The sequence below is a fragment of the Leclercia sp. M50 genome (assembly GCF_037150775.1).
In the GTDB taxonomy this organism is placed as follows: Bacteria; Pseudomonadota; Gammaproteobacteria; order Enterobacterales; family Enterobacteriaceae; genus Enterobacter.
In genome coordinates this window covers 1-44,725 of the sequence record NZ_JBBCPK010000034.1, presented here as the reverse complement: position 1 = coordinate 44,725, position 44,725 = coordinate 1, and the positions used below count along the sequence as shown (strand labels likewise).

Sequence of the window (44,725 nt, the reverse complement as noted above, 5' to 3'; positions counted from 1 at the left end):
CTCAACGAGCTTATCTGGCGCGAGTTTTATCGTCATCTGATGACGTATCACCCTGATTTATGTAAATATCGGCCATTCATCCGCTGGACTGATAACGTCGAATGGCAGTCTGACGATGTGCAGCTGAAAGCCTGGCAAGAGGGACAAACCGGCTATCCGATTGTCGATGCAGCCATGCGTCAGCTGAATGAAACCGGCTGGATGCACAATCGCCTGCGGATGATCACCGCCAGCTTTCTGGTAAAGGATCTGCTTATCGACTGGCGTGCCGGGGAACGTTACTTTATTTCACAGCTGATCGATGGCGACCTGGCCGCCAATAACGGCGGCTGGCAGTGGGCGGCATCAACCGGAACCGACGCCGCCCCTTATTTTCGTATTTTTAACCCGACAACCCAGGGACAGAAGTTTGATTCCGACGGCGTGTTTATCCGCCGCTGGCTGCCGGAGCTGGCCACCGTGCCGGACAAGGCCATCCACGATCCCTGGATCTGGGCGGACAAGCAGGGCGTCACCCTCGCGTATCCCCGCCCGGTTGTCGACCATAAACAGGCGCGCGTTGCCACGCTGGCCGCGTATGAAGCCGCCCGTAAAGCATAGGGAGTCATAATGAAAAACAGTGAACTGGAACGACTGATTAACGACAAACTGAACAGCGCCAGCTTTAGCGACTACGCACCGAATGGCCTGCAGGTGGAAGGGCGCGAAACTATTCAGAAGATTGTTACCGGTGTGACGGCAAGCCAGGCGCTGCTGGATGAAGCGGTTCGCCAGCAGGCCGATGCCGTTATCGTTCATCACGGCTATTTCTGGAAGGGGGAATCTCCGGTTATCCGCGGCATGAAGCGCAACCGCCTGAAGACCTTGCTGGAGAACGACATCAACCTCTATGGCTGGCACCTGCCGCTGGATGCGCACCCGGAGCTGGGAAACAACGCCCAGCTGGCGGCGCTGCTCGGCATTAACATCATGGGCGAAATCGAGCCGCTGGTGCCGTGGGGGGAACTCTCCATGCCGGTGCCGGGTCTGGAGCTGGCCTCGTGGATCGAAGCGCGGCTGGGGCGTCGTCCGCTGTGGAGCGGCGATACCGGGCCGGATGAGGTAAAACGCGTCGCCTGGTGTACCGGCGGCGGACAGAGCTTTATTGACAGCGCGGCGCGTTTTGGCGTCGATGCGTTTATCACCGGCGAAGTCTCTGAGCAAACCATTCACTCCGCCCGTGAGCAGGGGCTGCATTTTTATGCGGCAGGTCACCATGCCACGGAACGCGGCGGCATTCGCGCGCTCAGCGAATGGCTGACAGAAAACACCGACCTGGATGTCACCTTTGTCGATATTCCTAATCCAGCCTGATGAGAGGTATCTAAGTGCAGCGAGCACGTTGTTATCTGCTAGGCGAAACCGCCGTCGTACTGGAACTGGAGCCGCCGGTGACCCTGGCGACGCAAAAACGGATCTGGCGCTTGACCCAGCGACTGGGTGAAATCCCTGAAGTGGTGGAAGCCATTCCGGGGATGAATAATATCACCGTGGTGCTGCGCAATCCCCACTCGGTGGCGCTGGATGCCATCGAACGTCTGCAGCGCTGGTGGGAAGAGAGCGAAGCGCTGGAACCCGATTCCCGCGCTATCGAGATCCCCGTGGTGTATGGTACCGCCGCTGGCCCCGATCTGGGCGAGGTGGCGCGACACGCGGGGCTGACCGAGAAACAGGTCGTGGAGCTCCATTCCTCCGCGGATTATGTGGTCTGGTTTTTGGGCTTTCAGCCGGGCTTTCCGTATCTGGGCGGGCTGCCTGAGCAACTGGCTACGCCGCGTCGCGCTGAACCCCGGTTGCAGGTGCCGGCGGGCTCGGTGGGGATTGGCGGGTCGCAGACCGGTATTTATCCCTTAGCCACACCCGGAGGCTGGCAGCTGATTGGTCACACCTCTCTGCCGTTGTTCGATCCCGAGCGTGACGAGCCGGTGCTGCTGCGACCGGGCGATACCGTGCGGTTTATCCCGCAGAAGGAGGGGGTATGTTAAAAATTATTCGGGCAGGGCTCTATACCTCGGTGCAGGACGGCGGGCGCATCGGTTTTCGCCAGTCAGGGATCAGCTATTGCGGCGCGCTGGATAAACCGGCCTTGCAGATTGGCAATATACTTGTGGGCAATGACCCGGATGATGCCGCGCTGGAGATCACCCTGGGGCAATGTATCTTCGAATTTGAACAGGATGGCTGGTTTGCCCTGACCGGTGCGGGCTGTGATGCCCGGCTTGACGGGGCCGCGGTCTGGACCGGTTGGCGCCTGCCGGTGAAAGCCGGGCAGCAACTCACCCTTAATCGTCCCCGCCGGGGCATGCGCAGCTATCTGGCCATTGCGGGCGGAATCGACGTGCCGCAGGTCATGAACTCTCTCAGCACCGACCTGAAGGTGGGGCTGGGCGGCCATGAGGGGCGGCTGCTGAAAGATGGCGATCGCCTGCAGGTTCGGGCCGGTGGGCGTGAATTCCGTGAAGCCCAGGGCGTGAAACAGCTTCTTTGGAGTAACCGTGTGCGGGCCTTGCCGGGACCGGAATACCATGAGTTCGATCAGGCCTCCCAGGATGCGCTCTGGCGTCTGCCCTGGCAGCTCAGCCCACAGAGTAACCGTATGGGCTACCGCCTGCAGGGGCAAAAGCTGGCGCGCACCACCGATCGGGAGATGCTGTCGCACGGGCTGCTCCCGGGCGTGATTCAGGTGCCGCATAACGGACAGCCTATCATTCTGATGAACGATGCCCAGACTACCGGGGGCTATCCGCGGATCGCCTGCATCATCGAGGCCGATATGTACCATCTGGCGCAGGCCCCGCTCGGACAACCTATTCACTTTGTCCCCTGTACGCTGGAAGAGGCGCTGGAGGCGCGGCGCATCCAGAAGCAGTACATCGAACAGCTGGCGTGGAGGTTACATGATCGCGGTTGATTTAAATGCAGATTTAGGTGAAGGGTGCGGCAGCGATACCGCACTGTTAAAGCTGGTGTCGTCAGCCAATATCGCCTGCGGATTCCATGCCGGCGATGCCGAAACCATGCTGGCCTGCGTGCGCGAGGCGCTAAAAAATGGGGTGGCCATCGGGGCGCATCCCAGCTTCCCGGACCGGGAAAACTTTGGCCGCACGGCCATGACCCTGCCGCCGGAGACGGTCTACGCCCAGATGCTCTACCAGATTGGTGCCCTGGCGGCGATCGTTCGCGCCGAAGGCGGGCAGCTGCGTCACGTAAAACCGCACGGCATGCTCTATAACCAGGCGGCAAAAGATCGCGACCTGGCGGATGCGATCGCCCGCGCCGTTTCGACCGTTAACCCGGATCTGATCCTGGTCGGGCTGGCGGGGAGCGAGTTGATCCGCGCGGGAACGCGCTATGGCCTGATCACCCGGGAAGAGGTGTTTGCCGATCGTGGATATCAGGCCGATGGCAGCCTGGTGCCGCGTACCCAGGCCGGGGCGCTGATCGCCGATGAAGATCAGGCCCTGGCGCAAACCCTGGAGATGATCCAGCGCGGACGGGTGAAGAGTATTACCGGTGAATGGGCAGCCGTGCATGCGCAGACGGTGTGTATCCACGGTGACGGCGAGCATGCGCTGGCCTTTGCCCGTCGCCTGCGCAGAGAATTTGAAGAAAACAATATAAAAATCAGTGCATAACGCACACTTGCAAACACAACGACAGGAAAAAGGTCATGGCAGAGACGCTATCCCTCTGGCCACTCATCGGTATCGCGGTGATTGTGGTCGGGTTTCTCTTACGCTTTAACCCGGTGCTGGTGGTCATTGTCGCCGGGATCGTCACCGGCCTGGCGGCGCAAATGCCCATCGCTACCATTCTGGAAAAACTGGGCGAAGGGTTCCTCAATACCCGTAACCTGCCTTATATCCTGCTGATCCCGCTGGCGGTTATTGGTCTGCTGGAGCGCCACGGCCTGAAAGAGCGGGCCCAGGCGTGGATCGCGAAGATCCACAGCGCCACCGCCGGGCGGCTTTTGATCGTCTATCTCTTCGTCCGTGAAACGTCGGCGGCAATGGGGCTGACCAGCCTTGGCGGACACCCGCAGATGGTGCGCCCGCTGCTGGCGCCGATGGCGGAAGGGGCGGCGGAGAAAAAGTATGGCGAGCTGCCGGGGGCGGTGCGCTATCGACTGCGGGCAATGTCGGCAGCCACCGATAACGTCGGGCTCTTCTTTGGCGAAGATATCTTTGTCGCCTTTGGCGCCATCATCTTTATGCATAACTTTATGCTGGAATCCGGTGGGATCCAGACGGAGCCGCTGCATATTGCCCTCTGGGGGATCCCGACCGCGCTCTGCGCCTTTGCGATCCACGCGACCCGCCTCTACCGCCTGGATAAGCATCTGGAGCGCGAGCTGGCCAAAGTGCAGGGAGAGGTAAAATGAATTTCCAGCAAAGCTATCTCTACTGGCTGGCAGGGCTGATCCTGCTCATCGTGGCGCTGATGTCGTTTCGCGATAAAGCCAACCCGCGACGTATGACCACCGGTCTGTTCTGGGGCATTTACGGCCTGCTGTTCCTGCTGGGGAACTGGACCTACGATCTGGTGGGCGACAAGCGCACCGTCCATATCGCGGTGGGTGTGGCAGTCGTGCTGCTGGCACTGATCGCCGGTTTCGGCGGGGTGCGCCTGGGGAGTTATCACCAGCGCACGCCAGAAGAGCGTGAGAGCAGCGCGAAGCGTCTGGGCAATCGACTCTTTTTACCAGCGCTGGCCATTCCGGTGGTGACGGTGGTGGGCGTGCTGATGTTCAACCACATCCCGGGCCTGCAGGAGACGCTGTTCGGGCCGGGTAACCACTCGACCCTGGTGACGCTCTTCTCCATGACCGTCGGCTCGCTGATTGGCCTGGCGATGGCGGTTAAAATGACCCATGAGAAAGTGCATCAGCCTTTGCAGGAGGCGCGCCGTCTGCTCGACTCTATCGGCTGGGCCTTTATTCTGCCGCAGATCCTGGCGACCCTTGGCTTGCTGTTTACCGCCGCCGGCGTCGGGGAAGGCATTTCCTATCTCACCCAGACGTACCTGGCGGTCGACAGCCGGTTTATTGCGGTGGCGGTCTACGCCGTGGGCATGGCGCTGCTGACCATGGTAATGGGTAACGCCTTCGCCGCGTTTCCGATTGTCACCGCCGGGATCGGTATTCCCATTCTGGTGCTGCAACACGGCGGCAACCCGGCGGTGATGGCGGCGATTGGCATGTTCTCCGGCTACTGTGGCACCCTGATGACGCCGATGGCGGCCAACTTCAATATTGTGCCCGCCGCGCTGCTGGAGTTACCCGATAAAAACGCGGTCATTAAGGCGCAGGTCCCCACCGGGGTATTGCTGCTGATCGCTAACGTCTTCCTGCTCTACTTCCTGATGTTCCTGTAAGGAGAAATGATGCGAACCGTATTGATCACCGGCTTTGAGCCGTTTGGCGGCGAAACCGTTAACCCCTCATGGGAGGTGGTAAAGCAGCTTGATGGCGCAATTATTGACGATTGCCGCGTGGTGGCGCGGCAGTTGCCCTGCGTGTTTGGCGAGTCGTTGTTGGTGCTGAACGCGGCCATTGATGCGCTACAGCCCTCCGTTGTACTGGCGGTAGGGCAGGCCGGGGGCCGGGTGGATGTCACCGTTGAGCGGGTGGCGATCAACGTTGATGATGCCCGTATCCCGGATAACCATGGCCGACAGCCGGTGGATGTCGCCATCGTTGAGGGCGGCCCGGCGGCCTGGTTCAGCACGCTGCCCATTAAAGCGATGGTGGCGGCGCTGCGTGAATCAGGTATTCCTGCTTCGGTTTCGCAGACGGCGGGGACATTCGTCTGCAACCACGTGATGTATGGCGTGCTGCACAAGCTGGCCGACCGCCCGGAGGTGAAGGGCGGTTTTATCCATATTCCTTACCTGCCCGAGCAGGCGGCGGCGCACCCTGGCGCCCCGAGCATGGCGACGCAAACCGTAAAGCAGGCGCTGGAGATCGCCATTACGGTGGCGCTGCGCCAGGAGGCGGATATTAAAGTGGTGGGCGGCGCAACGCACTAACAAGGAGTCATTATGCCAGAAGGACCAGAGATCCGCCGCGCGGCGGATAGCCTGGAGGCGGCGATAAAAGGCAAACCGCTCACCGACGTGTGGTTTGCTTTCCCTCAGTTAAAACCGTTTGAATCCCGGCTTATCGGCGAGACGGTCACGCATCTGGAGACGCGCGGTAAAGCGCTGCTCACTCACTTTTCTAACCAGCTGACGCTCTACAGCCATAACCAACTGTATGGCGTCTGGCGGGTGGTTGAGACCGGCCAGGAGCCGCAGACCACGCGGGTCCTGCGCGTTAAGTTACAGACCGTGGATAAAACCATTCTGCTCTACAGCGCCTCGGATATTGAGATGCTCTTGCCGGAGCAACTCACTACCCATCCCTTCCTGCAGCGGGTGGGGCCGGATGTCCTCGATTTACGCCTGACGGCAGAGGAGGTGAAAGCGCGGCTGTTGTCGGCAAAATTCCGCAACCGGCAGTTTTCCGGGCTGCTGCTGGACCAGGCGTTTCTCGCTGGTCTGGGCAACTATCTGCGGGTGGAAATTCTGTGGGAGGTGGGGCTGGCGCCGCAGCATAAAGCGTCACAGCTCACCGAAGAACAGCTCGACGCGCTGGCGCATGCGCTACTGGCGATCCCGCGTCTGTCGTATAACACCCGCGGAGTGGTGAATGACAAGAAGCATCATGGGGCATTATTCCGCTTTAAGGTGTTTCATCGGGCGGGGAAAAAGTGCGAGCGGTGCGGCGGGGTGATTGAGAAAATGACGCTCTCTTCCAGACCGTTTTACTGGTGTCCTGCGTGCCAGATGTAAAAAAAGCCGGGTGGCGCTAACGCTGACCCGGCCTGCTTAGGCCCGGCAAGCGTAGCGCCGCCGGGCATCGCTTTTAGCGTTTAGTCACGTCAGACTCGAAATTACGCTGCTCGTAGCCGGTGTACAGCTGACGAGGACGGGCAATTTTCATCCCTTCGGTGTGCATTTCGTTCCAGTGTGCAATCCAGCCCACGGTACGCGCCATCGCGAAGATAACGGTAAACATGGAAGATGGAATGCCCATCGCTTTCAGGATGATACCGGAGTAGAAATCGACGTTCGGGTAGAGTTTCTTCTCGATGAAGTACGGGTCGTTCAGCGCGATGTGTTCCAGCTCCATCGCCACCTGCAACAGGTCATCTTTGGTGCCCAGCTCTTTCAGCACTTCGTGGCAGGTTTCACGCATCACGGTTGCGCGCGGGTCATAGTTTTTGTAAACACGGTGACCGAAGCCCATCAGACGGAAGGAGTCGTTCTTATCCTTCGCACGACGGACGAATTCAGGAATGTGCTCAACGGAGCTGATCTCTTCCAGCATCTTCAGTGCCGCTTCGTTCGCGCCGCCGTGTGCCGGTCCCCACAGGGAGGCGATACCTGCTGCGATACAGGCGAACGGGTTCGCGCCTGAAGAACCAGCGGTACGGACGGTGGAGGTGGAGGCGTTCTGCTCGTGGTCAGCATGCAGGATCAGGATACGATCCATTGCGCGTTCCAGAACCGGGTTCACTTCGTACTCTTCGCACGGCGTGGCGAACATCATACGCAGGAAGTTACCGGCGTAAGAGAGGTCGTTGCGCGGATAAACAAACGGCTGTCCGATGGAGTATTTGTAACACATGGCTGCCATGGTTGGCATTTTGGACAGCAGACGGAACGCGGCGATATCGCGGTGACGCTGGTTATTCACATCCAGGGAGTCATGGTAGAACGCGGCCAGTGCACCGGTGATCCCGCACATTACCGCCATTGGGTGTGAATCGCGGCGGAAGGCGTGGAACAGACGGGTAATCTGCTCATGGATCATCGTGTGACGAGTGACGGTGGTTTTGAACTCATCGTACTGTTCCTGCGTCGGCTTTTCGCCGTTCAGCAGGATGTAGCACACTTCCAGGTAGTTGGAGTCAGTCGCTAACTGGTCGATGGGGAAACCGCGGTGCAACAGAATACCTTCGTCACCGTCGATGTAGGTGATTTTGGACTCGCAAGATGCGGTGGAGGTAAAACCAGGGTCAAAGGTAAACATACCTTTAGAACCAAGACTACGGATATCAATAACATCCTGACCGAGCGTGCCTTTTAGCACATCCAGTTCAATAGCAGCGTCACCATTTAGGGTGATTTTTGCCTTAGTATCAGCCATTTACGGTCTCCTTAGCGCCTTATTGCTTAAGACTGCCCATAACCGGATTTGCATTCAGCTGATTTATCATTGTTACCAGTTTGTTATTTGGCTCGCCGCTCAGCTCACGAGGAGAAACCAGGGTACAGAGCAATGGCGCTAGCAGGTAAACAAATGAGAAACCAGAGAAATAACAGCAAATCAGTGTTTGTTCAGTCCGAATTATTCAAACCTGTATATCACTAATAACTGTCCTGATAACTTCGGTCAATACCATCACACTGTTACATAACTTATTCTCAGGTGAAAGAGAGACCTCATAACTTTTGCGCATTATATGCCTTTTCTGGTGATGTTTGTAACAATAATGTTTAACATTTGTCAAATCAGATGATTAAAAATTAAAAAGATGTTGTTATCGTGACCCTGATCACTGTTCCAGAGAAAACCCGACAAACTGTATGTAGGTTAATTGTAATGATTTTGTGAACGGCCTATACTGCCGCCAGGTCTCCGGAAAACCCTGCAATCCCGAGCCAACCAGCGTTGTAACGTGTCATTTGAGCATCTGGAAGCAATGTTTTGCATGACGCACAGTTATATAAAAGGCACGCTGTCTGACCCGCATCGCAGTCCGGAGGAAGGAAACTATAAGAACAGCATGTGGGCGTTATTCATGATAAGAAATGTGAAAAAACAAAGACCTGTCAATCTGGATCTCAAAACGATCCGATTCCCCGTAACGGCAATAGCGTCCATCCTTCATCGTGTATCCGGTGTGATCACGTTTGTCGCGGTGGGTATCCTGTTATGGTTACTGGGTACCAGCCTCTCGTCTCCGGAAGGATTCCAGCAGGCCGCCGACATCATGAACGGTTTCTTTGTGAAATTTATCATGTGGGGCATCCTCACCGCGCTGGCCTATCACGTTGTTGGCGGCATCCGCCATATGCTGATGGATGTCGGCTATCTGGAAGAGACCTTCGAAACCGGCAAACGTACCGCTAACATCTCCTTTGTTATCACTGTCGTGCTTTCACTTCTCGCAGGAGTTCTCGTATGGTAAGCAACGCCTCCGCATTAGGACGCAACGGCGTACATGACTTCATTCTGGTCCGTGCTACCGCTATCGTTCTCACCCTCTACATCATCTACATGATCGGTTTCTTTGCCACCAGCGGCGATCTGACCTGGGAAATCTGGACTGGCTTCTTCGGATCTGCCTTTACCAAAGTGTTTACCCTGCTGGCGCTCTTCTCCATTCTGATCCACGCGTGGATTGGCATGTGGCAGGTACTGACCGACTACGTTAAATCAATGGCGATTCGTCTCGCGTTGCAGCTGGCTATTGTCGTTGCACTGGTGGTTTACGTTATTTATGGATTTGTTGTGGTGTGGGGTGTGTGATGAAACTTCCAGTCAGAGAATTTGACGCTGTAGTGATTGGCGCTGGCGGCGCAGGTATGCGCGCGGCGCTGCAAATTTCCCAGAGCGGCCAGACCTGTGCCCTGCTCTCTAAAGTGTTCCCGACCCGTTCCCATACCGTATCTGCGCAGGGTGGCATCACCGTTGCGCTCGGTAATACCCATGATGATAACTGGGAATGGCATATGTACGACACGGTGAAAGGCTCCGACTATATCGGTGACCAGGACGCCATTGAATATATGTGTAAAACCGGCCCGGAAGCGATTCTGGAGCTTGACCACATGGGTCTGCCGTTCTCCCGCCTGGAGAACGGCACCATCTATCAACGTCCGTTTGGCGGCCAGTCGAAGAACTTCGGCGGCGAGCAGGCGGCACGTACAGCGGCGGCTGCGGACCGTACCGGTCACGCCCTGTTGCACACGCTGTACCAGCAGAACCTGAAGAACAAAACCACCATCTTCTCCGAGTGGTATGCGCTGGATCTGGTGAAAAACGAAGATGGCGCCATCGTCGGTTGTACCGCCCTGTGCATTGAAACCGGTGAAGTGGTCTACTTCAAAGCCCGCGCCACCGTGCTGGCGACCGGCGGCGCAGGCCGTATTTATCAGTCCACTACGAACGCCCATATCAACACCGGTGACGGCGTCGGTATGGCTATCCGCGCTGGCGTACCGGTGCAGGATATGGAGATGTGGCAGTTCCACCCAACCGGTATCGCCGGTGCGGGCGTGCTGGTAACAGAAGGCTGCCGCGGTGAAGGCGGCTACCTGCTGAACAAACATGGCGAGCGCTTCATGGAGCGTTATGCCCCGAATGCGAAAGACCTGGCGGGTCGTGACGTGGTGGCGCGTTCTATCATGATCGAAATCCGTGAAGGCCGCGGCTGCGACGGTCCATGGGGCCCGCACGCGAAGCTGAAATTGGATCATCTGGGTAAAGAGGTTCTGGAATCCCGTCTGCCGGGCATCCTCGAACTCTCCCGGACCTTCGCTCACGTCGACCCGGTTAAAGAGCCGATCCCGGTTATCCCAACCTGTCACTACATGATGGGCGGTATTCCGACCAAAGTGACCGGCCAGGCGCTGACCGTGAACGAGCAGGGTGAAGATGTGGTGATCCCAGGCCTGTTTGCGGTAGGCGAAATTGCCTGCGTATCCGTACACGGCGCCAACCGTCTGGGCGGCAACTCCCTGCTTGACCTGGTGGTGTTTGGTCGTGCGGTCGGTCTGCATCTGCAGGAGTCCATTGCCGAGCAGGGGCCACTGCGTGATGCCACCGAAGCGAATATTGAAGCCTCTCTGGAACGTCTCAACCGCTGGAACGGCAACCGTAACGGCGAAGATCCGGTGGAAATCCGTAAAGCGCTGCAGGAGTGCATGCAGCACAACTTCTCGGTATTCCGTGAAGGTGACGCGATGGCCAAAGGTCTTGAGCAGCTGAAAGCGATCCGCGAGCGTCTGAAAAATGCCCGTCTGGACGACACCTCCAGCGAGTTCAACACCCAGCGCGTTGAGTGCCTGGAGCTGGATAACCTGATGGAAACCGCATACGCAACGGCGGTCTCTGCAAACTTCCGTACCGAGAGCCGGGGCGCCCATAGCCGCTTCGACTTCCCGGATCGTGATGATGAAAACTGGCTGTGCCACTCCCTGTATCTGCCAGAGACGGAATCCATGACGCGACGCAGCGTCAATATGGAACCGAAACTGCGTCCGGCGTTCCCGCCGAAGATTCGTACTTACTAATGCGGAGACAGGACAATGAAACTCGAATTTTCAGTTTATCGTTATAACCCTGATGTTGATGACGCTCCGCGTATGCAGGATTACACCCTGGAAGCGGAAGAAGGTCGTGACATGATGCTGCTGGACGCCTTAATGCAGCTGAAAGAAAAGGATCCGACACTGTCGTTTCGTCGTTCCTGCCGTGAAGGGGTGTGTGGCTCCGACGGTCTGAACATGAATGGCAAAAACGGTCTGGCCTGTATCACGCCTATCTCGGCGCTTAACCGTCCGGGACAGAAGATTGTCATCCGCCCTCTGCCAGGACTGCCGGTCGTGCGTGATTTGGTGGTGGACATGGGGCAATTCTATGCACAATATGAGAAGATTAAGCCTTACTTATTGAATAATGGGCAAAATCCACCCGCTCGCGAGCATTTACAGTCGCCAGAGCAGCGTGAAAAACTCGATGGCCTGTATGAGTGTATCCTCTGTGCATGTTGTTCGACCTCTTGCCCGTCGTTCTGGTGGAACCCGGACAAGTTTATCGGCCCGGCTGGCCTGCTGGCAGCGTACCGCTTCCTGATTGACAGCCGCGATACCGAAACCGACAACCGCCTGGAAGGGCTGAGTGATGCTTTCAGCGTATTCCGCTGCCACAGCATCATGAACTGCGTCAGTGTATGTCCTAAGGGGCTGAACCCGACGCGTGCCATCGGCCACATTAAGTCGATGTTGTTGCAGCGCAGTGCGTAAGTAACAACGCCGGATGGCGCTGCGCTTATCCGGCCTACGATTTTGTAGGCCCGGTCAGCGTAGCGCCACCGGGCAATTTGCAGAAACCTTTAAAAACTGCCCTGAAGTCTAGACAGTTTCTAAAGGTTCCTTCGCGGGCCAAATGAAAAGAGCTCGCAGGTGAACCCCGGCACGTACACGTGGTGTGCGTGGTAGTTTCTACGGCGAAAGTAAGCATAAAAATGCTTAAGGGATCACGATGCAGAACGGCGCAATGAAAGCCTGGCTGGACTCTTCATTCCTCTCTGGTGCAAACCAAAGCTGGATTGAACAGCTCTATGAAGACTTCTTAACCGACCCTGACTCAGTGGACGCTAACTGGCGTTCCATGTTCCAGGAGTTACCTGGAACGGGTGTCAAACCGGATCAATTTCATTCCAAAACACGTGATTATTTCCGTCGTCTGGCGAAGGATGCCTCACGTTACTCTTCCGCTATCTCCGACCCTGACACCAATGCGAAGCAGGTTAAAGTCCTGCAGCTGATTAATGCCTACCGCTTCCGCGGCCACCAGCACGCAAATCTGGATCCGCTGGGACTGTGGAAGCAGGAGCGCGTGGCTGATTTAGATCCGGCATATCACGACCTGACCGAAGCGGATTTCCAGGAAACCTTCAACGTTGGCTCTTTCGCTATCGGCAAAGACACGATGAAGCTGGGCGATCTGCTGGAAGCGCTGAAGCAAACCTACTGCGGCTCCATCGGCGCAGAGTATATGCACATCACCTCTACCGAAGAGAAACGCTGGATCCAGCAGCGTATCGAATCTGTTGCCGGTAAATCTACCTTCAATGCCGACGAGAAAAAGCGTTTCCTGAACGAACTGACCGCAGCCGAAGGGCTGGAGCGTTATCTCGGTGCGAAATTCCCGGGCGCAAAACGCTTCTCGCTGGAAGGCGGCGATGCGCTGGTGCCGATGCTGAAAGAGCTGATCCGCCACGCGGGCAACAGCGGTACCCGCGAAGTGGTACTGGGCATGGCGCACCGTGGTCGTCTGAACGTGCTGATCAACGTGCTGGGTAAAAAGCCGCAGGATCTGTTCGACGAATTCGCGGGCAAACATAAAGAACACCTCGGTACCGGTGATGTGAAGTACCACATGGGCTTCTCATCGGATATCGAAACCCAGGGCGGCCTGGTTCACATGGCGCTGGCGTTTAACCCGTCGCACCTTGAGATCGTAAGCCCGGTGGTTATTGGTTCCGTGCGCGCCCGTCTGGATCGTCTGGACGAGCCAAGCAGCAACAAAGTTCTGCCGATCACCATCCACGGCGATGCGGCAGTTACCGGGCAGGGCGTGGTTCAGGAGACCCTGAACATGTCGAAAGCGCGGGGTTACGAAGTGGGCGGTACCGTTCGCATCGTCATCAACAACCAGGTGGGCTTCACCACCTCTAACCCGCTGGACGCACGTTCCACCCCATACTGCACCGACATCGGTAAGATGGTTCAGGCGCCAATTTTCCACGTGAACGCCGATGACCCGGAAGCGGTCGCGTTCGTGACCCGTCTGGCGCTGGATTTCCGTAACACCTTTAAGCGCGATGTGTTCATCGATCTGTTCTGCTATCGCCGTCATGGCCATAACGAAGCGGACGAGCCGAGTGCAACCCAGCCGCTGATGTACCAGAAAATCAAAAAACATCCGACCCCGCGTAAAATCTATGCTGACAAGCTGGAAGCGGAGAAGGTTGTCACCCTGGAAGATGCCACCGAGATGGTCAACCTCTACCGCGACGCGCTGGATGCCGGCGAGTGCGTGGTGAAAGAGTTGCGTCCGATGAACATGCACTCCTTTACCTGGTCGCCATACCTCAACCACGAGTGGGATGAGAGCTACCCGAACAAGGTAGAGATGAAGCGTCTGCAGGAGCTGGCAAAACGCATCAGCACCGTACCTGAAGCGATCGAGATGCAGTCCCGTGTGCAGAAGATCTACGCTGACCGTCAGGCGATGGCCTCAGGCGAGAAGCTCTTTGACTGGGGCGGAGCAGAGAACCTGGCGTACGCCACTCTGGTTGATGAAGGTATTCCGGTTCGTCTGTCCGGTGAAGATGCGGGCCGCGGCACCTTCTTCCACCGTCATGCGGTGATCCATAACCAGACCAACGGTTCAACCTATACCCCGCTGCAGCACGTGCACAACGGCCAGGGCCAGTTTAAGGTCTGGGACTCCGTGCTCTCTGAAGAAGCGGTGCTGGCATTCGAATACGGTTACGCCACCGCAGAACCACGCACCCTGACCATCTGGGAAGCGCAGTTCGGCGACTTCGCCAACGGTGCGCAGGTGGTTATCGACCAGTTCATCTCTTCCGGTGAGCAGAAGTGGGGCCGTATGTGTGGCCTGGTGATGCTGCTGCCGCACGGCTACGAAGGCCAGGGGCCGGAGCACTCCTCCGCACGTCTGGAGCGTTATCTGCAGCTCTGCGCCGAGCAGAACATGCAGGTCTGCGTACCGTCTACCCCGGCACAGGTTTATCACATGCTGCGTCGTCAGGCGCTGCGCGGGATGCGCCGCCCGCTGGTGGTGATGTCGCCGAAATCGCTGCTGCGTCACCCGCTGGCGGTCTCCAGCCTGGAAGAGCTGGCAAACGGCACCTTCCTGCCGGCCATCGGTGAAATTGACGAACTGGATCCGCAGGGCGTTAAGCGTGTCGTAATGTGTTCTGGTAAGGTTTATTACGACCTGCTGGAACAGCGCCGTAAGAACGATCAGAAAGATGTCGCCATCGTGCGTATCGAACAGCTTTATCCGTTCCCGCATCAGGCGATGCAGGAAGTGCTGAAACAGTACGCTCACGTACATGATTTTGTCTGGTGCCAGGAAGAGCCGCTCAACCAGGGCGCATGGTACTGCAGCCAGCATCATTTCCGTGAAGTGATTCCATTTGGGTCTGCTCTGCGTTATGCAGGTCGCCCGGCCTCCGCCTCTCCGGCGGTAGGGTATATGTCCGTTCACCAGAAGCAGCAACAAGATCTGGTCAATGACGCGCTGAACGTCGATTAATTAAAGGATACATAATGAGTAGCGTAGATATTCTTGTTCCCGACCTGCCTGAGTCCGTAGCAGATGCAACCGTCGCCACCTGGCACAAAAAACCAGGCGACGCGGTAACCCGCGACGAAGTGCTGGTAGAAATCGAAACTGACAAAGTGGTACTGGAAGTACCGGCTTCAGCGGATGGCATTCTGGATGCAGTCCTGGAAGATGAAGGTACGACGGTAACCTCTCGCCAGATCCTCGGTCGCCTGCGTGAAGGCAACAGCGCGGGCAAAGAGTCCAGCGCTAAGTCTGAAGAGAAAGCCTCTACGCCGGCCCAGCGCCAGCAGGCTTCTCTGGAAGAGCAGAGCAACGACGCGCTGAGCCCGGCGATCCGTCGCCTGCTGGCTGAGCACAGCCTCGACCCGGCGGCCATTAAAGGCACCGGCGTTGGTGGCCGCCTGACCCGCGAAGATATTGACAAACACCTGGCGAAAGCGCCGTCTGAAGCGAAAGCAGAAGCCAAAGCGCCTGAAGCCGCGCCAGCAGCACAGCCTGCTCTGGGCGCTCGCAGTGAAAAACGCGTGCCGATGACCCGCCTGCGTAAGCGCGTGGCCGAGCGTCTGCTGGAAGCGAAAAACTCCACCGCGATGCTGACCACCTTCAACGAAGTGAACATGAAGCCAATCATGGACCTGCGTAAGCAGTACGGTGACGCCTTTGAAAAACGTCACGGTATCCGTCTGGGCTTTATGTCCTTCTACGTGAAAGCGGTTGTTGAAGCGCTGAAACGCTACCCGGAAGTGAACGCATCTATCGATGGCGATGATGTGGTTTATCACAACTACTTCGACGTGAGCATGGCCGTTTCTACTCCGCGCGGCCTGGTAACCCCGGTTCTGCGTGATGTGGATACCCTGGGCATGGCTGACATCGAGAAGAAAATTAAAGAGCTGGCAGTGAAAGGCCGTGACGGCAAGCTGACCGTAGATGACCTGACTGGCGGTAACTTCACCATTACCAACGGCGGCGTATTCGGTTCGCTGATGTCTACCCCGATCATCAACCCACCGCAGAGCGCGATCCTTGGCATGCACGCCATTAAAGACCGCCCAATGGCGGTAGACGGTAAAGTGGAGATCCTGCCAATGATGTATCTGGCGCTCTCTTACGATCACCGTCTGATCGATGGCCGCGAGTCCGTGGGCTTCCTGGTGGCGATTAAAGAGCTGCTGGAAGATCCGACCCGTCTGCTGCTGGACGTCTAGTTTTTCGCGGTACTGCCCGGCGGCACCTGGTCTGCCGGGCCTACAAAAGCATGACCTAACGATTACCCTGAAGGATGGATAGAACACATGAACTTACATGAATATCAGGCAAAACAGCTGTTTGCCCGGTATGGCTTACCGGCTCCGGTGGGTTATGCCTGCAATACCCCTCGTGAAGCAGAAGAAGCCGCCTCTAAAATCGGTGCGGGTCCATGGGTAGTGAAATGTCAGGTTCACGCTGGCGGCCGCGGTAAAGCGGGCGGTGTGAAAGTCGTTAACAGTAAAGAAGATATCCGCGCCTTTGCGGAGCACTGGCTCGGCAAACGTCTGGTGACCTACCAGACAGACGCAGCCGGCCAGCCGGTTAACCAGATCCTGGTTGAAGCGGCAACCGATATTGCTAAAGAACTCTACCTGGGCGCAGTCGTAGACCGTAGCTCCCGTCGCGTGGTGTTCATGGCCTCTACCGAAGGCGGCGTGGAGATCGAAAAAGTGGCGGAAGAGACGCCGCATCTGATCCACAAAGTCGCTATCGATCCGCTGGCAGGCCCAATGCCTTACCAGGGTCGTGAGCTGGCCTTCAAACTGGGTCTGGAAGGTAAACTGGTGCAGCAATTCACCAAGATCTTCATGGGCCTGGCAACCATCTTCCTGGAGCGCGATCTGGCGCTGATCGAAATCAACCCGCTGGTGATCACTAAGCAGGGCGATCTGATCTGCCTCGATGGCAAACTGGGCGCTGATGGCAACGCGCTGTTCCGTCAGGCTGACCTGCGCGAAATGCGCGACCAGTCTCAGGAAGATCCACGTGAAGCGCAGGCTGCACAGTGGGAACTGAACTACGTGGCACTCGATGGCAACATCGGCTGCATGGTTAACGGTGCGGGCCTGGCAATGGGCACCATGGACATCGTTAAGCTGCACGGCGGCGAGCCGGCAAACTTCCTGGATGTGGGCGGCGGCGCAACCAAAGAGCGCGTGACTGAAGCATTCAAAATTATTCTCTCCGATGACAACGTGAAAGCCGTTCTGGTTAACATCTTCGGCGGTATCGTACGTTGCGACCTGATCGCTGACGGTATCATCGGCGCGGTAGAAGAAGTGGGCGTGAACGTCCCGGTTGTCGTTCGTCTGGAAGGTAACAACGCTGAACTCGGCGCGAAAAAACTGGCTGACAGCGGCCTGAATATTATTGCAGCGAAAAGTCTGACGGATGCAGCTCAGCAGGTTGTTGCCGCAGTGGAGGGGAAATAATGTCCGTTTTAATTAATAAAGATACCAAGGTTATCTGCCAGGGCTTCACCGGTAGCCAGGGTTCATTCCACTCTGAGCAGGCGATTGCCTACGGTACGCAGATGGTTGGCGGCGTAACGCCAGGTAAAGGCGGCACCACTCATCTGGGCCTGCCGGTGTTCAACACCGTTCGTGAAGCGGTAGAAGCGACTGGCGCAACTGCCACCGTGATCTACGTTCCGGCACCGTTCTGCAAAGACTCCATCCTGGAAGCGATCGACGCAGGCATCAAACTGATTATCACCATCACCGAAGGTATCCCGACCCTGGATATGCTCACCGTGAAGGTGAAGCTGGACGAAGCGGGCGTGCGCATGATCGGGCCAAACTGCCCGGGCGTGATCACCCCAGGCGAATGCAAAATCGGTATCATGCCGGGTCACATTCACAAGCCAGGTAAAGTGGGCATTGTCTCTCGTTCCGGTACCCTGACCTATGAAGCGGTTAAGCAGACCACCGACTACGGTTTCGGCCAGTCCACCTGCGTGGGCATCGGCGGCGACCCGATCCCGGGCTCTAACTTCATCGACATCCTGAAGCTGTTCCAGGAAGACCCGCAGACTGAAGCGATTGTGATGATCGGTGAAATCGGCGGTAGCGCAGAAGAAGAAGCGGCTGCTTACATTAAAGATCACGTGACTAAGCCAGTTGTTGGCTACATCGCGGGTGTGACCGCGCCGAAAGGCAAGCGTATGGGCCATGCAGGCGCCATCATCGCGGGCGGCAAAGGCACTGCGGATGAGAAATTCGCTGCGCTGGAAGCCGCTGGCGTGAAAACCGTGCGCAGCCTGGCTGACATCGGTGAAGCACTGAAATCCATCATTAAGTAAATCCTCTCTGCTCCCCGTGCGGGGAGCTTTGACATAATAAATGTCCGTTTCGACATGGTTGGCCATCGCAAGATGGCCTTTTTTTTGCGCGACAGTGTTTACGTGTGGAGACAGAGGCGGGCAGGGCGGATGAAAGTTAAGCAAACGGGCGTGAAAACATTTTTGGTTCGACGGGATGAAACAAATTAGCAACACATGGGTGTTAAATTATAGATTGTTAAAAGTAAAATATTTGTGATAATAATTTTTGATAAAATTCCTGCGGAAAATTACTGTGAACCATCTGACATTAGTAGTACAGGCTTATTAAAAAAATGCTTCGCTGCCTGCGTTAATTTAAATCACCTTTATTTATAATCCCCGCTTTATTTGATAACCATCAAGCGAATATTAAAACATATCATTAACATCATTTTCATTGCATTTACCACGCGTAAACACCCTTAACACGTTCAGGCATTATTGATTTATATCAATATTTAATACCTGGAAAAGAGCGTCAAAAGGCGCTAAATTGTTCCCGATCAAATTGGTCGAAAAGTGGTAATTTTGCTAAATATTGATCGCTGTCGTAAATCGTAAAAGACTTCCATTAAAAACCTGTTTATTGTAAGGGTTTTGCAGCGTAATATATTTGCGGGATCAATTTCAGTTTTTATTAACGCATCTGTAACCTTTCATCATCGCTTTTTTCCTCCTGCGAGGATTAAGTAACGAAGAAAGGGGGCTGATAATTTTTGGGGCATGTGTGTGGATCCTTCTCTAACGGGATTCACTCTCGGAGTCTTCATGCGATGAGCAAGGAGTCATAATGTTAGACGTAGTCGAACTGTCGCGCTTACAGTTTGCCTTGACCGCGATGTACCACTTCCTGTTTGTGCCGCTGACGCTCGGTATGGCGTTCCTGTTGGCCATCATGGAAACGGTTTACGTCCTCTCCGGCAAACAGATTTATAAAGATATGACCAAGTTCTGGGGCAAGTTGTTTGGTATCAACTTTGCTCTGGGCGTGGCAACCGGCCTGACCATGGAGTTCCAGTTCGGGACTAACTGGTCTTATTATTCCCACTATGTCGGGGATATCTTCGGGGCGCCGCTGGCCATTGAAGGTCTGATGGCCTTCTTCCTCGAATCTACCTTTGTAGGTCTGTTCTTCTTTGGTTGGGATCGTCTGGGTAAAGTCCAGCATATGTGCGTAACCTGGTTGGTGGCCCTGGGCTCTAACCTGTCCGCACTGTGGATCCTGGTCGCCAACGGCTGGATGCAGAACCCTATCGCCTCTGATTTCAACTTCGAAACCATGCGTATGGAGATGGTCAGCTTCTCCGAGCTGGTGCTGAACCCGGTCGCGCAGGTGAAATTCGTTCACACTGTGGCCTCCGGCTATGTCTGCGGCGCGATGTTCGTGCTGGGCATCAGCGCCTACTACATGCTGCGTGGTCGTGACTTCGCCTTTGCTAAGCGCTCTTTCGCCATCGCGGCGAGCTTCGGTATGGCGGCTATCCTCTCCGTTATCGTGCTGGGTGATGAATCCGGTTACGAAATGGGCGACGTGCAGAAAACCAAACTGGCAGCGATCGAAGCAGAATGGGAAACCCAGCCTGCCCCGGCCGCCTTTACCCTCTTTGGTATCCCCGATCAAGATGCGCAGGAAAACCACTTTGCTATTCAGATCCCTTATGCGCTGGGCATCATTGCCACCCGCTCTGTGGATACGCCGGTTATCGGTCTGAAAGATCTGATGGTGCAGCATGAAGAGCGTATCCGTAACGGGATGAAAGCCTACTCGCTGCTGGAAGAACTGCGTTCCGGAACCAGCGATCAGTCTGTTCGCGACCAGTTTAACGACGTGAAAAAAGACCTTGGCTATGGCCTGCTGCTGAAACGCTATACCCCGAACGTCTCTGACGCGACGGAAGAGCAGATCCAGATGGCGACCAAAGACTCGATTCCGCGCGTGGCGCCGCTCTACTTCGCCTTCCGTATCATGGTGGGTTGTGGTGTGCTGATGCTGCTGATTATCGCCGCCTCCTTCTGGTCGGTCATTCGTAACCGTATCGGTGAGAAGAAATGGCTGCTGCGCACCGCATTGTATGCGATTCCGCTGCCGTGGATTGCCATTGAATCCGGCTGGTTTGTTGCGGAGTATGGCCGTCAGCCGTGGGCTATCGGTGAGGTACTGCCAACTGCGGTGGCGAACTCCTCTCTGACCGCAGGCGATCTGATTTTCTCCATGTTGCTGATTTGCGGCCTCTACACCCTGTTCCTGGTGGCTGAACTGTTCCTGATGTTCAAGTTTGCGCGCCTTGGCCCAAGCAGCCTGAAAACCGGTCGCTACCATTATGAGCAGTCCACCGTTGCTTCTCAGCCTCACTACGAGCAGTCCACCGTGACTACTCAGCCGGCACGGTAAGACAGGAGTCATCAAATGATCGATTATGAAGTATTGCGTTTTATCTGGTGGCTGCTGGTCGGGATCTTACTGATTGGTTTTGCGGTCACTGACGGTTTCGACATGGGGGTGGGCATGCTCACTCGCTTCCTCGGTCGTAATGATACCGAGCGTCGAATTATGATTAACTCCATCGCCCCGCACTGGGACGGTAACCAGGTGTGGCTCATCACCGCAGGCGGCGCACTGTTCGCTGCCTGGCCGATGGTCTACGCAGCTGCGTTCTCCGGCTTCTATGTGGCGATGATTCTGGTGCTGGCATCCTTGTTCTTCCGTCCGGTCGGTTTTGATTACCGCTCGAAGATTGAAGACACCCGCTGGCGTAACCTGTGGGACTGGGGCATCTTCATCGGTAGCTTCGTGCCGCCGCTGGTCATCGGCGTGGCGTTCGGCAACCTGCTGCAGGGCGTGCCGTTCCACCTCGATGAATATATGCGCCTCTACTACACCGGTAACTTCTTCCAGCTGCTGAATCCGTTTGGTCTGCTGGCAGGGGTCGTCAGCGTGGCGATGATCATCACCCAGGGGGCAACCTACCTGCAGATGCGTACCGTGGGCGAGCTGCACCTGCGCTCCCGCGCCGTCTCGCAGATGGCGGCTCTCGTGACGCTGGTTGGCTTTGCGCTGGCAGGTCTATGGGTGATGTTTGGTATCGACGGTTATGTTGTGACCACTGCGATTGACCATACCGCGCCGTCGAACCCGCTGACCAAAGAGGTGGCTCGCGAGGCTGGCGCCTGGCTGGTGAACTTCAATAACACACCGATCCTGTGGGCGATTCCGGCACTGGGCGTCGCGCTGCCGGTGCTGACCATCCTGACCTCCCGCGCGGAGAAAGGGGCACTGGCGTTTGTCTTCTCTTCACTGACGCTGGCGTGCATCATTCTGACAGCCGGTATCGCGATGTTCCCGTTCGTGATGCCATCCAGCACGATGATGAATGCAAGCCTGACGATGTGGGATGCAACCTCCAGCCAGATGACCCTTAATCTGATGACGTTTGTGGCTGCCGTGTTCGTACCGATTATTCTGGCTTACACCGCCTGGTGTTACTGGAAAATGTTCGGTCGTATCACGAAAGAACATATCGAAAGCAACACCCACTCTCTGTATTAAGGAAGGAGCTGAATATGTGGTATTTCGCATGGATTTTAGGAACGCTTCTTGCCTGTGCATTTGGTGTGATTACCGCACTGGCGCTTGAGCACGTTGAAGCGACCAAAGCCGGTGAAGAAAAACACTGATGATCACGTATCTCTACGCGATCATGGATAAGCGCCCGTTAAGGGCGCTTTCCTTAGTGATGGCCTTACTGCTGGCGGGCTGTATTTTCTGGGATCCGTCGCGCTTCGCGGCGAAGACCAGCGAGCTTGAGATCTGGCACGGTTTTCTCATTATGTGGGCGGTATGCGCAGGCGTGATCCACGGGGTGGGATTTCGTCCGAAAGCCGTACACTGGCAGGGCATTTTTTGCCCGCTGATTGCTGATGTGATCCTGCTGTTGGGCCTGTTTTTCTTTTTCAACTGAATAAGAACTATCCGTTAATATTATGGGCTTACCCGGGCCCATAAAAATTTACTCTCTGTTTACTTTCCCCCATTCCAAACCACCATTCCCGCGCGTATAGTAGCGAAGTTTAAAAGCTCTAACCTTTTTTGCATTACCGGGATGTAAAGTGAATACAACGCTATTTCGATGGCCGGTTCGGGTCTACTATGAAGACACGGATGCCGGTGGTGTGGTTTACCACGCCAGCTACGTTGCCTTTTATGAACGAGCACGCACTGAAATGCTGCGCCATCATCACTTTAGCCAGCAGGTTCTGTTGGCGGAGCGAGTTGCCTTCGTGGTACGCAAGATGACGCTGGAGTATTTTGCGCCTGCCAGACTCGACGATATGCTCGAAGTCCAAACAGAAATAACATCAATGCGCGGAACCTCACTGGTTTTCACGCAGCGGATCGTCAATGCAGAGAACACGGTACTGAACGAAGCTGAAGTCCTGATTGTCTGTGTTGATCCACTCATCATGAAGCCTCGTGCGCTTCCTAAGTCTATTGTCGCGGAGTTTAAGCAGTGACTGACATGAATATCCTTGATTTGTTCCTGAAGGCAAGCCTTCTGGTTAAACTTATCATGTTGATTTTGATTGGTTTTTCAATCGCATCCTGGGCTATCATCATTCAGAGAACCCGTATCCTCAATGCGGCAGGCCGCGAAGCGGAAGCCTTTGAAGACAAGTTCTGGTCTGGTATCGAACTTTCCCGTTTGTATCAGGAAAGCCAGGGCCGTCGTGAAAACCTCTCCGGCTCCGAGCAAATCTTCTATAGCGGATTTAAAGAGTTTGCCCGTTTGCACCGCGCCAATAACCATGCGCCGGAAGCGGTGGTTGAGGGGGCATCCCGTGCGATGCGTATCTCAATGAACCGTGAACTGGAAACGCTGGAAACGCATATTCCTTTCCTGGGTACCGTGGGTTCCATCAGTCCCTATATCGGGCTGTTTGGTACGGTCTGGGGGATCATGCACGCCTTTATCGCCCTGGGTGCGGTAAAACAGGCGACGCTGCAAATGGTTGCACCAGGTATCGCTGAAGCGCTGATCGCGACTGCTATTGGTCTGTTCGCGGCGATTCCAGCGGTTATGGCGTATAACCGTCTGAACCAGCGCGTGAACAAACTGGAACTGAACTACGACAACTTTATGGAAGAGTTCACTGCGATTCTGCACCGCCAGGCGTTTACCAGCACCGAGAGCAACAAGGGGTAAACCATGGCCAGACAGCGTGGACGGGGTCGTCGCGAACTGAAGTCCGAAATCAACATTGTACCGCTGCTGGACGTGCTGCTGGTGCTGCTGCTGATCTTTATGGCGACAGCACCCATCATCACCCAGAGCGTGGAGGTTGATCTGCCGGATGCGACAGAATCTCAGGCTGTAAGTACCAATGACGATCCGCCGGTCATCATTGAGGTATCCGGAGTAGGGCAGTACAGCGTGGTGGTGGAAAAAGATCGTATGGATCAGCTGCCGCCGGAGCAGGTCATTGCGGAAGCGCAACGACGCCTGCAGTCCAATCCGAAAACGGTCTTCTTAATCGGTGGTGCGAAAGACGTGCCTTACGATGAAATAATTAAAGCGCTGAACCTGTTGCATAGCGCGGGCGTTAAGTCAGTCGGCTTGATGACGCAGCCTATTTGATTATCTGCGTACACAACAGAGTTTTTGGGAACCCATAGTGTCAAAGGCAACCGAACAAAACGATAAGCTTAAACGGGCGATAATTATCTCGGCGGTGCTGCATGTGATTCTTTTTGCAGGACTGATCTGGAGTTCGTTCGATGAGCATCTGGATGCCGCTGCCGGAGGTGGTGGAGGTTCTTCCATCGATGCCGTCATGGTCGATCCCGGCGCGGTCGTTCAGAACTATAACCGTCAGCAACAGCAGCAGGCGAGTGCAAAACGTGCTGAAGAGCAGCGTGAAAAGCAGGCGCAACAGCAGGCGGAGGAGCTGCGTGAAAAGCAGGCCGCCGAGCAGGAACGTCTGAAGCAGCTTGAGAAAGAACGTTTGCAGGCGCAGGAAGCAGCGAAAGAGCAGGCGGAGCAGCAAAAACAGGCTGAAGCCGCCGCGAAAAAAGCGCAGGAGCAGCAGAAGCAGGCGGAAGAGGCGGCAGCCAAAGCCAAAGCCGCAGCGGAAGCGAAAGCGAAGGCAGATGCTCAGGCAAAAGAAGCTGCTGAAGCCGCCGCAGCCGCAGCGAAAAAAGCTGCAGCCGATGCCCAGAAACAGGCTGAAGCCGAAGCCGCAAAAGCAGCGGCTGACGCGAAGAAAAAGGCAGAGGCGGAAGCGGCTAAGAAAGCCGCTGCCGACGCACAGAAAAAAGCCGAAGCAGAAGCTGCTAAACAAGCCGCCCAGGAAGCCGAGAAAAAAGCGGCTGCTGCAGAAAAAGCCGCGGCAGCTGAAAAGGCTGCTGCTGAAAAAGCGGCTGCTGAGAAGAAAGCGGCTGCCGCAGAAAAAGCCGCAGCCGAGAAGAAAGCCGCAGCAGAAAAAGCTGCTGCAGAAAAGAAAGCGGCTGCCGATAAAGCTGCTGCTGACAAAGCTGCTGCAGAAAAGAAAGCGGCTGCCGATAAAGCTGCTGCTGACAAAGCTGCCGCCGCGAAAGCCGCTGCCGCTAAGAAAGCCGCAGCAGAAAAAGCGGCCGCATCGGACGTTGACGACCTGTTCGGTGACTTAAGCTCAGGTAAGAATGCGCCGAAAGGCACCAACAGCGGTAGCGCAGGTGGCACTTCTCCTGCTAAAGGAAGTAAGCCAGGGCAAGGCGGTGCATCTCAGGCTGAGATTGCGTCGTATATTGCACAGGTACAGGCCGCCATTCGTGGGCATCTGTACGACTGGGATAGCTATCGCGGAAAAACCTGTACGCTTCGGGTGAATCTGGCCGCGGACGGAACCATCCTCAATGTGAAAAAAGAGGGGGGTGACGAGGCCTTCTGTCAGCAGATGTTATCTGCAACCAGCAGGATGACGAAGTTCCCGAAACCGCCTTCACAGGCTGTGTATGAAACGTTCAAAAATGCACCGCTGGACTTCAAGCCTTAAGTTTTAATTTCCCTGTGCAAACGGGGAAAAACAGGCCAGGTTTAGTCTTAGCGTTCTGGTAGTTTTGTTTATTTGGGTTTGTTAACATTCTGCTAAATTATGCGGGTAAGGTTACCCGGATATGGGAGATATGATGAAGCAGGCATTACGTGTTGCAATGAGTTTCTTAATGCTGTGGGCAGCGGTGCTGCACGCAGAAGTGCGTATCGAGATCACCCAGGGGGTGGATTCGGCACGTCCAATTGGTGTGGTTCCGTTCCAGTGGAAAGGGCCTGGTGCGGCGCCTGAAGATGCAGGCGGCGTCGTGGCAGCTGACCTGCGCAACAGCGGTAAATTCAACCCGTTAGACCGTTCGCGCCTGCCTCAGCAGCCGGGTAACGCGCAGGAAGTTCAGCCTGCGGCGTGGTCTGCACTGGGAATTGATGCCGTGGTTGTCGGTCAGGTTACCCCTAACCCGGATGGTTCATACAACGTTGCCTGGCAGCTGGTGGATACCGGTGGCGCACCGGGTACCGTGCTGGCTCAGAACTCTTACAAGGTCACTAAACAGTACCTACGCTATGCGGCCCATACGGCAAGTGATGAAGTGTTTGAGAAGCTGACCAGCATCAAAGGCGCTTTCCGCACCCGTATCGCTTACGTTGTACAGACCAACGGCGGTCAGTTCCCGTATGAGCTGCGCGTCTCTGACTACGATGGCTACAACCAGTTCACCGTTCACCGTTCACCACAGCCGCTGATGTCTCCGGCCTGGTCGCCGGATGGTTCTAAGCTGGCCTACGTGACCTTCGAAAGCGGTCGTTCGGCGCTGGTTATCCAGACGCTGTCTAACGGCGCGGTACGTCAGGTTGCCTCTTTCCCACGTCACAACGGCGCACCAGCATTCTCGCCTGACGGTTCTAAACTGGCGTTTGCCCTGTCTAAAACCGGTAGCCTGAACCTGTACGTGATGGATATCGCCTCCGGCCAGATCCGTCAGGTAACTGATGGTCGCAGCAACAACACCGAACCAACCTGGTTCCCGGACAGCCAGAACCTGGCCTTTACCTCTGACCAGGCGGGTCGTCCACAGGTCTATAAAGTTAATATTAATGGCGGTGCACCGCAGCGTATCACCTGGGAAGGTTCTCAGAACCAGGACGCCGACGTGAGCGCTGATGGTAAGTTTATGGTAATGGTCAGCTCGGCCGGTGGTCAGCAGCACATTGCTAAACAAGATCTGGGCGGGGGCGGCGTACAAGTTCTGTCGTCGACTTTCCTGGATGAAACGCCAAGTCTGGCACCTAACGGCACTATGGTTATCTACAGCTCTTCTCAGGGGATGGGATCCGTGCTGAATCTGGTTTCTACCGATGGGCGTTTCAAAGCGCGTATTCCGGCAACTGATGGACAGGTAAAATCACCTGCCTGGTCGCCGTACCTGTAATAATAATTAATTGAATAATATAGGAATCATAGAAATGCAACTGAACAAAGTGCTGAAAGGGCTGATGATCGCTCTGCCTGTTATGGCAATCGCAGCGTGTTCTTCTAACAAGAACGCCAGCAACGACCAGAGCGGCGAAGGCATGATGGGTGCCGGCACCGGTATGGACGCAAACGGCAACGGCAATATGTCTTCTGAAGAGCAGGCGCGTCTTCAGATGCAACAGCTGCAGCAGAACAACATTGTTTACTTCGATCTGGACAAGTTCGACATCCGTTCTGACTTCGCTGCGATGCTGGATGCGCACGCTAACTTCCTGCGTAGCAACCCGTCTTACAAAGTCACCGTAGAAGGTCACGCGGACGAACGTGGTACTCCTGAGTACAACATCTCTCTGGGTGAGCGTCGTGCTAACGCCGTTAAAATGTACCTGCAGGGTAAAGGCGTTTCTGCTGACCAGATCTCCATCGTTTCTTACGGTAAAGAAAAACCTGCAGTACTGGGCCACGACGAAGCGGCTTACTCCAAAAACCGTCGTGCCGTACTGGTTTACTAAGAGAATTGCATGAGCAGTAACTTCAGACATCATCTGTTGAGTCTGTCGTTACTGGTTGGTATAGCGGCCCCCTGGGCCGCTTTTGCTCAGGCACCAATCAGTAGTGTCGGCTCAGGCTCGGTAGAAGACCGGGTCACCCAACTCGAGCGTATTTCTAATGCTCACAGCCAGCTTTTAACCCAACTTCAGCAGCAGCTCTCTGACAACCAAACCGATATTGACTCACTGCGCGGACAGATCCAGGAAAGCCAGTATCAGCTCAATCAGGTTGTGGAGCGTCAGAAGCAGATCCTGTTGCAGATTGATAACCTGAATAATGGCGGCGCAGCAGCGCAATCGGCAGCAGGGGATCAGGGTGCTGCGGCAACGCCTCAGGCTGACACATCAGCCTCGACCGCTGCGCCTGTGCAGAGCGGTGATGCGAATACTGATTACAATGCGGCAATTGCCCTGGTGCAGGATAACTCGCGCCAGGACGAGGCGATGGCGGCGTTTCAGAACTTCGTGAAGAAATACCCGGATTCGACTTATCAGCCAAACGCAAATTACTGGCTGGGACAGTTGAATTACAACAAGGGTAAAAAAGACGATGCGGCATTCTATTTTGCCTCAGTCGTTAAAAATTACCCGAAATCACCGAAAGCTCCTGACGCGATGTATAAGGTCGGTGTGATCATGCAGGACAAAGGCGACACCGCAAAAGCGAAAGCCGTTTTCCAGCAGGTAGTCACAAAGTTCCCGGGCACCGAAGGGGCAAAACAAGCGCAAAAACGCCTTGCTGCGATGGGATGATTGCCGCATGACCAGAAATCGCTTTATTTCTGGTCTTGCCGCATAATTCGTAAGCAGTTAAGTGATATTCATCAAAATTTTAGTTGCGCAGAATTCTTAAATCAGTAATATATGCCGCCGTTGCCAAGGGATATCAAACACCCCAGAAGCAGCCGAAATAGTGGGTCGTTAGCTCAGTTGGTAGAGCAGTTGACTTTTAATCAATTGGTCGCAGGTTCGAATCCTGCACGACCCACCACTACTTAAATAGAAAGCAGTAGGTTAGCGTGAAGGATAACGTTGCGTCAGCAACGGCCCGTAGGGCGAGGCGAAGCCGAGTCATCCTGCACGACCCACCACTAACTAAGTAGTAAGTAGTATCCAGCGTAGTATCGGGTGATTAGCTCAGCTGGGAGAGCACCTCCCTTACAAGGAGGGGGTCGGCGGTTCGATCCCGTCATCACCCACCACTCGGGTCGTTAGCTCAGTTGGTAGAGCAGTTGACTTTTAATCAATTGGTCGCAGGTTCGAATCCTGCACGACCCACCAATTTTACTATCTTACTCAGATAGTAAACGTGAAGGATAACGTTGCGTCAGCAACGGCCCGTAGGGCGAGGCGAAGCCGAGTCATCCTGCACGACCCACCACTTACTGGTGGTACCGAGTAATAATCTTCGAAGTCAGCACCCGAAGGGGTCGTTAGCTCAGTTGGTAGAGCAGTTGACTTTTAATCAATTGGTCGCAGGTTCGAATCCTGCACGACCCACCACTTCGAAGAAAAGCAGTACATCCCGCAAGGGGTCGTTAGCTCAGTTGGTAGAGCAGTTGACTTTTAATCAATTGGTCGCAGGTTCGAATCCTGCACGACCCACCAATTTTACTTTCTGACTCAGAGAGTAAACGTGAAGGATAACGTTGCATCAGCAACGGCCCGAAGGGCGAGGCGAAGCCGAGTCATCCTGCACGACCCACCAATGTAAAAAGGCGCCCTAAAGGCGCCTTTTTGCTATCTGTTATTCCAGAATCCAAAATGCGAGGGTTTACGTAGGTCGGGTAAGCGAAGCGCCACCCGACAAATGCTGCCCGCACGCTTTTGGTGTGACTTTCCCTCTCAGATTCGCTATCTTGTTTAGTATATAAAACACAATTGCCATTACTTTGGTTTCCGCCAAAAAATAACGGCAAACTTGTTAAGCCAGTAAAACGAGAAGCCAAAATGAGTGTGATGTTTGATCCAGAAGCCGCTATCTATCCTTTCCCACCAAAGCCTGCCCCGCTGAGCCTGGACGAAAAGCAGTTTTACCGTGAGAAAATTAAGCATCTGCTCAAAGAGCGTGATGCGGTCATGGTGGCCCATTACTATACCGATCCTGAAATTCAGCAGCTTGCAGAAGAGACGGGCGGTTGTATCTCGGACTCGCTGGAGATGGCGCGCTTTGGTGCTAAGCATCCTGCTTCGACGTTGCTGGTGGCCGGGGTGCGTTTTATGGGCGAGACGGCCAAAATCCTCAGCCCGGAAAAAACGATACTGATGCCGACCCTCAATGCGGAGTGCTCGCTGGATTTAGGCTGCCCCATCGACGAATTCACCGCCTTCTGTGATGCCCACCCTGACAGAACGGTCGTCGTCTATGCCAATACCTCTGCGGCGGTTAAAGCGCGTGCCGACTGGGTTGTCACCTCCAGTATCGCCGTTGAACTGATCGAGCATCTCGACAGCCTGGGCGAGAAGATTATCTGGGCACCGGACAGACATCTTGGCAATTACGTCCAGAAACAGACCGGAGCGGATATTCTCTGCTGGCAGGGCGCCTGTATCGTCCATGATGAATTCAAAACGCAGGCGCTGGCGCGCATGAAGGGGCTCTACCCGGATGCGGCCATTCTGGTTCACCCGGAATCCCCGCAGGCGATCGTTGATATGGCGGATGCCGTCGGCTCAACCAGCCAGCTGATCGCTGCCGCGAAGACGCTGCCGCATCGCCAGTTGATTGTGGCGACCGATCGCGGCATCTTCTACAAAATGCAGCAGGCGGTGCCAGAGAAAGAGCTGCTGGAAGCACCGACCGCAGGCGAGGGGGCAACCTGTCGCAGCTGCGCGCACTGTCCGTGGATGGCCATGAACGGGCTCAAAGCGATTGCAGACGGTCTGGAGACGGGCGGAGCCGCCCATGAAATCCATGTTGATGCCGCGCTGCGAGAGGGGGCGTTAATTCCGCTTAACCGAATGCTGGATTTTGCGGCTACACTACGTCCTTAAACCACGTAAACGTAACGCTCAGGGGAAAAGATGGATTTTTTTAGCACGCAAAACATTCTGGTACATATACCGATTGGCGCTGGCGGCTATGACTTGTCATGGATTGAAGCGGTCGGGACAATTGCAGGTCTGCTCTGTATCTGGCTTGCCAGTCTGGAGAAGATCGTCAACTACGCGTTTGGCCTGGTGAACGTTACGCTGTTCGCCATCATCTTCTTCCAGATCCAGCTGTATGCCAGCCTGCTGCTGCAGCTGTTCTTCTTTGGGGCCAATATCTACGGCTGGTACGCCTGGTCCCGGCAGAACAGCCAGCAGGAGGCGGAACTGCAGATCCGCTGGCTACCGTTGCCGAAGGCCATCGGCTGGCTGGCTGCCTGCGTGGTAGCCATTGGCCTGATGACGGTCTATATCGACCCGGTGTTCGCTTTCCTGACCCGCGTAGCGGTCTCGGTGATGAATACCCTGGGGCTGAACGTCACCATGCCGGAGCTGCAGCCTGACGCCTTCCCGTTCTGGGATTCATGCATGATGGTTCTGTCGATTGCCGCCATGATCCTGATGACCCGTAAGTATGTCGAAAACTGGCTGCTGTGGGTGATTATCAACGTGATAAGCGTGGCGATCTTTGCCCTGCAGGGCGTCTACGCCATGTCGCTGGAGTATATGATCCTCACCTTCATCGCCCTGAACGGCAGCAGGATGTGGATTAACAGCGCGCGTGAACGGGGTTCACACGCGCTGGCACGTTAATGGTGGTGATGATGGGCGTGACCGGACGGGATCTCGTTGAGGTGGCAGTCCGGTCCGTTACAGGGGGTGTATTCCATCTGAATGGTGCTGTGCGCAATGGCGTAATGGTGCTCCAGAAAGTGCTGAATACGCCCCAGTAACGCATCATGATCGTGAGGCGGGATAACCTGAACATGCAGGGTCATCAGCGGTTTTTCTCCCACCATCCAGACGTGTACATGATGCACATCGCGCACTTCAGGAAGGGAGCGCGTTAAGTTGCGCTTCAGCGCCGGGATATCCAGCGTCGCCGGCGCCCCTTCCAGCAGCTCATTGACGCTCTCCTGTAGAAGCCGCCAGGCACTGCGTAACACCAGGCACGAGACTAGAATCGACAATATCGGGTCGATGGGCGTCCAGCCGGTCCAGAGGATCACCAGCGCCGCAACGATGGCTCCCACCGATCCCAGAAGATCCCCCAGCACATGCAGCGCCGCTGCCCGCACGTTGAGATTCTTTTCTCCACTGCCGCGATGCAAAATCCAGAACGCCAGGATATTGGCGATAAGCCCGGCAACGGCTACCACCATCATGGTGACACCCGCGACAGGCTGCGGATGGCGGAAACGCTGGAAGGCTTCCCAGACGATTAAAATCGTGATCAAGACCAGCGCGATGGCGTTGACGAAGGCGGCGAGGGTAGTGAGACGTAGCCAGCCAAAGGTGCGTCCGTGGCTCGGCGGGCGCCGGGCGAATATCACCGCCAGTAGCGCAAACAGCAGCGCAGCGGCGTCCGTGAACATATGACCCGCATCGGCCAGCAGCGCCAGCGAGCCAGAAACTAACCCGCCGATCACCTCAATGATCATAAAGGTGGCGGTGACGCCGAACGCCAGCGTTAAGCGTTTAGCATTTTCATCCTGTGAAGAAGGGGCGTGCGAGTGGGAGTGCGCCATGAATACTGTCCCGGTAAATTATTATTTTAAGTGTAGAGTTTTTAACATTTTGCACAAAAAATAAAGGAGAGCCGTAGCTCTCCTTCATCATAACCGCATTACCGTCAATTACTGAGTAGTGCCGTCAGTCTTTTGTTCTTGTGGGGTTCTTTCGGTATCAACTTTGCCGGATTGATCCGGACATTTACCGTCTTTACACATCGAATTCCTGTGCTGATCATCCTTGGACATGCCGTCGTTACTCATCTTACTTGGGTCGTCATTACCCATGACGGAGTTAGTGCCGCCAGTGGTTGAACTGTTGCCGGTACCATTGGTCACCCCGGTGCCGCTGGAGTTCGTTCCATCTGAATTGAGCATGGAACCCGTGCCAGTCCCCGTACCAGTACCTGTTGTGCCTGTACCTGTTGTGCCGGTGGTGCCGGTTGTACCAGAACCGGTGTTAATCTGGCTGTTGCCGGTGTTATTTGGAGCAATATTCTGGCGTGCGTCAGGCGCAACGGCCCCTGCATCAGCGGCGGCATTCGCCTGGCCATTATTGGTGTTAGAGCCGGCGGCGCTATCAGCAGCCAGTGCCGCACCGCTCGCCATCGTGAGCGAAGCTGTCAGGAAAAGGGTTGCGAGTTTAGTCATTTTCATCATGCTGCTCCTGTTCTGGTCGTTATGTTCTGGATAACTTCTTTCCACAGTGCATATGCGAAATCGATATACTGCTCAGTGGTTAAAGATGCCATGATCCCTACTTAGGTCAGTATGGAATCGCGATAAAATTTATAAATGCAGTGCATACAGTTAAAAAGTTTAGGGTGTATCTCGTTTTTCGCTACTTTGTTGCGTTTTTTAAGCGAATTCCAGGATTTATCTGTGCGTAGTGTAAAAGTGAGTTTACACTTCCTGACTGACAAGATAGATTGGAGGGATTGCATTCATTTATAAAAGTATGGCAACGCTGGAACGAACATGAATTATCAGAATGACGATTTACGCATTAAAGAGATCAACGAGTTATTACCCCCTGTAGCGCTCCTTGAGAAGTTTCCCGCCACCGAAAACGCCGCCAATACCGTTTCTCATGCCCGTAAAGCGATCCACAAGATCCTGAAAGGTAATGACGATCGTCTTCTGGTGGTTATCGGTCCATGTTCCATTCACGATCCTGCGGCGGCAAAAGAGTATGCGGCGCGACTGCTGACCCTGCGCGAAGCGCTGAAGGATGAGCTGGAAATCGTCATGCGCGTCTACTTTGAAAAGCCGCGCACCACCGTAGGCTGGAAAGGGCTGATTAACGATCCGCATATGGATGGCAGCTTCCAGATCAACGACGGTCTGCGCATCGCCCGTAAGCTGCTGCTGGACATCAACGACAGCGGTCTGCCTGCGGCGGGTGAGTTCCTCGATATGATCACCCCACAATATCTCGCAGACCTGATGAGCTGGGGCGCCATTGGCGCGCGTACCACCGAGTCTCAGGTTCACCGCGAGCTGGCGTCAGGGCTCTCCTGCCCGGTTGGTTTTAAAAATGGCACCGATGGCACCATCAAAGTGGCGATTGACGCCATTAACGCTGCCGGGGCGCCGCACTGCTTCCTCTCCGTCACCAAGTGGGGTCACTCCGCGATTGTGAACACCAGCGGGAACGGCGACTGCCATATCATTCTGCGCGGCGGCAAAGAGCCTAACTACAGCGCGGCGCACGTCGCCGAAGTGAAGGCGGGCCTGGAAAAAGCCGGTCTGGCGGCGCAGGTGATGATCGACTTCAGCCATGCTAACTCCAGCAAGCAGTTCAAAAAGCAGATGGATGTGGGCACCGATGTCTGCCAGCAGATTGCCGGCGGTGAAAAGGCGATTATCGGGGTGATGATTGAAAGCCACCTGGTGGAAGGCAATCAGAATCTGGAAGGCAGCGAGCCGCTGGTCTACGGTAAGAGCGTCACCGATGCCTGCATTGGCTGGGACGATACCGAAACGGTACTGCGCCAGCTGGCGAATGCGGTGAAAGCCCGTCGCGGCTAAAAAAAATGCCGGATTCGCATCCGGCATTCAGAACGCAGAGCCCGGTCATCGCGACCGGGCTTTTTTATTACTTGGCTTTACCCTGGTTCGCAACGGCCGCCGCTTTAGCCGCGATCTCGTCAGCGTTACCCAGATAATAGTGCTTGATTGGTTTGAAGTTTTCGTCGAACTCGTACACCAGCGGCACGCCGGTCGGGATGTTCAGCTCGAGGATCTCGTCTTCACCCATGTTGTCCAGGTATTTCACCAGCGCGCGCAGGGAGTTACCGTGCGCAGCGATGATCACGCGCTCACCGCTTTTCAGGCGTGGCAGAATGGTTTCGTTCCAGTAAGGAACAACGCGATCGATGGTCAGCGCCAGGCTTTCGGTGGTTGGCAGCTCAGCGTCAGTCAGGGATGCGTAACGCGGATCGTGGCCCGGGTAACGCTCGTCATCTTTGGTCAGCTCTGGTGGGGTGACCGCGAAGCCGCGACGCCACTGTTTAACCTGCTCGTCACCGTATTTCTCTGCGGTTTCGGCTTTGTTCAGACCCTGCAGCGCACCGTAGTGACGCTCGTTCAGCTTCCAGGACTTCTCAACCGGCAGCCAGGCCTGATCCAGTTCGTCCAGCACGTTCCACAGGGTATGGATGGCACGTTTCAGCACGGAGGTATAAGCAAAATCGAAGCTGAAGCCTTCGTCTTTCAGCAGTTTGCCCGCTGCTTTCGCTTCGCCAACACCTTTTTCAGACAGGTCAACATCATACCAACCGGTAAAGCGGTTTTCGTTGTTCCACTGGCTTTCGCCATGACGTACCAGAACCAGCTTAGTTACAGCCATATTTTACTCCTCCAGAACAAGCATTATTTGAATGATAACAATTCTCATTATATTGCTGCGGCTGAGCCGCGGGCAACGCTTAACCCTAACCATAGCGAAAATAGTGTCGCAGTGTAAGATGCTTGTGAATGAGGGGTTGTGATTTTGTCCGTAACTGGCGCTATTTTCAGCAAGATGGATAAAAAAAGCCCTCCGGCAGGAGGGCTCGTTTTTATTGCGCAATAAAGTGATATTCGGTAACGCTGATGTACTCTTCGCCCGGGCGCAGTATGCAGTCAGGCTGCGGCCATTCCCCATGATTCGGGCTATCGGGTAAGAACTCGCTCTCCAGCGCCAGACCCTGCCAGGCCCGGTATTCTCCATCTTCGCGCGCCGGGGTACCCTCGAGGAAGTTACCAGAATAGAATTGCAGGGCAGGGGCGGTGGTATAGACCGTCATCTGCAGCTTTTCATCGGCAGACCAGAGATGCGCCGCGGGCTGGCTCAGATCGCCCTGGGCATCAAGGAGGAAAGCATGATCGTAACCGTTCACCTTGCGCTGGTGGTCATCCGCCAGGAAATCCTGGGCGATAGCTTTGGTAGTGCGGAAATCAAAGCTGGTACCCGCCACCGCTTTTAATCCTTCATGGGGGATCCCCATTTCATCGACCGGCAGATAGCGCTGGGCCAGCAGTTGCAGCCTGTGGTTACGCACGTCGCTGCAGTCGCCGTCGAGGTTGAAGTAAGCGTGGTTGGTCAGATTGACCGGGCAAGGTTTATCCACGGTGGCGCGGTAGGTAATGGCGATCCGGTTGTCCTCCGTTAAGCGATAATGGACGCTCGTCGAACAGTTGCCAGGGTAGCCCTGGTCGCCATCCGGGGAGTCGAGGGCCAACAGCGCTTCGCCATCGTTCTGCTGCACAATGCGCCAGCGGCACTTGTCAAATCCATCCGGGCCGCCGTGGAGCTGGTTTTCGCCCTGGCTTGGCAGCAGGTCATAGCGCACGCCGTCCAGTTCAAAGCGGCTTTTGGCGATACGGTTGGCATAACGGCCTACCGAGGCGCCCAGGAAGGCCGTTTGCTCCACATACTGCTCAGGTGACGCACAGCCGAGCAGGGTTTCGCGGACGCTGCCGTCGGTCATCGGGACGCGGGCGGAGAGCAGCGTCGCACCCCAGTCCATCAGCGTGACGACCATCCCTGCTTCGTTGCGCAGGGTGATCAGGCGATACGGCAGGCCGTCAGGGGCGAGAACAGGTGTTTCGTTTAGCACTGGCCAGCTCCTTGTGATGCATTACAAACATAGAAAGTCTCTTTGATACCGGTTTTGGCTTCATACTGTTGTTCCACGGCTTGCTGAACAACCGGCACCAGTTCCTCCGGTACCAGCGCTACCACGCAGCCGCCGAAGCCGCCGCCGGTCATACGCACGCCGCCTTGATCGCCAATGGCGGATTTCACAATCTCAACCAGGGTGTCGATCTGTGGAACGGTGATTTCGAAGTCATCGCGCATGGAAGCATGGGACTCGGCCATCAGCTCACCCATCCGTTGCAGATCGCCTTTCTCCAGCGCAGCCGCTGCTTCTACGGTACGGGCGTTTTCGGTCAGGACGTGACGAACGCGTTTTGCCACTACCGGGTCCAGCTCGTGGGCCACTTTATTGAACTCGGTGAGCGAGACATCACGCAGTGCAGACTGCTGGAAGAAGCGCGCGCCAGTTTCACACTGTTCGCGACGGGTGTTGTACTCGCTGCCCACCAGGGTGCGTTTGAAATTACTGTTGATGATGATCACCGCCGCGCCTTTCGGCAGGCTGACCGCTTTGGTGCCCAGCGAGCGGCAGTCGATCAGTAACGCGTGGCCTTTTTTGCCCAGCGCCGAGATCAGCTGATCCATGATGCCGCAGTTACAGCCGACGAACTGGTTCTCTGCTTCCTGGCCGTTAAGGGCGATCTGCGCGCCATCCAGCGGCAGGTGATAAAGCTGCTGGAAGACGGTGCCGACAGCCACTTCCAGCGAGGCAGAGGAGCTCAGGCCCGCACCTTGTGGGACGTTGCCGCTGATCACCAGATCCGCGCCGCCAAACTCCTTGTTACGTTTTTGCAGATGCTTCACCACGCCGCGGACGTAGTTAGACCACTGCTGGCTGTCATGGGCAACAATCGGCTCATCCAGCGAAAATTCATCGATCTGGTTGTCATAATCCGCTGCCATCACGCGCACTTTGCGGTCGTCGCGTTTCGCGCAGCTGATCACCGTCTGGTAATCAATGGCGCAGGGCAGGACAAAACCGTCGTTGTAGTCGGTATGTTCGCCGATGAGGTTAACGCGGCCTGGCGCCTGGATTGCGTGCGTGGCGGGATAACCAAATTTTTCAGCAAACAGGGCGTGGGTTTTATCTTTCAGACTCATTGTTATTCTCCGGATTCGCGAAAATGGACATCACTCACTGCACGCAGACGCTCTGCGGCCTGCTCCGCCGTCAGGTCACGCTGGGTTTCTGCCAGCATCTCATAGCCGACCATAAACTTACGTACGGTGGCGGAGCGCAGCAGCGGCGGATAGAAGTGGGCGTGCAGCTGCCAGTGTTGATTCTCTTCGCCATTAAACGGTGCGCCGTGCCAGCCCATGGAATAGGGGAAGGAGCACTGGAACAGGTTGTCATAGCGGCTGGTCAGTTTTTTCAGCGCCAGCGCCAGATCGCTGCGCTGGGCGTCGCTCAGATCGGTTAACCGCAGAACGTGGGCTTTCGGCAGCAGCAGGGTCTCGAATGGCCATGCCGCCCAGTATGGCACCACCGCTAACCAGTGTTCGGTTTCCACGACGGTGCGGCTGCCATCAGCCAGCTCGCGCTGGACATAGTCCAGCAGCATGGACGACTGCTGCTCAGCGTAATAGGCTTTTTGCAGGCGATCTTCCCGCTCCACTTCGTTAGGCATAAAGCTGTTGGCCCACACCTGGCCGTGGGGATGGGGATTCGAGCAGCCCATCGCCGCGCCTTTGTTCTCGAAGACCTGCACCCAGGGATAGGTTTGTCCCAGTTCGGCGGTCTGCTCCTGCCAGGTTTTCACCACTTCGGTCAGCGCTTCTACGCTCAGCTCCGGCAGGGTTTTGCTGTGATCCGGCGAGAAACAGATTACCCGGCTGGTGCCGCGCGCGCTTTCGCAGCGCAGCAGCGGATCGTCACTCTGCGGGGCGTCCGGCGTGTCGGTCATCAGGGCGGCAAAGTCATTGGTAAAGACGAAGGTGCCTTTGTAGTCCGGGTTGATATCGCCGGTGACGCGAGTATTTCCCGGACAGAGGAAGCAGTCCGGATCGTGCTGGGGCAGTGTCTCGCTGGACGGTGTCTCCTGCGCGCCCTGCCAGGGGCGTTTGGCGCGATGCGGAGAGACCAGGATCCACTGCCCGGTTAATGGATTAAAACGACGATGCGGGTGATCGACGGGGTTAAATTGGGTCATGACAGGTCCTTAGTCCGGATAGCCTTGTGGGTGGCGAGACTGCCAGCGCCAGGTATCCTGTGCCATTTCGTCAAGCGTGCGGGAGACACGCCAGTTAAGCTCTTTATCCGCCTTCGATGCATCGGCCCAGTAGGCAGGCAGATCGCCGTCGCGACGCGGGGCGAAGTGGTAGCTCACCGGTTTGCCGCAGGCGGCGCTGAAGGCATTCACCACATCCAGCACGCTGCTGCCGACGCCCGCACCGAGGTTGTAAATGTGAACGCCCGGTTTATTGGCCAGCTGCTGCATGGCGGCGACGTGGCCGTCGGCGAGATCCATCACGTGAATGTAGTCGCGAACGCCGGTGCCGTCTGGGGTAGGGTAGTCGTTGCCGAAGACCGCCAGCGAGTCACGACGGCCTACCGCAACCTGGGCAATATAGGGCATCAGGTTATTAGGAATGCCCTGCGGATCTTCACCCATGTCGCCGGATGGGTGTGCGCCCACCGGGTTGAAATAACGCAGCAGGGCGATGCTCCACTCCGGCTGTGCTTTTTGCAGGTCGGTCAGGATCTGTTCCACCATCAGCTTGCTCTTGCCGTACGGGCTTTGCGGCGTACCGGTCGGGAAGCTTTCAACATAAGGGATTTGCGGCTGGTCGCCGTAGACGGTGGCGGAAGAACTGAAGATCAGGTTTTTGACGCCCGCCGCGCGCATGGCAGAGACCAGGCGCAGCGTGCCGTTGACGTTGTTGTCGTAATATTCCAGCGGCTTCGCCACGGATTCGCCCACCGCTTTCAGGCCAGCAAAGTGAATCACCGTATCAATGGCGTGATCGTGCAGGATCTCAGTCATCAGCGCTTCGTTACGAATATCGCCTTCGACAAAAGCAGGCTGTTTACCGGCCAGGCGCTCCATAACCGGCAGCACGCTGCGTTTACTGTTGCACAGGTTATCAAGGATGATGACGTCATGGCCATTTTGCAGCAGTTGCACACAGGTATGACTTCCTATGTAACCGCTACCACCTGTTACCAGAACTCGCATATTTCGCTCCATTAGGCTTATGGTATGAGATAATCCTAGCATAACAGAGAGCAGGAAAGTGTGACATGGGATAAAATAGTGGAATCGTTTACACTGCACAAAACGCAGCTGCTCTCCGGCTAAAAAAGGATTGTAGATCAAAGCGCTTGGGGTGGGATGTTGCAGGTTGTCCGAAAAAGAGCGGGGGCGTGGCCCCCGTCAGGATGTCAGATGCGGCCAACCTGGTAGCGATAGCCGTCGCCGTTGGCGACAAATTCCAGGCGGTGGGTGATACAGGCGGGTGCGTCTTCGGCATGGTGAGAAACAAACAGCAGCTGCGTTTCACCTTCGCTAATCAGGACATCGACAAAACGGCGAATAAGCTGGCGGTTAAGGGGATCCAGCCCCTGTAGCGGCTCGTCGAGGATCAGCAGCGTCGGGTGTTTCACCAGCGCGCGCACGATGAGTGCCAGCCGCTGCTGGCCCCACGACAGGCTGCTGAACGGGGCATCCGCAACCCGGTTATCCATCCCCAGAATATTCAGCCACTGCTGCGCCAGCTTGTGCTGCCGGTCAGACACCGCCTGATAAATCCCGATGGAGTCGAAATAACCGGACAGGATGACGTTGCGCACCGTGGTACTGACGCGGTAATCGAGGTGCAGGCTGCTGCTGACGTAGCCAATATGTTTTTTGATATCCCAGATGGTTTCGCCGCTGCCGCGACGGCGGCCAAAGAGGGTGAGATCGTTGCTGTAGCCCTGGGGGTGATCCCCGGTAATGAGGCTAAGCAGGGTCGATTTCCCGGCGCCATTAGGGCCGACAATCTGCCAGTGCTCGCCGGGATTTACCGTCCAGCTTAACTGGTTGAGGATCGGACGATCGTTATAGGAGACCACGCCGTTATTCAGCACAATCCGCGCCTCGCCCTCCGGCAAACCGTGACGCGCAGATGGCGCATCCGGTTCGGGCAGGGTAATGCCGTTCAGTTTTTCACTGTGCGCCAGTTGGGCAATCAGCGCCTGCTTCAGCAGAGCCGCTTTTTCGCCCACCGCCGTCAGGGTGCAGTCGGCCAGCACCCCCGCGTGCTGGACAAAATCGGGGATCTCGTCAAAACGGTTCAGGACCAGCACCAGGGTATAGCCCTGCTGATTAAGCGAGGCCAGCAGATCCGCCAGCTGGCTGCGGGATTGCACGTCGAGGCCGTCAAAAGGTTCATCCAGGATCAGCAGGTCGGGGTCGGCCATCAGGGCCTGGCACAGCAATGTTTTGCGGGTTTCACCGGTAGAAAGATACTTGAAACGTCTCTCCAGCAGGTAAGTGATGCCGAACTGTTCCGCCAGCTGGCGGCAACGGACGTCGTCTTTGATCTCGTCCTGAATGATTTCAGCGGCGGTTCGGCCAGTATCATCTTCATCGGGGCTGAGCATATCGGTGTTGTTACGCTGCCACTCGTCGCTGACCAGTTTCTGCAGTTGCTCGAAGGAGAGGCGGGTCACGCGGGTGAAACTGCTCTGGCGTTCGCCCTTCAGCAGCGTCAGCTCGCCAGCCAGGGCGCGGGCGAGGGCAGATTTGCCGCTGCCGTTACTGCCCACAAAAGCCCAGCTTTCACCACCATTCAACGTAAAATCAGCGAGGGTGAGCGTGCGCGTGTCGCTAAGACGAAACGTGCCTTGCGAAATTTGCAATGATGACATGATTTATCCCATTTTTTGCAGCAATAAGCATCAGGGATAACCCACTGTCGGCACACATGTCAATGCGCTTAGCACAACGTGGCGATAATCACCCGGTCGGCATTAAAATATGCGGTCGCCTCAGCACCTTCTTCTAAATCCTGGCTCTGGGCCGCAGGCACGGTGGCGCAGAGCGTCTGGCCGTCGGGCAGGGTCATCAGCACTTCACACTGCTCGTCGCCACGGTCGATATGGTTGATAACTCCCTGTAGCTGGTTATCCGCCTGTTTTGCCGTTTCCCTGTCCAGCGTGATGTTGACCCATGGCGCTTTCAACAGCACCAGCACCTCTTTGCCCTCATCCAGCCCCAGCCGCTTGCCGCTCTGGGCCGTAATGGCAACTTTCAGGCGGGTGGTGCCGTCGGCGAGTAAAATATCGACATGCTGCTGGACCTGGTCATCATCGCGGGCGGTGACCGTGCCAAACCATTGGTTGCGGGCGCTGGTTTGCAAAGAGAAACGCGAGATGGCGCCGAGCAGGCTGTCCAGCGGCAGGGCGTCGTCATCGCTTAAAACATCAAAGGCCTTTTGCTGGATCTGCGCCAGCAGGTCATAGAGCTGGATCAGCCGCTGCCCGTAGCGCGTCAGGATGGCACCGCCGCCGCCTTTGCCGCCGGTGGCGCGATCGACCAGGGTCTGTTCGCTCAGCGTGTTCATCTCGTTGATAGCATCCCACGCGCTTTTATAGCTAATGCCAGCGTTTTTTGCCCCCTGGCTGATGGAGCCGGTTTGCTCAATTTGCTTGAGCAGGGCAATGCGGCGGGGATCGGCGAACAGTTTTTGCGAAAGACGTAGGGTGAGGAGAATTTCGGCCTGCATAACAATGTCCTGGCAAAAGGGTTATTGTGACGTAATTCGTTACCGGCGCAAACTGTACCGCACAAAAGGGGATGTAATTCTCGCTTTTCCGGTTAGAATAAGGCAATTCACATTGTCTGGAGAAAGCCATGTTAGAGTTGCTGAAAAGTCTGGTATTCGCCGTGATCATGGTACCAGTGGTGATGGCTATCATCCTCGGTGCCATCTACGGCCTGGGTGAGGTGTTCAACATCTTTTCCAATGTCGGCCACAGAAAACAGCCGAAAAAACAGCATTAATTCCCTTTAAAAACGCCCGGTTCCGCCGGGCGTTTTGCTCTCAAGTTTCCCCCTTCCTCGCCGATACTATTTTCAGGACAAAATTGATCTACTCCCCGATCGGTACGATTTAACGCTGGGCAAACCTGACGGTTATCGTTATATTTCAATTTATATAACGGTCTTTGCAGGAGCTTTAAATGAAACGTACATGGTCAGGATTGGTTACCGGCGTGACGCTGACACTCACGCTGGCCGGCCAGGCGCTAGCAGACGAAGGCAAGATCACCGTCTTTGCCGCCGCATCACTGACGAACGCAATGCAGGATATTGCCGCGGTGTATAAAAAAGAGACAAACGTCGACGTGGTGTCGTCATTTGCCTCTTCGTCCACTCTGGCGCGACAGATTGAAGCAGGCGCCCCTGCCGACCTCTTTATCTCGGCCGATCAGAAGTGGATGGATTACGCCGTCGATAAAAAAGCGGTTGATGCGGCGAGCCGTGTCACCCTGCTCGGCAACAGCCTGGTTGTGGTGGCGCCGAAAGCCAGCGCCCAGGGCGAGGTGGCTATCAACAAGGAGACGCCCTGGAGCAGCCTGCTGAAAGGGGGGCGTCTGGCGGTGGGCGATCCGGAACACGTTCCGGCAGGCATTTACGCTAAAGAGGCGCTGCAAAAACTGGGTGCCTGGGAGACGCTGGCTCCTGAACTGGCGCCTGCGGAAGATGTGCGTGGCGCACTGGCGCTGGTGGCGCGCAATGAAGCGCCGCTTGGGATCGTCTACGGTTCCGATGCGGTTGCTGAAAAAGGGGTGAAAGTGGTGGGTACGTTCCCTGAAGACTCGCATAAGAAAGTGGAATATCCTGTGGCCATCATTGATGGACATAAAAACGCAACCGTCAGCGCCTTTTACGATTATCTGAAGGGGCCGCAGGCGTCTGCCATCTTTAAACGTTACGGATTTACGACGCACGAATGATATTGACCGATCCCGAATGGCAGGCCGTGCTGCTGAGCCTGAAAGTCTCTTCCCTCGCGGTTGCATTGAGTTTGCCCTTTGGGGTCTTTTTCGCCTGGTTACTGGTTCGCTGTCAGTTTCCGGGCAAAGCACTCCTCGACAGTATTTTGCACCTGCCTCTGGTGCTACCGCCGGTGGTGGTAGGGTATCTGCTGCTGATTGCCATGGGGCGGCGCGGTTTTATCGGCGAGCGCCTGTATGAGTGGTTTGGCATTAGCTTTGCCTTCAGCTGGCGCGGCGCCGTGCTGGCGGCGGCGGTGATGTCATTCCCGCTGATGGTACGGGCGATCCGCCTGGCGCTGGAAGGGGTCGATCTTAAACTTGAACAGGCGGCCCGTACCCTCGGGGCCGGGCGCTGGCGCGTCTTTTTCACCATTACGCTTCCCCTGACGCTGCCGGGCATTATTGTCGGCACGGTGCTGGCATTTGCCCGCTCGCTGGGGGAGTTTGGCGCCACCATCACTTTTGTTTCCAACATTCCGGGCGAAACACGCACTCTCCCGTCGGCCATGTATACCCTGATCCAGACCCCGGGTGGCGAGGGGGCTGCGGTGCGGTTGTGCCTGATCTCCATTGTGCTGGCGCTGGTGTCGCTGCTGGTGTCGGAGTGGCTGGCGCGCATCAGCCGTGAACGGATGGGGAAATAATCATGCTGGAACTCAATTTTACCCAGACGCTGGGCGATCACTGCCTGACCCTCAACGAAACCCTGCCAGCCAGCGGCATTACCGCCATTTTTGGCGTCTCCGGCGCGGGCAAAACGTCGCTAATCAACGCGATAAGCGGGCTGACGCGACCTCAGACGGGGCGGATCGTACTCAACGATCGGGTGCTGAACGATGCCGAAAAGCGTATTTTTCTCGCGCCAGAAAAGCGCCGGATTGGTTATGTCTTCCAGGACGCCAGGCTGTTTCCCCATTACAAAGTACTGGGCAACCTGCGTTACGGCATGGCGAAAAGCATGGCCGGGCAGTTCGATAAGCTGGTGGCTTTGCTGGGCATTGAGCACCTGCTTGACCGGCTGCCGTCGTCGCTGTCGGGCGGCGAAAAGCAGCGCGTGGCGATAGGCCGGGCGCTGCTTACTGCCCCGGAACTGCTGCTGCTGGACGAACCGCTGGCCTCCCTCGATATCCCCCGTAAGCGCGAGCTGCTGCCTTATCTGCAGCGCCTGGCCCGCGAAATCAACATCCCGATGCTCTATGTGAGCCATTCGCTGGATGAGATCCTGCATCTGGCCGATAAGGTACTGGTGCTGGAAAATGGCAGCGTGAAAGCGTTCGGTAATCTGGAAGAGGTGTGGGGGAGCAGCGTAATGCATCCCTGGCTGCCGCAGGAGCAGCAAA

The 44,725-nt window shown here is 55.9% G+C and carries 46 protein-coding genes and 5 tRNA genes; 40 read left to right on the top strand and 11 right to left on the bottom strand.

All coding sequences use genetic code 11. The annotated features are described in order from the left end of the window. The 9 genes from WFM46_RS10600 to nei all read left to right on the top strand — a co-directional run. Nucleotides 1-600: FAD-binding domain-containing protein (locus WFM46_RS10600; RefSeq protein ID WP_336997597.1), on the top strand; the 600-nt coding region annotated here is incomplete at its 5' end. A 9-nt stretch (nt 601-609) separates the two neighbouring features. Beyond that, the gene (locus tag WFM46_RS10595) at nt 610-1,353 is read left to right on the top strand and encodes a type 2 GTP cyclohydrolase I (protein WP_103178709.1); all 744 of its coding nucleotides are present in this window, start codon (nt 610-612) and stop codon (nt 1,351-1,353) included. Between the two features lie 14 nt (nt 1,354-1,367). Then, nucleotides 1,368-2,024, top strand: coding sequence for a 5-oxoprolinase subunit PxpB (gene pxpB / locus WFM46_RS10590; RefSeq protein ID WP_114315605.1), 657 nt, complete (start codon nt 1,368-1,370; stop codon nt 2,022-2,024). Further along, nucleotides 2,018-2,950 (top strand): 5-oxoprolinase subunit PxpC, encoded by a 933-nt coding sequence (gene pxpC, locus WFM46_RS10585; protein WP_336997596.1) that lies wholly within the window; start codon nt 2,018-2,020, stop codon nt 2,948-2,950. The genes pxpB and pxpC overlap by 7 nt, the downstream gene beginning before the upstream one ends. Beyond that, complete coding sequence (pxpA, locus tag WFM46_RS10580) at nt 2,940-3,674, top strand: 5-oxoprolinase subunit PxpA (protein WP_336997599.1); 735 nt, start codon at nt 2,940-2,942, stop codon at nt 3,672-3,674. The genes pxpC and pxpA overlap by 11 nt, the downstream gene beginning before the upstream one ends. Nucleotides 3,675-3,709: 35 nt before the next feature. Next, nucleotides 3,710-4,420: a DUF969 domain-containing protein gene (locus tag WFM46_RS10575; RefSeq protein ID WP_103178712.1), complete on the top strand. Its 711-nt coding sequence runs from the start codon at nt 3,710-3,712 to the stop codon at nt 4,418-4,420. Then, the gene (locus WFM46_RS10570; RefSeq protein WP_180209999.1) at nt 4,417-5,412 is read left to right on the top strand and encodes a 5-oxoproline transporter, DUF979 family subunit; all 996 of its coding nucleotides are present in this window, start codon (nt 4,417-4,419) and stop codon (nt 5,410-5,412) included. The genes WFM46_RS10575 and WFM46_RS10570 overlap by 4 nt, the downstream gene beginning before the upstream one ends. A gap of 9 nt (nt 5,413-5,421) precedes the next feature. Next, nucleotides 5,422-6,066 carry a pyroglutamyl-peptidase I gene (pcp, locus tag WFM46_RS10565; RefSeq protein WP_103178714.1) on the top strand — a complete coding sequence of 215 codons (645 nt, stop codon included), beginning with the start codon at nt 5,422-5,424 and terminating at the stop codon, nt 6,064-6,066. Between the two features lie 12 nt (nt 6,067-6,078). Continuing rightward, a complete protein-coding gene (gene nei / locus WFM46_RS10560; protein WP_336997595.1) occupies nt 6,079-6,870 on the top strand; it encodes an endonuclease VIII in 792 nt (263 codons plus the stop codon). A 73-nt stretch (nt 6,871-6,943) separates the two neighbouring features. Here nei and WFM46_RS10555 read toward each other — a convergent pair whose 3' ends face one another. Beyond that, nucleotides 6,944-8,230: a citrate synthase gene (locus WFM46_RS10555; RefSeq protein ID WP_103178716.1), complete on the bottom strand. Its 1,287-nt coding sequence runs from the start codon at nt 8,228-8,230 to the stop codon at nt 6,944-6,946. Nucleotides 8,231-8,435: 205 nt separating this feature from the next. Further along, complete coding sequence (locus WFM46_RS23840; RefSeq protein WP_418936630.1) at nt 8,436-8,543, bottom strand: hypothetical protein; 108 nt, start codon at nt 8,541-8,543, stop codon at nt 8,436-8,438. Between the two features lie 327 nt (nt 8,544-8,870). Here WFM46_RS23840 and sdhC point away from each other — a divergent pair, with 327 nt between their 5' ends. The 26 genes from sdhC to pnuC all read left to right on the top strand — a co-directional run bounded on the left by sdhC (nt 8,871) and on the right by pnuC (nt 31,339). Continuing rightward, a complete protein-coding gene (sdhC, locus tag WFM46_RS10550; RefSeq protein ID WP_168192044.1) occupies nt 8,871-9,275 on the top strand; it encodes a succinate dehydrogenase cytochrome b556 subunit in 405 nt (134 codons plus the stop codon). After that, nucleotides 9,269-9,616, top strand: a complete 348-nt coding sequence (gene sdhD, locus WFM46_RS10545) for a succinate dehydrogenase membrane anchor subunit (RefSeq protein WP_103178717.1) — start codon at nt 9,269-9,271, stop codon at nt 9,614-9,616. The genes sdhC and sdhD overlap by 7 nt, the downstream gene beginning before the upstream one ends. Further along, on the top strand, nt 9,616-11,382 hold the full coding sequence (gene sdhA / locus WFM46_RS10540) for a succinate dehydrogenase flavoprotein subunit (protein ID WP_103178718.1): 1,767 nt from the start codon (nt 9,616-9,618) through the stop codon (nt 11,380-11,382). The genes sdhD and sdhA overlap by 1 nt, the downstream gene beginning before the upstream one ends. 15 nt (nt 11,383-11,397) lie before the next feature. Next, the gene (sdhB, locus tag WFM46_RS10535; protein ID WP_103178719.1) at nt 11,398-12,114 is read left to right on the top strand and encodes a succinate dehydrogenase iron-sulfur subunit SdhB; all 717 of its coding nucleotides are present in this window, start codon (nt 11,398-11,400) and stop codon (nt 12,112-12,114) included. 238 nt (nt 12,115-12,352) lie between these two features. After that, nucleotides 12,353-15,160 carry a 2-oxoglutarate dehydrogenase E1 component gene (gene sucA / locus WFM46_RS10530; RefSeq protein WP_103823558.1) on the top strand — a complete coding sequence of 936 codons (2,808 nt, stop codon included), beginning with the start codon at nt 12,353-12,355 and terminating at the stop codon, nt 15,158-15,160. 14 nt (nt 15,161-15,174) lie between these two features. Then, nucleotides 15,175-16,401, top strand: coding sequence for a 2-oxoglutarate dehydrogenase complex dihydrolipoyllysine-residue succinyltransferase (odhB, locus tag WFM46_RS10525; protein WP_103178721.1), 1,227 nt, complete (start codon nt 15,175-15,177; stop codon nt 16,399-16,401). An 87-nt stretch (nt 16,402-16,488) separates the two neighbouring features. Further along, a complete protein-coding gene (sucC, locus tag WFM46_RS10520; RefSeq protein WP_336997594.1) occupies nt 16,489-17,655 on the top strand; it encodes an ADP-forming succinate--CoA ligase subunit beta in 1,167 nt (388 codons plus the stop codon). Then, nucleotides 17,655-18,524 (top strand): succinate--CoA ligase subunit alpha, encoded by an 870-nt coding sequence (gene sucD, locus WFM46_RS10515; RefSeq protein ID WP_032617085.1) that lies wholly within the window; start codon nt 17,655-17,657, stop codon nt 18,522-18,524. Before sucC ends, sucD begins: the two co-directional genes overlap by 1 nt. Before the next feature lie 811 nt (nt 18,525-19,335). Then, nucleotides 19,336-20,937: a cytochrome ubiquinol oxidase subunit I gene (gene cydA / locus WFM46_RS10510; RefSeq protein ID WP_103178724.1), complete on the top strand. Its 1,602-nt coding sequence runs from the start codon at nt 19,336-19,338 to the stop codon at nt 20,935-20,937. A 15-nt stretch (nt 20,938-20,952) separates the two neighbouring features. Then, nucleotides 20,953-22,092: a cytochrome d ubiquinol oxidase subunit II gene (cydB, locus tag WFM46_RS10505; RefSeq protein ID WP_336997593.1), complete on the top strand. Its 1,140-nt coding sequence runs from the start codon at nt 20,953-20,955 to the stop codon at nt 22,090-22,092. Nucleotides 22,093-22,106: 14 nt separating this feature from the next. Beyond that, on the top strand, nt 22,107-22,220 hold the full coding sequence (cydX, locus tag WFM46_RS10500) for a cytochrome bd-I oxidase subunit CydX (RefSeq protein WP_003858598.1): 114 nt from the start codon (nt 22,107-22,109) through the stop codon (nt 22,218-22,220). Then, on the top strand, nt 22,220-22,504 hold the full coding sequence (ybgE, locus tag WFM46_RS10495; protein ID WP_103178726.1) for a cyd operon protein YbgE: 285 nt from the start codon (nt 22,220-22,222) through the stop codon (nt 22,502-22,504). Before cydX ends, ybgE begins: the two co-directional genes overlap by 1 nt. Nucleotides 22,505-22,652: 148 nt before the next feature. Next, a complete protein-coding gene (ybgC, locus tag WFM46_RS10490) occupies nt 22,653-23,057 on the top strand; it encodes a tol-pal system-associated acyl-CoA thioesterase (protein ID WP_032617092.1) in 405 nt (134 codons plus the stop codon). After that, entirely contained in the window at nt 23,054-23,746 is a 693-nt protein-coding gene (tolQ, locus tag WFM46_RS10485; protein WP_072036639.1) for a Tol-Pal system protein TolQ, read from the top strand. The genes ybgC and tolQ overlap by 4 nt, the downstream gene beginning before the upstream one ends. Nucleotides 23,747-23,749: 3 nt before the next feature. Further along, entirely contained in the window at nt 23,750-24,178 is a 429-nt protein-coding gene (gene tolR, locus WFM46_RS10480; RefSeq protein WP_039029343.1) for a colicin uptake protein TolR, read from the top strand. A 37-nt stretch (nt 24,179-24,215) separates the two neighbouring features. Continuing rightward, nucleotides 24,216-25,574: a cell envelope integrity protein TolA gene (gene tolA / locus WFM46_RS10475; RefSeq protein WP_336997592.1), complete on the top strand. Its 1,359-nt coding sequence runs from the start codon at nt 24,216-24,218 to the stop codon at nt 25,572-25,574. Between the two features lie 133 nt (nt 25,575-25,707). After that, entirely contained in the window at nt 25,708-27,000 is a 1,293-nt protein-coding gene (tolB, locus tag WFM46_RS10470; RefSeq protein WP_336997598.1) for a Tol-Pal system beta propeller repeat protein TolB, read from the top strand. Nucleotides 27,001-27,034: 34 nt separating this feature from the next. Beyond that, a complete protein-coding gene (gene pal, locus WFM46_RS10465; protein WP_032617096.1) occupies nt 27,035-27,556 on the top strand; it encodes a peptidoglycan-associated lipoprotein Pal in 522 nt (173 codons plus the stop codon). A gap of 9 nt (nt 27,557-27,565) precedes the next feature. Continuing rightward, complete coding sequence (cpoB, locus tag WFM46_RS10460; RefSeq protein ID WP_336997591.1) at nt 27,566-28,348, top strand: cell division protein CpoB; 783 nt, start codon at nt 27,566-27,568, stop codon at nt 28,346-28,348. A 162-nt stretch (nt 28,349-28,510) separates the two neighbouring features. Further along, a tRNA-Lys gene (locus WFM46_RS10455) sits at nt 28,511-28,586 on the top strand. Between the two features lie 135 nt (nt 28,587-28,721). After that, nucleotides 28,722-28,797, top strand: a tRNA-Val gene (locus WFM46_RS10450). A gap of 3 nt (nt 28,798-28,800) precedes the next feature. Continuing rightward, a tRNA-Lys gene (locus WFM46_RS10445) sits at nt 28,801-28,876 on the top strand. A 146-nt stretch (nt 28,877-29,022) separates the two neighbouring features. After that, nucleotides 29,023-29,098, top strand: a tRNA-Lys gene (locus tag WFM46_RS10440). Between the two features lie 29 nt (nt 29,099-29,127). Beyond that, nucleotides 29,128-29,203 (top strand) — tRNA-Lys (locus tag WFM46_RS10435). 342 nt (nt 29,204-29,545) lie between these two features. Beyond that, on the top strand, nt 29,546-30,589 hold the full coding sequence (nadA, locus tag WFM46_RS10430; protein ID WP_336997590.1) for a quinolinate synthase NadA: 1,044 nt from the start codon (nt 29,546-29,548) through the stop codon (nt 30,587-30,589). Between the two features lie 30 nt (nt 30,590-30,619). Next, nucleotides 30,620-31,339: a nicotinamide riboside transporter PnuC gene (pnuC, locus tag WFM46_RS10425; RefSeq protein ID WP_220435625.1), complete on the top strand. Its 720-nt coding sequence runs from the start codon at nt 30,620-30,622 to the stop codon at nt 31,337-31,339. Here pnuC and zitB read toward each other — a convergent pair. Together zitB and WFM46_RS23835 are read right to left on the bottom strand one after the other, a co-directional pair. Further along, complete coding sequence (gene zitB / locus WFM46_RS10420; RefSeq protein ID WP_103178733.1) at nt 31,336-32,274, bottom strand: CDF family zinc transporter ZitB; 939 nt, start codon at nt 32,272-32,274, stop codon at nt 31,336-31,338. The genes pnuC and zitB overlap by 4 nt on opposite strands. 108 nt (nt 32,275-32,382) lie before the next feature. After that, nucleotides 32,383-32,913: a protein YbgS gene (locus WFM46_RS23835; protein ID WP_442913455.1), complete on the bottom strand. Its 531-nt coding sequence runs from the start codon at nt 32,911-32,913 to the stop codon at nt 32,383-32,385. Nucleotides 32,914-33,234: 321 nt separating this feature from the next. Here WFM46_RS23835 and aroG point away from each other — a divergent pair, with 321 nt between their 5' ends. Next, nucleotides 33,235-34,287 carry a 3-deoxy-7-phosphoheptulonate synthase AroG gene (gene aroG, locus WFM46_RS10405; RefSeq protein WP_103178735.1) on the top strand — a complete coding sequence of 351 codons (1,053 nt, stop codon included), beginning with the start codon at nt 33,235-33,237 and terminating at the stop codon, nt 34,285-34,287. Nucleotides 34,288-34,354: 67 nt separating this feature from the next. Here the strand turns inward: aroG and gpmA are convergent, their stop codons facing one another. From gpmA to modE, 7 genes are all read right to left on the bottom strand, one after another. Then, nucleotides 34,355-35,107, bottom strand: a complete 753-nt coding sequence (gene gpmA / locus WFM46_RS10400) for a 2,3-diphosphoglycerate-dependent phosphoglycerate mutase (protein WP_103178736.1) — start codon at nt 35,105-35,107, stop codon at nt 34,355-34,357. 211 nt (nt 35,108-35,318) lie between these two features. Then, nucleotides 35,319-36,359: a galactose-1-epimerase gene (gene galM, locus WFM46_RS10395; protein WP_336997589.1), complete on the bottom strand. Its 1,041-nt coding sequence runs from the start codon at nt 36,357-36,359 to the stop codon at nt 35,319-35,321. Continuing rightward, entirely contained in the window at nt 36,353-37,501 is a 1,149-nt protein-coding gene (gene galK / locus WFM46_RS10390) for a galactokinase (RefSeq protein WP_114387637.1), read from the bottom strand. The genes galM and galK overlap by 7 nt, the downstream gene beginning before the upstream one ends. 2 nt (nt 37,502-37,503) lie before the next feature. Next, nucleotides 37,504-38,550, bottom strand: coding sequence for a galactose-1-phosphate uridylyltransferase (gene galT / locus WFM46_RS10385; RefSeq protein ID WP_103178739.1), 1,047 nt, complete (start codon nt 38,548-38,550; stop codon nt 37,504-37,506). A gap of 9 nt (nt 38,551-38,559) precedes the next feature. Next, on the bottom strand, nt 38,560-39,576 hold the full coding sequence (gene galE, locus WFM46_RS10380) for a UDP-glucose 4-epimerase GalE (protein ID WP_103178740.1): 1,017 nt from the start codon (nt 39,574-39,576) through the stop codon (nt 38,560-38,562). Between the two features lie 206 nt (nt 39,577-39,782). Further along, nucleotides 39,783-41,252: a molybdate ABC transporter ATP-binding protein ModF gene (gene modF / locus WFM46_RS10375; RefSeq protein WP_180210141.1), complete on the bottom strand. Its 1,470-nt coding sequence runs from the start codon at nt 41,250-41,252 to the stop codon at nt 39,783-39,785. Nucleotides 41,253-41,320: 68 nt separating this feature from the next. Continuing rightward, complete coding sequence (gene modE / locus WFM46_RS10370; protein ID WP_156654114.1) at nt 41,321-42,109, bottom strand: molybdenum-dependent transcriptional regulator; 789 nt, start codon at nt 42,107-42,109, stop codon at nt 41,321-41,323. 128 nt (nt 42,110-42,237) lie between these two features. Here modE and WFM46_RS10365 point away from each other — a divergent pair, with 128 nt between their 5' ends. From WFM46_RS10365 to modC, 4 genes are all read left to right on the top strand, one after another. Further along, nucleotides 42,238-42,387, top strand: coding sequence for an AcrZ family multidrug efflux pump-associated protein (locus WFM46_RS10365; protein WP_103178743.1), 150 nt, complete (start codon nt 42,238-42,240; stop codon nt 42,385-42,387). A 179-nt stretch (nt 42,388-42,566) separates the two neighbouring features. Next, nucleotides 42,567-43,343, top strand: coding sequence for a molybdate ABC transporter substrate-binding protein (gene modA / locus WFM46_RS10360; protein ID WP_336997588.1), 777 nt, complete (start codon nt 42,567-42,569; stop codon nt 43,341-43,343). Continuing rightward, entirely contained in the window at nt 43,340-44,029 is a 690-nt protein-coding gene (gene modB / locus WFM46_RS10355; protein WP_336997587.1) for a molybdate ABC transporter permease subunit, read from the top strand. Before modA ends, modB begins: the two co-directional genes overlap by 4 nt. Nucleotides 44,030-44,031: 2 nt before the next feature. Further along, nucleotides 44,032-44,725, top strand: a 694-nt coding sequence (gene modC, locus WFM46_RS10350; RefSeq protein ID WP_336997586.1) for a molybdenum ABC transporter ATP-binding protein ModC, incomplete at its 3' end; no start/stop codon positions are given.

Coding starts and splice junctions, on each gene's coding strand:
- WFM46_RS10595 (WP_103178709.1), top strand. CDS start 610: ATGAAAAACAGTGAACTGGAACGACTGATTAACGACAAACTGAACAGC.
- pxpC (WP_336997596.1), top strand. CDS start 2,018: ATGTTAAAAATTATTCGGGCAGGGCTCTATACCTCGGTGCAGGACGGC.
- WFM46_RS10575 (WP_103178712.1), top strand. CDS start 3,710: ATGGCAGAGACGCTATCCCTCTGGCCACTCATCGGTATCGCGGTGATT.
- WFM46_RS10570 (WP_180209999.1), top strand. CDS start 4,417: ATGAATTTCCAGCAAAGCTATCTCTACTGGCTGGCAGGGCTGATCCTG.
- pcp (WP_103178714.1), top strand. CDS start 5,422: ATGCGAACCGTATTGATCACCGGCTTTGAGCCGTTTGGCGGCGAAACC.
- nei (WP_336997595.1), top strand. CDS start 6,079: ATGCCAGAAGGACCAGAGATCCGCCGCGCGGCGGATAGCCTGGAGGCG.
- WFM46_RS10555 (WP_103178716.1), bottom strand. CDS start 8,230: ATGGCTGATACTAAGGCAAAAATCACCCTAAATGGTGACGCTGCTATT.
- WFM46_RS23840 (WP_418936630.1), bottom strand. CDS start 8,543: ATGCGCAAAAGTTATGAGGTCTCTCTTTCACCTGAGAATAAGTTATGT.
- sdhC (WP_168192044.1), top strand. CDS start 8,871: ATGTGGGCGTTATTCATGATAAGAAATGTGAAAAAACAAAGACCTGTC.
- sdhD (WP_103178717.1), top strand. CDS start 9,269: ATGGTAAGCAACGCCTCCGCATTAGGACGCAACGGCGTACATGACTTC.
- sdhA (WP_103178718.1), top strand. CDS start 9,616: ATGAAACTTCCAGTCAGAGAATTTGACGCTGTAGTGATTGGCGCTGGC.
- sdhB (WP_103178719.1), top strand. CDS start 11,398: ATGAAACTCGAATTTTCAGTTTATCGTTATAACCCTGATGTTGATGAC.
- sucA (WP_103823558.1), top strand. CDS start 12,353: ATGCAGAACGGCGCAATGAAAGCCTGGCTGGACTCTTCATTCCTCTCT.
- odhB (WP_103178721.1), top strand. CDS start 15,175: ATGAGTAGCGTAGATATTCTTGTTCCCGACCTGCCTGAGTCCGTAGCA.
- sucC (WP_336997594.1), top strand. CDS start 16,489: ATGAACTTACATGAATATCAGGCAAAACAGCTGTTTGCCCGGTATGGC.
- sucD (WP_032617085.1), top strand. CDS start 17,655: ATGTCCGTTTTAATTAATAAAGATACCAAGGTTATCTGCCAGGGCTTC.
- cydA (WP_103178724.1), top strand. CDS start 19,336: ATGTTAGACGTAGTCGAACTGTCGCGCTTACAGTTTGCCTTGACCGCG.
- cydB (WP_336997593.1), top strand. CDS start 20,953: ATGATCGATTATGAAGTATTGCGTTTTATCTGGTGGCTGCTGGTCGGG.
- cydX (WP_003858598.1), top strand. CDS start 22,107: ATGTGGTATTTCGCATGGATTTTAGGAACGCTTCTTGCCTGTGCATTT.
- ybgE (WP_103178726.1), top strand. CDS start 22,220: ATGATCACGTATCTCTACGCGATCATGGATAAGCGCCCGTTAAGGGCG.
- tolR (WP_039029343.1), top strand. CDS start 23,750: ATGGCCAGACAGCGTGGACGGGGTCGTCGCGAACTGAAGTCCGAAATC.
- tolB (WP_336997598.1), top strand. CDS start 25,708: ATGAAGCAGGCATTACGTGTTGCAATGAGTTTCTTAATGCTGTGGGCA.
- pal (WP_032617096.1), top strand. CDS start 27,035: ATGCAACTGAACAAAGTGCTGAAAGGGCTGATGATCGCTCTGCCTGTT.
- cpoB (WP_336997591.1), top strand. CDS start 27,566: ATGAGCAGTAACTTCAGACATCATCTGTTGAGTCTGTCGTTACTGGTT.
- nadA (WP_336997590.1), top strand. CDS start 29,546: ATGAGTGTGATGTTTGATCCAGAAGCCGCTATCTATCCTTTCCCACCA.
- pnuC (WP_220435625.1), top strand. CDS start 30,620: ATGGATTTTTTTAGCACGCAAAACATTCTGGTACATATACCGATTGGC.
- zitB (WP_103178733.1), bottom strand. CDS start 32,274: ATGGCGCACTCCCACTCGCACGCCCCTTCTTCACAGGATGAAAATGCT.
- WFM46_RS23835 (WP_442913455.1), bottom strand. CDS start 32,913: ATGAAAATGACTAAACTCGCAACCCTTTTCCTGACAGCTTCGCTCACG.
- aroG (WP_103178735.1), top strand. CDS start 33,235: ATGAATTATCAGAATGACGATTTACGCATTAAAGAGATCAACGAGTTA.
- gpmA (WP_103178736.1), bottom strand. CDS start 35,107: ATGGCTGTAACTAAGCTGGTTCTGGTACGTCATGGCGAAAGCCAGTGG.
- galK (WP_114387637.1), bottom strand. CDS start 37,501: ATGAGTCTGAAAGATAAAACCCACGCCCTGTTTGCTGAAAAATTTGGT.
- galT (WP_103178739.1), bottom strand. CDS start 38,550: ATGACCCAATTTAACCCCGTCGATCACCCGCATCGTCGTTTTAATCCA.
- galE (WP_103178740.1), bottom strand. CDS start 39,576: ATGCGAGTTCTGGTAACAGGTGGTAGCGGTTACATAGGAAGTCATACC.
- modF (WP_180210141.1), bottom strand. CDS start 41,252: ATGTCATCATTGCAAATTTCGCAAGGCACGTTTCGTCTTAGCGACACG.
- modE (WP_156654114.1), bottom strand. CDS start 42,109: ATGCAGGCCGAAATTCTCCTCACCCTACGTCTTTCGCAAAAACTGTTC.
- WFM46_RS10365 (WP_103178743.1), top strand. CDS start 42,238: ATGTTAGAGTTGCTGAAAAGTCTGGTATTCGCCGTGATCATGGTACCA.
- modA (WP_336997588.1), top strand. CDS start 42,567: ATGAAACGTACATGGTCAGGATTGGTTACCGGCGTGACGCTGACACTC.
- modB (WP_336997587.1), top strand. CDS start 43,340: ATGATATTGACCGATCCCGAATGGCAGGCCGTGCTGCTGAGCCTGAAA.